Origin of the sequence: Aggregatibacter actinomycetemcomitans DSM 8324 (assembly GCF_000372365.1) — a bacterium.
Taxonomy (GTDB): Bacteria; Pseudomonadota; Gammaproteobacteria; order Enterobacterales; family Pasteurellaceae; genus Aggregatibacter; species Aggregatibacter actinomycetemcomitans.
On sequence record NZ_AQUU01000015.1, the window covers coordinates 1 to 57,671 of the forward strand.

General features: G+C 45.5%; 54 protein-coding genes and 5 pseudogenes (1 of these 59 running past the window's edge). 28 read left to right on the top strand and 31 right to left on the bottom strand.

The features are described from left to right. Both A3CS_RS1000000112335 and sodC read right to left on the bottom strand, forming a co-directional pair. Positions 1-264 (bottom strand): annotated as a pseudogene (locus A3CS_RS1000000112335) (transposase); the annotation flags it as partial. Positions 265-364: 100 nt separating this feature from the next. Beyond that, on the bottom strand, positions 365-940 hold the full coding sequence (sodC, locus tag A3CS_RS0108840) for a superoxide dismutase family protein (protein WP_005547254.1): 576 nt from the start codon (positions 938-940) through the stop codon (positions 365-367). A gap of 187 nt (positions 941-1,127) precedes the next feature. Here sodC and A3CS_RS0108845 point away from each other — a divergent pair, with 187 nt between their 5' ends. Next, complete coding sequence (locus A3CS_RS0108845) at positions 1,128-1,883, top strand: class I SAM-dependent methyltransferase (protein ID WP_005547252.1); 756 nt, start codon at positions 1,128-1,130, stop codon at positions 1,881-1,883. 46 nt (positions 1,884-1,929) lie between these two features. On the opposite strand, the gene recF is transcribed toward A3CS_RS0108845, so the two are convergent. Genes recF through dnaA form a run of 3 tightly spaced genes read right to left on the bottom strand, consistent with a single transcriptional unit; the run spans position 1,930 to position 5,482 of the window. Continuing rightward, positions 1,930-3,006: a DNA replication/repair protein RecF gene (gene recF / locus A3CS_RS0108850; protein ID WP_005547246.1), complete on the bottom strand. Its 1,077-nt coding sequence runs from the start codon at positions 3,004-3,006 to the stop codon at positions 1,930-1,932. Between the two features lie 3 nt (positions 3,007-3,009). After that, entirely contained in the window at positions 3,010-4,110 is a 1,101-nt protein-coding gene (gene dnaN, locus A3CS_RS0108855) for a DNA polymerase III subunit beta (protein ID WP_005589012.1), read from the bottom strand. A gap of 10 nt (positions 4,111-4,120) precedes the next feature. Beyond that, positions 4,121-5,482, bottom strand: coding sequence for a chromosomal replication initiator protein DnaA (dnaA, locus tag A3CS_RS0108860; protein ID WP_005547242.1), 1,362 nt, complete (start codon positions 5,480-5,482; stop codon positions 4,121-4,123). A 417-nt stretch (positions 5,483-5,899) separates the two neighbouring features. Between dnaA and rpmH the strand changes: the two genes are divergently transcribed. From rpmH to mnmE, 5 genes are all read left to right on the top strand, one after another. Continuing rightward, positions 5,900-6,034, top strand: coding sequence for a 50S ribosomal protein L34 (rpmH, locus tag A3CS_RS0108865; RefSeq protein WP_005539760.1), 135 nt, complete (start codon positions 5,900-5,902; stop codon positions 6,032-6,034). Between the two features lie 12 nt (positions 6,035-6,046). Further along, a complete protein-coding gene (gene rnpA, locus A3CS_RS0108870; protein WP_005539673.1) occupies positions 6,047-6,415 on the top strand; it encodes a ribonuclease P protein component in 369 nt (122 codons plus the stop codon). Then, complete coding sequence (gene yidD / locus A3CS_RS1000000111690; protein ID WP_080630374.1) at positions 6,370-6,633, top strand: membrane protein insertion efficiency factor YidD; 264 nt, start codon at positions 6,370-6,372, stop codon at positions 6,631-6,633. The genes rnpA and yidD overlap by 46 nt, the downstream gene beginning before the upstream one ends. Next, the gene (gene yidC / locus A3CS_RS0108875; protein WP_005589573.1) at positions 6,633-8,264 is read left to right on the top strand and encodes a membrane protein insertase YidC; all 1,632 of its coding nucleotides are present in this window, start codon (positions 6,633-6,635) and stop codon (positions 8,262-8,264) included. Before yidD ends, yidC begins: the two co-directional genes overlap by 1 nt. Before the next feature lie 127 nt (positions 8,265-8,391). After that, positions 8,392-9,747 carry a tRNA uridine-5-carboxymethylaminomethyl(34) synthesis GTPase MnmE gene (gene mnmE / locus A3CS_RS0108880; protein WP_005547230.1) on the top strand — a complete coding sequence of 452 codons (1,356 nt, stop codon included), beginning with the start codon at positions 8,392-8,394 and terminating at the stop codon, positions 9,745-9,747. 103 nt (positions 9,748-9,850) lie between these two features. On the opposite strand, the gene era is transcribed toward mnmE, so the two are convergent. From era to grcA, 5 genes are all read right to left on the bottom strand, one after another. After that, a complete protein-coding gene (era, locus tag A3CS_RS0108885; protein WP_005575646.1) occupies positions 9,851-10,759 on the bottom strand; it encodes a GTPase Era in 909 nt (302 codons plus the stop codon). Next, complete coding sequence (gene rnc, locus A3CS_RS0108890) at positions 10,756-11,436, bottom strand: ribonuclease III (RefSeq protein ID WP_005539664.1); 681 nt, start codon at positions 11,434-11,436, stop codon at positions 10,756-10,758. Before rnc ends, era begins: the two co-directional genes overlap by 4 nt. A gap of 6 nt (positions 11,437-11,442) precedes the next feature. Further along, the gene (gene lepB, locus A3CS_RS0108895) at positions 11,443-12,465 is read right to left on the bottom strand and encodes a signal peptidase I (RefSeq protein ID WP_005547226.1); all 1,023 of its coding nucleotides are present in this window, start codon (positions 12,463-12,465) and stop codon (positions 11,443-11,445) included. Between the two features lie 10 nt (positions 12,466-12,475). Then, positions 12,476-14,272, bottom strand: a complete 1,797-nt coding sequence (lepA, locus tag A3CS_RS0108900; protein WP_019518417.1) for a translation elongation factor 4 — start codon at positions 14,270-14,272, stop codon at positions 12,476-12,478. Positions 14,273-14,435: 163 nt separating this feature from the next. Next, complete coding sequence (gene grcA, locus A3CS_RS0108905) at positions 14,436-14,819, bottom strand: autonomous glycyl radical cofactor GrcA (protein WP_005539658.1); 384 nt, start codon at positions 14,817-14,819, stop codon at positions 14,436-14,438. Positions 14,820-15,104: 285 nt separating this feature from the next. On the opposite strand from grcA, the gene ung reads away from it, so the two are divergent. The 5 genes and pseudogenes from ung to pfkA all read left to right on the top strand — a co-directional run bounded on the left by ung (position 15,105) and on the right by pfkA (position 19,078). Next, positions 15,105-15,773 (top strand): uracil-DNA glycosylase, encoded by a 669-nt coding sequence (gene ung / locus A3CS_RS0108910; RefSeq protein WP_005547222.1) that lies wholly within the window; start codon positions 15,105-15,107, stop codon positions 15,771-15,773. A gap of 21 nt (positions 15,774-15,794) precedes the next feature. Beyond that, positions 15,795-16,563 (top strand): annotated as a pseudogene (yaaA, locus tag A3CS_RS01000000111080) (peroxide stress protein YaaA). A gap of 1 nt (position 16,564) precedes the next feature. After that, positions 16,565-17,131 carry a hypothetical protein gene (locus A3CS_RS0108920; protein WP_005547219.1) on the top strand — a complete coding sequence of 189 codons (567 nt, stop codon included), beginning with the start codon at positions 16,565-16,567 and terminating at the stop codon, positions 17,129-17,131. Next, positions 17,131-18,051: a cation diffusion facilitator family transporter gene (locus A3CS_RS0108925; protein ID WP_005547217.1), complete on the top strand. Its 921-nt coding sequence runs from the start codon at positions 17,131-17,133 to the stop codon at positions 18,049-18,051. Before A3CS_RS0108920 ends, A3CS_RS0108925 begins: the two co-directional genes overlap by 1 nt. A gap of 61 nt (positions 18,052-18,112) precedes the next feature. Then, the gene (gene pfkA, locus A3CS_RS0108930; protein WP_005547215.1) at positions 18,113-19,078 is read left to right on the top strand and encodes a 6-phosphofructokinase; all 966 of its coding nucleotides are present in this window, start codon (positions 18,113-18,115) and stop codon (positions 19,076-19,078) included. Positions 19,079-19,177: 99 nt separating this feature from the next. Here pfkA and rlmC read toward each other — a convergent pair. From rlmC to hinT, 4 genes and pseudogenes are all read right to left on the bottom strand, one after another. After that, positions 19,178-20,355: pseudogene (gene rlmC / locus A3CS_RS01000000111085) on the bottom strand (23S rRNA (uracil(747)-C(5))-methyltransferase RlmC). Between the two features lies 1 nt (position 20,356). Continuing rightward, the gene (gene nagZ, locus A3CS_RS0108940; protein ID WP_005547209.1) at positions 20,357-21,403 is read right to left on the bottom strand and encodes a beta-N-acetylhexosaminidase; all 1,047 of its coding nucleotides are present in this window, start codon (positions 21,401-21,403) and stop codon (positions 20,357-20,359) included. A gap of 1 nt (position 21,404) precedes the next feature. Further along, positions 21,405-21,758: a YcfL family protein gene (locus tag A3CS_RS0108945; protein WP_005547208.1), complete on the bottom strand. Its 354-nt coding sequence runs from the start codon at positions 21,756-21,758 to the stop codon at positions 21,405-21,407. Next, positions 21,759-22,109 (bottom strand): purine nucleoside phosphoramidase, encoded by a 351-nt coding sequence (gene hinT, locus A3CS_RS0108950; protein ID WP_005547206.1) that lies wholly within the window; start codon positions 22,107-22,109, stop codon positions 21,759-21,761. Between the two features lie 312 nt (positions 22,110-22,421). On the opposite strand from hinT, the gene focA reads away from it, so the two are divergent. The 4 genes from focA to A3CS_RS0108970 all read left to right on the top strand — a co-directional run bounded on the left by focA (position 22,422) and on the right by A3CS_RS0108970 (position 27,574). Next, the gene (gene focA, locus A3CS_RS0108955) at positions 22,422-23,273 is read left to right on the top strand and encodes a formate transporter FocA (protein ID WP_005547204.1); all 852 of its coding nucleotides are present in this window, start codon (positions 22,422-22,424) and stop codon (positions 23,271-23,273) included. A gap of 98 nt (positions 23,274-23,371) precedes the next feature. After that, a complete protein-coding gene (gene pflB, locus A3CS_RS0108960) occupies positions 23,372-25,684 on the top strand; it encodes a formate C-acetyltransferase (RefSeq protein WP_019518418.1) in 2,313 nt (770 codons plus the stop codon). 144 nt (positions 25,685-25,828) lie between these two features. Further along, positions 25,829-26,569: a pyruvate formate lyase 1-activating protein gene (pflA, locus tag A3CS_RS0108965; RefSeq protein WP_005547197.1), complete on the top strand. Its 741-nt coding sequence runs from the start codon at positions 25,829-25,831 to the stop codon at positions 26,567-26,569. A 141-nt stretch (positions 26,570-26,710) separates the two neighbouring features. After that, a complete protein-coding gene (locus A3CS_RS0108970) occupies positions 26,711-27,574 on the top strand; it encodes a DMT family transporter (RefSeq protein ID WP_005547195.1) in 864 nt (287 codons plus the stop codon). 70 nt (positions 27,575-27,644) lie between these two features. On the opposite strand, the gene A3CS_RS0108975 is transcribed toward A3CS_RS0108970, so the two are convergent. Beyond that, the gene (locus A3CS_RS0108975; protein ID WP_005566458.1) at positions 27,645-29,057 is read right to left on the bottom strand and encodes a multicopper oxidase domain-containing protein; all 1,413 of its coding nucleotides are present in this window, start codon (positions 29,055-29,057) and stop codon (positions 27,645-27,647) included. Between the two features lie 7 nt (positions 29,058-29,064). Beyond that, on the bottom strand, positions 29,065-29,808 hold the full coding sequence (locus tag A3CS_RS0108980) for a 1-acylglycerol-3-phosphate O-acyltransferase (protein ID WP_005547192.1): 744 nt from the start codon (positions 29,806-29,808) through the stop codon (positions 29,065-29,067). Positions 29,809-29,918: 110 nt separating this feature from the next. On the opposite strand from A3CS_RS0108980, the gene lpxH reads away from it, so the two are divergent. From lpxH to A3CS_RS0108995, 3 genes are all read left to right on the top strand, one after another. Further along, on the top strand, positions 29,919-30,650 hold the full coding sequence (gene lpxH / locus A3CS_RS0108985; protein ID WP_005547190.1) for a UDP-2,3-diacylglucosamine diphosphatase: 732 nt from the start codon (positions 29,919-29,921) through the stop codon (positions 30,648-30,650). After that, on the top strand, positions 30,643-31,149 hold the full coding sequence (locus A3CS_RS0108990; protein ID WP_005547189.1) for a DUF2301 domain-containing membrane protein: 507 nt from the start codon (positions 30,643-30,645) through the stop codon (positions 31,147-31,149). Before lpxH ends, A3CS_RS0108990 begins: the two co-directional genes overlap by 8 nt. Before the next feature lie 62 nt (positions 31,150-31,211). Beyond that, the gene (locus tag A3CS_RS0108995) at positions 31,212-31,889 is read left to right on the top strand and encodes a helix-turn-helix transcriptional regulator (RefSeq protein WP_005544072.1); all 678 of its coding nucleotides are present in this window, start codon (positions 31,212-31,214) and stop codon (positions 31,887-31,889) included. Between the two features lie 65 nt (positions 31,890-31,954). On the opposite strand, the gene A3CS_RS0109000 is transcribed toward A3CS_RS0108995, so the two are convergent. The 3 genes from A3CS_RS0109000 to efp form a co-directional block, all read right to left on the bottom strand. Then, entirely contained in the window at positions 31,955-33,169 is a 1,215-nt protein-coding gene (locus tag A3CS_RS0109000) for an aromatic amino acid transporter (protein WP_005548316.1), read from the bottom strand. Positions 33,170-33,330: 161 nt separating this feature from the next. Continuing rightward, positions 33,331-34,707, bottom strand: a complete 1,377-nt coding sequence (locus A3CS_RS0109005) for a tyrosine phenol-lyase (RefSeq protein WP_005548314.1) — start codon at positions 34,705-34,707, stop codon at positions 33,331-33,333. Between the two features lie 329 nt (positions 34,708-35,036). Next, positions 35,037-35,603 (bottom strand): elongation factor P, encoded by a 567-nt coding sequence (gene efp / locus A3CS_RS0109010; protein ID WP_005544066.1) that lies wholly within the window; start codon positions 35,601-35,603, stop codon positions 35,037-35,039. 31 nt (positions 35,604-35,634) lie between these two features. On the opposite strand from efp, the gene epmB reads away from it, so the two are divergent. The 3 genes from epmB to A3CS_RS0109025 all read left to right on the top strand — a co-directional run bounded on the left by epmB (position 35,635) and on the right by A3CS_RS0109025 (position 38,574). Beyond that, complete coding sequence (epmB, locus tag A3CS_RS0109015) at positions 35,635-36,654, top strand: EF-P beta-lysylation protein EpmB (RefSeq protein WP_032996161.1); 1,020 nt, start codon at positions 35,635-35,637, stop codon at positions 36,652-36,654. A 170-nt stretch (positions 36,655-36,824) separates the two neighbouring features. Beyond that, positions 36,825-38,138, top strand: a complete 1,314-nt coding sequence (gene oapA, locus A3CS_RS0109020) for an opacity-associated protein OapA (protein ID WP_019518419.1) — start codon at positions 36,825-36,827, stop codon at positions 38,136-38,138. 61 nt (positions 38,139-38,199) lie between these two features. Further along, on the top strand, positions 38,200-38,574 hold the full coding sequence (locus tag A3CS_RS0109025) for an MliC family protein (RefSeq protein ID WP_019518420.1): 375 nt from the start codon (positions 38,200-38,202) through the stop codon (positions 38,572-38,574). 90 nt (positions 38,575-38,664) lie between these two features. Here the strand turns inward: A3CS_RS0109025 and rdgC are convergent, their stop codons facing one another. Beyond that, entirely contained in the window at positions 38,665-39,570 is a 906-nt protein-coding gene (gene rdgC / locus A3CS_RS0109030) for a recombination-associated protein RdgC (RefSeq protein ID WP_005548301.1), read from the bottom strand. 62 nt (positions 39,571-39,632) lie between these two features. Here rdgC and A3CS_RS0109035 point away from each other — a divergent pair. The 4 genes and pseudogenes from A3CS_RS0109035 (at position 39,633) to tig (ending at position 43,854) form a co-directional block, all read left to right on the top strand. Further along, positions 39,633-40,336, top strand: a pseudogene (locus tag A3CS_RS0109035) (pyrroline-5-carboxylate reductase). Continuing rightward, entirely contained in the window at positions 40,336-41,496 is a 1,161-nt protein-coding gene (locus A3CS_RS0109045; protein ID WP_005548295.1) for a 3-phenylpropionate MFS transporter, read from the top strand. Before A3CS_RS0109035 ends, A3CS_RS0109045 begins: the two are co-directional and overlap by 1 nt. 2 nt (positions 41,497-41,498) lie before the next feature. Further along, entirely contained in the window at positions 41,499-42,392 is an 894-nt protein-coding gene (xerD, locus tag A3CS_RS0109050; protein ID WP_019518421.1) for a site-specific tyrosine recombinase XerD, read from the top strand. 163 nt (positions 42,393-42,555) lie between these two features. Further along, entirely contained in the window at positions 42,556-43,854 is a 1,299-nt protein-coding gene (gene tig, locus A3CS_RS0109055; protein WP_019518422.1) for a trigger factor, read from the top strand. 464 nt (positions 43,855-44,318) lie between these two features. On the opposite strand, the gene ispH is transcribed toward tig, so the two are convergent. The 6 genes and pseudogenes from ispH to murJ all read right to left on the bottom strand — a co-directional run bounded on the left by ispH (position 44,319) and on the right by murJ (position 51,656). Next, the gene (ispH, locus tag A3CS_RS0109060; RefSeq protein WP_005548289.1) at positions 44,319-45,263 is read right to left on the bottom strand and encodes a 4-hydroxy-3-methylbut-2-enyl diphosphate reductase; all 945 of its coding nucleotides are present in this window, start codon (positions 45,261-45,263) and stop codon (positions 44,319-44,321) included. Beyond that, positions 45,263-45,757 carry a signal peptidase II gene (lspA, locus tag A3CS_RS0109065; RefSeq protein WP_005538058.1) on the bottom strand — a complete coding sequence of 165 codons (495 nt, stop codon included), beginning with the start codon at positions 45,755-45,757 and terminating at the stop codon, positions 45,263-45,265. Before lspA ends, ispH begins: the two co-directional genes overlap by 1 nt. Positions 45,758-45,836: 79 nt before the next feature. Next, positions 45,837-48,659 carry an isoleucine--tRNA ligase gene (gene ileS / locus A3CS_RS0109070; protein WP_005548287.1) on the bottom strand — a complete coding sequence of 941 codons (2,823 nt, stop codon included), beginning with the start codon at positions 48,657-48,659 and terminating at the stop codon, positions 45,837-45,839. 37 nt (positions 48,660-48,696) lie between these two features. Beyond that, a pseudogene (locus A3CS_RS1000000111695) lies at positions 48,697-48,885 on the bottom strand (DUF2442 domain-containing protein); the annotation flags it as partial. Positions 48,886-49,074: 189 nt separating this feature from the next. Continuing rightward, positions 49,075-50,001 carry a bifunctional riboflavin kinase/FAD synthetase gene (ribF, locus tag A3CS_RS0109080; RefSeq protein WP_005548283.1) on the bottom strand — a complete coding sequence of 309 codons (927 nt, stop codon included), beginning with the start codon at positions 49,999-50,001 and terminating at the stop codon, positions 49,075-49,077. 77 nt (positions 50,002-50,078) lie between these two features. Beyond that, positions 50,079-51,656: a murein biosynthesis integral membrane protein MurJ gene (murJ, locus tag A3CS_RS0109085; protein WP_019518423.1), complete on the bottom strand. Its 1,578-nt coding sequence runs from the start codon at positions 51,654-51,656 to the stop codon at positions 50,079-50,081. 267 nt (positions 51,657-51,923) lie between these two features. Between murJ and rpsT the strand changes: the two genes are divergently transcribed. Beyond that, positions 51,924-52,187 (top strand): 30S ribosomal protein S20, encoded by a 264-nt coding sequence (gene rpsT / locus A3CS_RS0109090; RefSeq protein ID WP_005548279.1) that lies wholly within the window; start codon positions 51,924-51,926, stop codon positions 52,185-52,187. Positions 52,188-52,296: 109 nt separating this feature from the next. On the opposite strand, the gene A3CS_RS0109095 is transcribed toward rpsT, so the two are convergent. Further along, complete coding sequence (locus A3CS_RS0109095) at positions 52,297-52,974, bottom strand: YtjB family periplasmic protein (RefSeq protein ID WP_005567351.1); 678 nt, start codon at positions 52,972-52,974, stop codon at positions 52,297-52,299. Between the two features lie 75 nt (positions 52,975-53,049). Here A3CS_RS0109095 and serB point away from each other — a divergent pair, with 75 nt between their 5' ends. Both serB and A3CS_RS0109105 read left to right on the top strand, forming a co-directional pair. Further along, a complete protein-coding gene (serB, locus tag A3CS_RS0109100) occupies positions 53,050-53,994 on the top strand; it encodes a phosphoserine phosphatase (protein WP_019518424.1) in 945 nt (314 codons plus the stop codon). Between the two features lie 10 nt (positions 53,995-54,004). Continuing rightward, the gene (locus A3CS_RS0109105) at positions 54,005-54,496 is read left to right on the top strand and encodes a YajQ family cyclic di-GMP-binding protein (protein ID WP_005548266.1); all 492 of its coding nucleotides are present in this window, start codon (positions 54,005-54,007) and stop codon (positions 54,494-54,496) included. 79 nt (positions 54,497-54,575) lie between these two features. On the opposite strand, the gene A3CS_RS0109110 is transcribed toward A3CS_RS0109105, so the two are convergent. The 4 genes from A3CS_RS0109110 to mltA all read right to left on the bottom strand — a co-directional run. After that, a complete protein-coding gene (locus A3CS_RS0109110; protein ID WP_005588717.1) occupies positions 54,576-55,388 on the bottom strand; it encodes a 5'-nucleotidase, lipoprotein e(P4) family in 813 nt (270 codons plus the stop codon). A gap of 127 nt (positions 55,389-55,515) precedes the next feature. After that, complete coding sequence (gene znuA, locus A3CS_RS0109115; RefSeq protein ID WP_005548261.1) at positions 55,516-56,535, bottom strand: zinc ABC transporter substrate-binding protein ZnuA; 1,020 nt, start codon at positions 56,533-56,535, stop codon at positions 55,516-55,518. A gap of 99 nt (positions 56,536-56,634) precedes the next feature. Continuing rightward, the gene (gene tcdA / locus A3CS_RS0109120) at positions 56,635-57,405 is read right to left on the bottom strand and encodes a tRNA cyclic N6-threonylcarbamoyladenosine(37) synthase TcdA (RefSeq protein ID WP_005548259.1); all 771 of its coding nucleotides are present in this window, start codon (positions 57,403-57,405) and stop codon (positions 56,635-56,637) included. Further along, positions 57,405-57,671 carry the 3' portion of a murein transglycosylase A gene (gene mltA / locus A3CS_RS0109125; protein WP_005574516.1) on the bottom strand. Its footprint extends 852 nt past the window's final position, so only the last 267 of its 1,119 coding nucleotides appear in the window; its start codon lies beyond the right edge, outside the window — the gene reads right to left on this strand; it ends in the stop codon at positions 57,405-57,407. The genes tcdA and mltA overlap by 1 nt, the downstream gene beginning before the upstream one ends.

Below are 57,671 nucleotides of genomic sequence, written 5' to 3' on the forward strand. Positions count from 1 at the left end.
ATCTGTGCACGTGCTAATGCCAGCTCTCGTTGCAGCTTTTTAAACGCTTTTGGGGAAAAGTCTGTTTGTTCCGGGATTTCAATCGCTTTCTTTTTCATCTTTGGCTTCACTATTTTAGGGCGTTGAGGGTTTATATAAGGGGATTTTACGCCATTAAGCCCTCTTTCACGAAAGGCTTTTCCAATAAATGACTTGAGAACGAGAAATCTGATGAAATTTAGCCACCTCACGGATACCCAAATCCTGCTCGGTGACCTGTTTGATAGTTTTTTAACGAAATTGGTAAGAGTAAGACATAATCTGCACCTCAAATTAGGTGTCCGGGTTTTGGGGTGCAGATCACTTTTTTGTTTCGGAAAGCGGATTATTTAATTACACCACACGCCATACGCGGACCGCCGCCGCCAAGTGGGGCCGGGTGATCGGAGTGGTTATCGCCACCAGCGTGGATCATGAGGGAGTGACCGCGCACGTCGTCTAAGTGTTTAATGCGTGGGGCTAAAACCGGGTTAGCGGCTGTGCCGTCGTGTAATACGGTTAATGCCGGTAAATCACCTAAATGGGCGTCATCTTGCCATGGGTAGCCGTGTTGTTTGGTGTCTTTCGGATCCCAGTGACCGCCTGCGCCAAGACCTGCGGTAAGTTTGCCGTCTTTTTCTTTTGGTTCACAGCTTGGGTTTTGGTGAATGTGGAAACCGTGCAAACCTTCCGCCAAGCCTTTTAAATTTGGGGTGAATACCAAGCCGTAGCTGGATTCGGTGATAGTGACCGTACCCACATCTTTGTTGCCGTTGACCGGATCTAATTGCTGTATTTTAACTTCAATAGATGGTCCTTTAAGAGGCATCATCATGTTGTCATGCTTATGTTCATGAGCATTAGCAATGCCTGCAGAACAGATTGTGCCGATTACTATGGCTAAAATAGTTTTGATTTTCATTTTTAGCTCCTATTTATGTAAGAAAACCTTTGTCATTATAACCAAACTTAGTAATAAAACCGATAAGTTTTAATAAAATATTAACTATTAAATCATTTACTATTTTAATGTGTTGGCTTTTTATATTTAATAAAAATCATATTTATTTATAATGTAAGCTGTTTGGTGTTATTGAGGAGAAAGCAAAATGGGTAAAGAAGAAGTCGGCCATAATTTTTTAGCGCGTTTAGGTAAAACCCGTTTACGTCCGGGCGGTCGTAAAGCGACGGATTGGTTGATTGCCAGTGGTGATTTTAGTCAAGATAAAAAGGTGCTGGAAGTGGCATGTAATATGTGTACCACGGCAATTGGGCTGGCGAAGCAATACGGTTGCCACATTGAAGGCGTGGATTTGGATGAAAACGCGTTGGAAAAAGCTAAAGCCCATATTGTGGCGAATAACTTGCAGGATAAAATTCATGTACAACATGCCAACGCCATGAAATTGCCTTTTGAAGATGACACGTTTGATATTGTGATTAACGAGGCGATGCTCACCATGTTACCGGTGGAAGCCAAAATGAAAGCGGTTGCCGAATATTTTCGTGTGTTAAAACCGGGTGGTTTTTTGCTTACCCATGATGTTATGTTGGTAGGGGATGATCACCAGACGATTTTAAACAATATGCGCGATGCCATTAATGTCACGGTCACACCGCTTACCAAAGACGGCTGGAAAAAGATCTTTACCGACAGTGGATTCCGTAATGTTGAAACCTTCTCTGGCGAGATGACGTTGCTGTCACCGAAGGGTATGATTTATGACGAAGGCGTGTTTGGTGCGTTGAAAATCATTAGAAATGCCATGAAAGCGGAAAATCGCGAGCAGTTTAAGAAAATGTTTAAGACCTTTAATGATCCTGAACATAAATTGCATTTTATTGCGGTTTGCAGTCAGAAATAAACCGACGGTCTTACAAATTAGCCCTCATGATTGAGGGCTGATTTTTTTATAACAATGCTATTTTTCCCGTATCTATCTTAAAAGTGCGGTGCTTTTTCGGTTGCATTTCTTTGAGTTGGTTTGATGTGATGGCGGTGACAAATACTTGCGAGCCGCTGTTTTGCAGACGTTCTGCCAAAAGACGCCGTTTGGTTTGATCCAATTCGGAAGCGAAGTCGTCAATTAAGAAAATACAATGGCGTTGCTTTTGCCGCATTAAGTGTTCCCCTTGGGCGAGGCGGAGGGCGCTCATTAATAATTTCAGCTGCCCGCGCGATAACACATCTTCCACCGGTAACCCGTTCGCTTTAAAACGAAAATCCGCTTTTTGCGGGCCGGAAACCGTGTAGCCTAAGGCGCGATCCCGTTCAAAATTGCGTTCCAGTAATTCCGCATAATGTTGTTCTTTTTCCCAGCCTTGATGGAAACTCACGCTAATGTCTAATTCGGGTAAGAATAAACGGCAGGTTTGTTCTATTTCCGGTTGTAGCGCCAGGGCATAGTCGGCGCGCAGTTGGCTGACTTGTTCGGCAAGTTTGACCAATTCCATATCCCAGATCTTCATTTGCGAATAAGCGGAGGTTTGTTGTAAAGCGGCGTTTCGTTGCTTAAGTAAACGGTTTAAACTTGCCCATAAATTATAGAAAGCCACATGATGATGAAATAAGCCCCAATCCAGAAAGGCGCGGCGATAGCTTGGCCCGCCGTTGAGCAGATTTAAGCCTTCCGGCGTAATGATTTGCATGGGAAGCAGGTGTGCCAAATCGGAAATTTTATTGCCGTCTTCGCCGTTAATTTTAACGAGGGTATTGCCCTGACGCAGTTTTTGCAACCCTACCGACCATTGATGCTGTTGTTCCTGAATTTGCCCGAACAGGGTAAAGTGCGGTTGATCGTAAGAAATGATTCGATTACTGACCGCACTTTTAAAGGAGCGCCCGTGCCCCAGATAAAAAATCGCTTCCAGTAAACTGGTTTTGCCGCTGCCGTTGTTGCCGACTAAAAAGTTAAAGCCGTGATCCAATTCCAGATCCACGGCTTGTAAATTACGAAAATTTTCGACGGTTAAACGTGAAATCGCCATAAATTATAAACGCATCGGCATAATCACATATTCCGCGCTGGCATCTTCACAGTCTTCAATTAAGCAGCTGGAGGAGGCGTCCGTTAAGCGCATACGCACCTGATTACACTTAAGTGCGTTGAGCACATCCAAAATGTAGCTCACGTTAAAGCCTACTTCCATTTCCTCGCCGCTGTAAGACACGTCGATAATTTCTTCCGCCACTTCCTGTTCGGGGTTGGTGGCGGTGATTTTGAGTTGATTTTCACTGAGTTGTAATCGCACACTGCGGAAACGTTCGTTAGATAAAATCGCGGCACGTACGAAAGCCTGTTTTAAGGTCTCCCAACCGGCTTCCACAATGCGGGTGGCATTGCGTGGTAATACGCGGCGATAATCCGGGAAGCGGCCGTCAATGAGTTTGGATGTGAAGGTGATATTGTTTAGCTGAATGCGTAAGTTATTGGTGCCGATTTGTAAACGCGCCGGTTGATCACTCGGTTCCAGCAAACGGGCAAGTTCCAGCACGCCCTTACGCGGTAAAATTACCGAATGGGTCTGTAAATCCTGCTCCAGCGGAATGGTGCATACCGCCAAACGGTGACCGTCGGTCGCTACGGTACGCAATAAATTGCCTTCCGTCTCAAACTTCATACCGTTTAAGAAATAACGGGCATCTTGGTTCGCCATGGAAAATTGGGTGGCTTCAATTAAGCGGCGCAAGGTGGCTTGCTCAAGCGTAAAATCCACTTCCGATTGCCAGTCCGTTAAATTCGGATAATCTTCCGCCGGCAAAGTGGATAAATTGAATTTACTGCGATCGGAACGCACAATAGCGCGATCTTCTTCAAATGTCACAGCAATTTCTGCATTATCCGGCAGGCTGCGACAAATATCCAGGAATTTTTTCGCCGGAATAGTGAATTTGCCGTCTTGTTCCGCATGAAGTAATGGGGTTTGGGTGGACAGTTCCACTTCTAAATCCGTACCGGTAATATTTAATTGATTATTTTCAATTTGCAGCAATACATTATTTAATACCGGAATATTCGGGCGGCTATTCAGCACGCCGCACACTTGTTGTAAGGGTTTTAGTAAATTTTCTCTGGAAATAATAAATTGCATCATATGACTCCTATACGGATAAAATTCGGATTAAGTTAGCCCAATCTTCTTGAATATTCGGATCGGTGTCGCGGAATCCTGCAATGGTGCGGCAGGCGTGTAAAACCGTGGTGTGATCACGATCGCCGAAGGACTTACCGATTTCCGGCAGGCTACGGTTGGTTAATTCTTTTGCCAATGCCATGGCGACCTGACGCGGACGTGCCACCGAACGGGAACGGTTTTTGGATTTCAGATCGGAAACCTTAATGCGATAGTATTCGGCGACGACTTTTTGAATATTGTCCACGGTGACCAGTTTGTCCTGTAGCGCCAGCATATCTTTTAAGGTTTCCCGCACAAAATCAATGGTGATCGGTTCGCCTTTGAACTCTTGCATGGCTTTCACACGATTTAACGCGCCTTCCAATTCACGCACGTTGGTACGTAGTTTTTGCCCGATAAAAAACGCCACATCGTGCGGTAAATCAACATTATTTTCTTCCGCTTTTTTCATTAAAATCGCCACGCGGGTTTCTAAATCGGGCGGCTCAATAGCGGTGGTTAAGCCCCAGCCGAAACGGGATTTCAGTCGTTCCTCAATTTTTTCGATTTCGCGCGGATAACGGTCGGAGGTGAGAATGATTTGGCGCCCACGTTCAAATAATGTATTGAAAATATGGAAAAATTCTTCCTGGGTTTTTTCTTTGTCACTGAAAAATTGAATATCATCCACTAATAAGGCATCCAACGAACGGTAGAATTTTTTGAATTCTTCCATTTTGTTATCGCGAATATAAGCCACGACTTGCTGCACAAAGCGTTCGGAGTGAATATACACCACGCGCGCGTTCGGATTATTGGCGATAATACCGTTGCCGATAGCGTGCAATAAGTGGGTTTTACCCAAACCAGTGCCGCCGTATAAGAAAAGCGGGTTGGCAGTTTGTTCGCCGGGATTGTCCGCAACCTTTTGCGCCACAGCACGTGCCAGTTGGTTGGATTTCCCCTCAACGAAATTTTCAAACACCAATTTGGTATTTAAATTGGAATGATAAGGTGTTTTAGCGGAGCTTTTTTCTTCGGAAAAACCGACCGCACTTTGTTTCTTTGCCGGTTTCTCGGCTTTCGGTGCGGCAGGCTTAATACCTTCGATGACGGATACGTTGAGGTTCGGATTGGTACTGGTTTGACGGGCGATGTCGGTGATCAAGGGAAGATAGTTATCGACCACCCATTTTTGCACAAACGCGTTTGAGGCGTAAAGTAGGACACCGTTTGCATTTATATCGGCTTGCAACGGATAAAGCCAGATTTTGAAATCGTCCGCAGGAATTTTATCTTGTAGTTGCAGCAGACAATTTTGCCACAGAGAATTCGGCCGGTTTTCCACGTTAATATATCCCTTGTTTATTGGTTTACGTTTTTTCCTAGACTACTTTGCCAACCTTTATCTCATTGTTTTTCATTGAATTTATATGGTTTTTACTGACTTTTTCGCCATAAAGTGGGGTTGGAAGGGCGATCATTTTACAATAAAGGAAAAAAAAGATCTTCCACCCGCTTCTAAAAAAAGCAAAAAAGGTTGCTTGCCATTTTTAACCAAAACCGTATAATTCCTTCGCTTTTAAATGCTGTGAGTGGTGGAAAATTAAACGGATTGCCGGGTTTTTCCTGAATCTCATTTGACGAGCATCGAATTTATGATTACAATTCGGCTCCCTATTTTTCAACAATCTTTGTTTATTAAATGTTTTTGAAACGTTTAAAATAGAAACAGTTAAACTAATTTTGACTTAGGTACATTACAATGAAACGCACATTTCAACCTTCTGTATTAAAACGCAGCCGTACTCACGGTTTCCGTGCCCGTATGGCGACTAAAAATGGCCGTCAAGTTTTAGCCCGTCGTCGTGCTAAAGGTCGCAAAAGTTTGTCTGCATAATCGCATATCAATGTGATTAAGCTAAACTTTTCCAGGGAGTTACGTTTGTTAACTCCCGAACATTTTAAATATGTCTTCCAACAGCCGTCCCGCGCCGGTTCACCTGAAATCACCATTCTTGCCCGCCAAAATCACCTTGAGCATCCCCGCTTAGGCTTAACCGTAGCAAAAAAACACCTGAAACGTGCCCACGATCGTAATCGGATTAAACGATTATGCCGGGAATCTTTTCGTTTAGCGCAACATGATTTGCCGAACTATGATTTTGTGATTGTGGCAAAACAGGGAATCGGTGTTTTAAACAACCGCACTTTATGGCAAACGCTGGATAAATTATGGCAACGACACATTCGTTTAGCGCAAAAATCCTCATCGGATTAATTCGTTTTTATCAAATCGTTATCAGCCCGTTAATCGGTCCGCGTTGCCGTTTTACGCCCACGTGTTCCTGTTATGGCATTGAGGCGGTAAAAACGCACGGCACGCTAAAAGGTGGTTGGCTTACGCTTAAACGTATATTAAAATGTTATCCTTTAAATACGGGTGGGTACGATCCCGTTCCACCGAAGATCAATAATAACAAAACAGAGAATAAATAATGGATTCAAGACGAGGCCTGCTGGTCATTGCACTACTCTTTATGTCTTTTATTGTTTATCAGCAATGGCAACTGGATTATCACACGCCAAAACCTGTAACAACCGAACAAACCGCCGCATCGGCATCCGATGTACCTGCCTCTTCCAATGCGGGTAATGCGGTTATTGCAACGGACACCCAAGCAAAAGGCAAAATCATCACCTTGGAAAATGATGTATTTTGTTTGAAAATTAATACATTGGGCGGTGATGTCGTCAGTTCCGAGTTATTGAAATATGACGCCGAGTTAGATTCAAATACCCCGTTCATGTTGCTACAAAATACACCACAACATGTGTATATCGCACAAAGCGGTTTAATCGGTAAAGACGGGATTGACACCAAATCAGGTCGCGCGGACTATCAAGCAGACGGTGATAATTTTAAATTGGCCGATGGGCAGAATGAATTGAGCGTACCTCTTGTTTATGTGAAAGACGGCGTAACCTATCGTAAAGTCTTCACATTAAAACGTGGTGAATATAACATTGCCGTCAATTACGAAATCAATAACCAAAGCGATAAAACCATTGAAGTGGAACCTTATGGTCAATTAAGACACACTTTAGTTGAAAGCTCCGGTAATGTGGCAATGCCGACTTATACCGGCGGCGCCTATTCTTCTTCCGAAACCAATTATAAAAAATACAGTTTCAGCGACATGGAAAATGCCAACTTGTCCATCAATACCAAAGCCGGTTGGGTGGCTGTGTTGCAACACTATTTCGTTTCTGCCTGGATTCCGAATCAGGATGCCGATAATCAGCTTTACACCTTAATCGACAAAGCCAATAACATCGGTTCAATCGGTTATCGCGGTCCGGTAACCAGCATTCAACCAAATACGACGGAAACCTTAACCAGCAAATTATGGACTGGTCCGAAGTTACAAAATGAAATGGCACAAGTGGCCAACCATTTGGATTTAACTGTTGACTACGGTTGGGCATGGTTTATTGCAAAACCGCTATTCTGGTTGTTGACCTTTATTCAAAAACTGGTGCATAACTGGGGTGTGGCGATTATCTGTGTCACCTTAGTGGTGAAAGCGATTTTGTATCCGCTCACCAAAGCACAATATACTTCTATGGCAAAAATGCGTATGTTGCAACCGAAATTGCAGGAAATGCGCGAACGTTTCGGTGAAGATCGTCAACGTATGAGCCAGGAAATGATGAAGCTGTATAAAGACGAGAAAGTCAATCCATTGGGCGGTTGCCTGCCGTTGTTATTACAAATGCCGATTTTCATCGCTTTATATTGGACTTTTTTGGAAGCCGTTGAATTGCGTCATGCACCGTTCTTCGGTTGGATTCAAGACTTATCTGCACAAGATCCGTATTATATCCTGCCGATCTTAATGGGCGCTTCCATGTTCCTGTTACAAAAAATGTCACCGACGCCGGTTGCCGATCCGATGCAGCAAAAAGTGATGACCTTCATGCCGTTAATCTTCATGGTGTTCTTCCTTTGGTTCCCGGCGGGTCTGGTGCTTTACTGGTTGGTGTCCAACTTAATCACGATTATCCAACAACAACTGATTTACCGTGGTTTAGAGAAAAAAGGGTTACATACCCGTCATAAAAAATAGTTGAATCACTCCTATCGAAAAGGCACGTATCGGTGCCTTTTATTTTAGTTAAAAAACGCATCAAAAAATGACCACACTTTAAAGGAAAAAGTGCGGTCACAAAATCTAATGTTTTGAGAATAGGCTTATGAAAGAAACAATCGTAGCACAAGCCACAGCCCCGGGGCGCGGCGGAATCGGCATTTTGCGTGTATCCGGTCCTAAAGCCATTGAGGTGGCGCAAGCGGTGTTGGGGAAATGCCCGAAACCGCGTATGGCGGATTATTTGTCTTTTAAAGAGGCGGACGGAACCGTTTTGGATCAGGGCATTGCACTGTATTTTAAAGGACCGAATTCCTTTACCGGCGAAGATGTGCTGGAACTTCAAGGACACGGCGGGCAGGTTGTGCTGGATTTGCTGTTAAAGCGGATTTTGCGCATTGAAGGCATTCGTTTGGCACGTCCGGGCGAGTTTTCCGAACAGGCATTTTTGAACGATAAACTGGATTTGGCGCAAGCGGAAGCTATCGCCGATTTAATTGATGCCAGTTCCGAGCAGGCAGCGCGTTCGGCGTTAAAATCCTTGCAGGGCGAATTTTCCAATAAGGTAAATCAGTTGGTGGATTCGGTGATTTACCTGCGCACGTATGTGGAGGCTGCGATTGACTTCCCCGATGAAGAAATCGATTTCCTCGCCGACGGCAAAATCGAAGGGCACTTGAATGATATTATCGCGCAGCTGGACAAGGTTCGCGCCGAAGCAAAACAAGGTTCGATTTTACGCGAAGGCATGAAAGTGGTGATCGCAGGTCGTCCGAATGCAGGCAAGTCCAGCTTGTTGAACACTCTTGCCGGGCGGGAAGCGGCGATTGTAACCGACATTGCGGGAACGACGCGCGACGTATTACGTGAGCACATTCATTTGGACGGAATGCCGTTGCATATTATTGATACTGCAGGGCTACGCGATGCCACCGATGAAGTGGAGCGCATCGGTATTTCCCGTGCATGGCATGAAATCGAGCAGGCGGATCGCATTTTGTTGATGTTGGATAGCAGCGATACGGAACAGGATTTGGCAAAAGTGCGGTCGGAATTTTTGGCAAAATTACCGAACAACATTCCGCTGACCATTATTCGTAATAAAGCGGATTTAAGCGGCGAAGCGGAACGTTTATATGAAGAAGATGGCTATACTGTGGTGAATTTGTCGGCGAAAACCCAGCAGGGCGTAGATTTATTACGTGATCATTTAAAACAGGCGATGGGCTATCAAACAGGTATGGAAGGCGGTTTCCTGGCGCGTCGTCGTCATTTGGAAGCGTTGGAATTGGCGGCGCGACATTTGCAAATGGGGCATGTTCAATTAACCCAATTCCATGCGGGTGAATTATTGGCGGAAGAACTACGTATGGTGCAAAGCGCGTTAAGTGAAATTACCGGTCAATTTACCTCTGACGATTTGCTGACGAATATTTTCAGTTCGTTTTGTATCGGCAAATAAGGCAAAAGTGCGGTCGAAATTTCAGGTGTTTTTTCTACCGCACTTTGGGTGTGTCGGCGTATCCATTCGGCATATAAAAAGGTGAGCGTTATGCCCACCTTTTTTAATCTTCCATATAGCCCAAACTGCGTAGGGCACGTTCATCATCCGCCCAGCCGGATTTCACTTTCACCCAAAGCTCCAGATGGACTTTGTTGTCAAATAAGCGTTCCATATCAAGGCGGGCTTCGGTGCCGATTTTTTTCAGCTTTTTACCTTTATGCCCGATGACGATTTTTTTCTGACCGTCCCGTTCCACTAAAATTAAACCGTTAATTTCGTAAGTGCCGCGTTCATTGACTTTAAATTGTTCAATTTCCACCGTGACGGAATAAGGCAATTCCTCGCCCATAAAACGCATGAGTTTTTCGCGGATAATTTCCGATGCCATGAAACGTTGAGAACGATCGGTGACGTAATCTTCCGGGAAATGGTGTATGCCGGGGCGGAGTGATTTGCGCACGATTTGTTCAAGCACATTAATGTTATTGCCTTTTTCGGCCGAAATCGGCACGACGTCGGCGAAATTAAATTTGCTGCTGATTTCGGTGATAAACGGCAGCAAATCGTCCTTGTTTTTAATGTTGTCGATTTTATTAATGGCGAGCACCACCGGCGCTTTGGTTTTGCGCAGTTTGTTTAGCACCATTTCATCATCGTCGTTCCAGTGTGTGCCGTCCACCACGAAAATCACCAACTCCACATCGCTGATAGCACTGCTGGCGGCGCGGTTCATCAGGCGATTGATGGCGCGTTTTTCTTCAATATGCAACCCCGGGGTGTCCACGTAAATTTCTTGATACGCACCTTCGGTTTTAATGCCCACAATGCGGTGGCGGGTGGTTTGGGCTTTGCGTGAGGTGATGGAGATTTTTTGTCCGAGGATTTTATTCAGCAGGGTGGATTTGCCTACATTCGGACGACCGACGATAGCAATAAAGCCGCAGTAAGTTTGGTTTTGTTGTTCGCTCATTTGATATTCAACTCTTGTAAAATTTGTTCTGCCGCCGCCTGTTCCGCTTTACGACGACTGGAGCCTTTACCGATAAAAGTGCGGTCACTATTTTGGATGGAACATTCCACGATGAACAATTGATTATGGGCTTCTCCTTGAATATTCACGATATTGTATGTCGGCAAAGGCAGGCGATTGCCTTGTAAATATTCCTGCAAGCGGGTTTTCGCATCTTTTTGATTGTCGCCCGGTTTAATTTCTTTCAATAAATTCTGATACCACTGACACACAATTTGTGTGGCATTTGTCAGATTGCTGTCCAGTGAAATCGCGCCGATAATGGCTTCCACGCAATCCGCCAGAATAGATTCACGGCGGAAACCGCCACTTTTTAATTCCCCTTGACCGAGCAAAATATAATCACCCAGCTTAAAATCCCGCGCCAGAAGGGCAAGGGTCGGTTCGCGCACCAAGGTGGCACGCATACGGCTCAATTCCCCTTCGTTACATTTCGGGAATTGATGGAACAAGGCTTCGCCGATGGTTAAATTCAAAATGGCATCGCCTAAAAATTCCAACCGCTCATTGTGTTGATGTCCGGCGCTACGATGGGTTAAAGCCTGTTTAAGCAACTCGATATTTTGGAACCTGTAGTTAATTTGACGTTGTAAACGTTCTAATTGATTTTCTTTCATATTGAATTATTGGATTTTTTGGAACAACCGTTCGGTGCGTACGTCGGTCGGCCATTCATCCTGTTCTTTCTTCAAACTCAGCCAAATGTAGGTGGCTTTGCCGACGATATTTTGTTCCGGTACAAAGCCCCAAAAACGGCTGTCTTCGCTGTTGTTGCGATTGTCGCCCATCACGAAATAGTGATTTTCTGGCACAACCCATTCGGTTACGTAATTGTCCTGTTTATCAAAGGCTTTATAGCGGAAACTTTCATTTCTCACTTCAGGTGCCCAATGAATCGCATGGGAAACATCGCCGCTTTCGATAGTTTCCAACGGGGAAGGGCCATAAACAATCTTGCCTGCGTAATCACGTCCTAAGATGAAACGGAAATTTTCATTCGGTTGCGGCTGGGTGTAACTAAACTCTTTGGTGATGCAGTCGGTGAGGCATTCTTTGCCGTCTTTACCGTAAATGATGGTGAGGTGACGGTTGACATCATTATAAATGACCCGATCGCCCGGCGTGCCGACAACACGTTTAATGTAGTCTACGCTTGGGGATTCCGGCGCTTTGAACACGATCACGTCACCGCGTTGCGGTTTGCCCATTTTGATTAAAGTGTTTTGGAAGACGGGATCTTTAATGCCATAGTCAAATTTATTCACCACAATAAAATCGCCTATGCGTAAGGTCGGTTCCATTGACGAAGAAGGGATTTGGAACGGTTCGAACACAAAGGAGCGAATAATTAACACAAACGCCAACACCGGAAAGAGTGACGCCGTAAATTCGGCACTTTCGGAAATCGGTTCGATTTGCGCTTTTTCTTCATCCGTTAAGGTTTTTCCACTGCGTTGTTCTAACCGACTTATTTGTCTGGCGCGTTTCGGCAATACGCCAAAACGCAGATAACACCAAACCACGCCGGAAAGTGCGGTGAAAATAATCAGTAAAATTGAAAAGGTGTTAGGCAGTTGGAAATGATCCAATAGCTTCCATAAACCATATCCGACAGCGATTAAAATAATTGTAAATAAATTCGACATTGACACTTCCTTACTTGTCTTTTCCAACGTGCAAGATGGCTAAGAAGGCTTCTTGCGGCACTTCCACGTTACCCAGTTGTTTCATGCGTTTCTTACCTTCTTTTTGTTTTTGCAACAATTTCTTCTTACGGCTCACGTCGCCGCCATAACACTTCGCCAAAACGTTTTTACGCAATTGTTTCACCGTAGAACGGGCGATAATGTGATTGCCGATGGCAGCCTGAATGGCAATATCAAATTGCTGGCGCGGGATTAACTCACGCATTTTTTCTACCAATTCACGACCGCGATACGGCGCGTTGTCTTTGTGTACGATTAACGCCAAGGCATCCACGCGTTCGCCATTGATCATAATATCCACGCGAACCATGTCCGCCGCCTGGAAGCGTTTGAAACCGTAATCCAAAGACGCATAACCGCGTGAGGTGGATTTTAAGCGGTCGAAGAAATCCAGCACTACTTCGCCCATCGGGATTTCATAGGTAAGCGCCACTTGATTGCCGTGATACACCATGTGGGTCTGTACCCCGCGTTTTTCCACGCACAGGATAATCACATTGCCTAAATAGGTTTGCGGTAACAGCATATTACATTCCGCAATCGGCTCGCGAATCTCCGCGATATTGTTTAACGGCGGCAGTTTTGACGGGCTATCTACATAGACTACCTCGCCATTGGTAAGTTCGACTTCATAGACTACGGTCGGCGCGGTGGTGATTAAATCCAAATCATATTCTCGCTCCAGGCGCTCCTGAATGATTTCCATGTGCAACAGCCCAAGGAAACCACAACGGAAACCGAAACCAAGTGCGGTGGAATTTTCCGGCTCATAGAACAGAGAAGCATCGTTAAGGCTTAACTTACCTAACGCGTCACGAAAGGCTTCGTAATCATCGGAACTGATTGGGAAAAGCCCCGCGTAAACCTGTGGCTTCACTTTTTTAAAGCCCGGTAGTACGGAACTTGCAGGATGATTATGTAGGGTCAACGTATCGCCTACCGGCGCACCTAAGATGTCTTTAATGGCACATACCACCCAGCCCACTTCGCCGCAATTTAACACGTTGGTATCCATTTGTTTCGGGGTGAAAATCCCCAAGCGATCCACGTTATACGATTGCCCGGTGGACATCACTTTGATTTTATCACCTTTGCGTAATGTGCCGTTTTTAATTCGTACCAAGGACACCACGCCCAAATAATTGTCAAACCAGGAATCGATAATCAAGGCTTGTAACGGTGCGTTCGGATCTCCTTCGGGTGCCGGGATTTTCGCCACGATTTCTTCCAATACGTCTTCAATGCCCACGCCGGTTTTGGCGGAGCAGCGCACCGCATCAATGGCATCAATACCTACAATGTCTTCAATTTCTTCCGCCACGCGTTCAGGTTCGGCGGCAGGCAGGTCGATTTTGTTTAAAATTGGTACCACTTCCAAATTCATTTCAATGGCGGTGTAACAGTTCGCTAAAGTTTGCGCTTCCACACCTTGCCCGGCATCCACCACTAACAATGCACCTTCACAAGCGGCGAGGGAACGGGACACTTCATAAGAAAAGTCAACGTGCCCCGGGGTGTCGATAAAGTTAAGTTGATAAGTTTCGCCGTCTTTGGCGTTGTAATTTAAGGTCACGCTTTGCGCTTTAATGGTGATCCCGCGCTCACGTTCAAGATCCATGGAATCCAGCACCTGCTCCGCCATTTCGCGATCGGATAACCCGCCGCAGGTCTGGATTAAACGATCCGATAAGGTGGATTTACCGTGGTCAATATGGGCAATAATGGAAAAGTTGCGAATATTCTTCATAACTAGGTAAGTTTTCTCATAAAAAGTCATTAAATTTAACTGGCGGATTGTACCTGAAAAGCATGGGAATCGCTAGAAAAGAAAAGTGCGGTCGTTTTTTTCGGCGTTTTGAAAAAATAAAACCCCGAATCGCTTCGGGGTTTCTTTTCAATTCAACCTGAAATTATAGGCTTTCAGTGAAAGTACGGGTGATAACGTCGCGTTGTTGTTCCGGTGTTAAAGAGTTGAAACGTACGGCATAACCGGAAACACGGATGGTTAATTGCGGATATTTTTCAGGGTGTTTCACCGCATCTTCTAATGTTTCACGACGTAATACGTTAACGTTTAAGTGTTGACCGCCTTCCACTTTAACGGTTGGTGCAACATCTACCGGCAATTCGCGATATTCGATTTTACCAAGTTCACTTACTGCAACCACTTGGTCTTCAGCGTAATCGCCTTTTGCACATAAACAACGAGCTTCACCTTTTTCGCTATCTAACAACCAGAAAGAGTTTAACAGATTGTCGTTAGCCGCTTGGGTAATTTGAATACCTTTAATCATAAATGCCTCCTAAATTTGGCGCGTTTGTATATTAATTGAACGGTGCGGATTTTATCAAAAATTTTGAAGTTTTCAAATTAATTTGACCTGGAACCAAAGTCTTTTTTTAATTAATTTTTAATATTTGATGCACGTCAAAAATATTTGGCATTTTTGAGGTGTTTTTAACAGAATAAGGCTGTTTTTATCACAATTTTATAACAAATAAACTGCGTCGCTTACTATGAATTTTACCCGAGGTTCTTTATAATTCCATTTCATTAAGAAATGTGTTGGAATTTTGGTATGAGAACCTGGAAAGATGTGATTGGACAAGAAAAACAACAGCCTTATTTTCAGCAGGTGTTGGGACGGGTGCATGCGGAGCGCGAACAGGGCAAGATTATTTACCCGCCGGCGCCGGATGTGTTTAATGCCTTTAAATTAACCGAATTTGAACAAGTGAAAGTGGTGATTTTAGGGCAGGATCCGTATCATGGTCCGAATCAAGCGCACGGTTTGTCTTTTTCCGTAAAACATGGTGTGCGTCCGCCGCCCTCTTTAGTGAATATTTATCAGGAATTGTCTAAAGACATTGAGGGTTTTCAAATTCCCAATCATGGTTGTTTGCTGGAATGGGCGCAGCAAGGCGTGTTATTGCTGAATTCGGTGTTAACCGTGGAACAAGGTCTGGCGCATTCTCATGCCAATTGGGGCTGGGAAATTTTCACCGATAAAGTGATTGAAACCTTGAATTCACAACGGGAAAATCTGGTCTTTTTATTGTGGGGCAGTCCGGCGCAGAAAAAAGGGCGGTTTATTGACAGACAAAAACATTGCGTGCTGACATCCGTGCATCCTTCGCCGTTATCCGCCCATCGCGGTTTTTTCGGTTGCCGTCATTTCTCCCAAGCCAATGCTTATTTACAACAACACCATATTACGCCGATTAACTGGCAATTAACTTCAATTTAGCTTTTATTAATAGGAATTTTTATGCTCGCGATTATTTCTCCGGCAAAAACCTTAGATTTTCAGTCCGCAGTGCCGGAAAAACTCCCGAAATTTCAACCGCACCTTTTGGCGCAAAGTCAACAATTAATCGACATTTGCCGCCGCCTGACACCGGCGGATATTGCTTCGCTCATGTCTATCAGCGACAAACTTGCCGGGTTGAATGCCGCACGTTTCGCCGAATGGCAGTTGGAACATAACGAACACAATGCCAAAGCGGCGGTGTATGCCTTTAGAGGCGATGTTTACACCGGCTTGGACGTGGATTCCTTAAGCAATGACGATATGTTGTTTGCACAACAGCATTTGCGCATTTTGTCCGGGTTATATGGGCTGTTAACGCCGCTGGATTTGATTCAGCCTTATCGTTTGGAAATGGGCACCAAATTAGCCAACGGCAAAGGCGCCGATTTGGCATGGTTTGGTGACGCAGGCGTTACAACAGGCGATTGATGAACAACAGGACGATGTTTTGGTGAATCTGGCGTCCGATGAATATTATAAATCGGTGCAACCGTCGAATTTAACGGCGCAAATCATTAAACCGGTGTTCCTGGATAATAAAAACGGCAAATATAAAATTATCAGTTTCTACGCGAAAAAAGCCCGCGGTTTAATGTGTCGTTATATTATTCAAAATCGCGTAACGGAAGTAGAGCAGTTGAAAGATTTTGACTTCGGCGGTTATTGGTTTGACAGCGCGTCCTCAAGCAAAACGGAATTTGTCTTTAAACGGGATTTGGCGGAGTAACATGAAGATAAAAAAAACACTTGGATTTTTGACCGCACTTTTTCTGGCAGCCTGTGCCTCAAAACCGCAGCTACAGGTGCCGCAAAGCCTGCAACATAATCAGAAAACCTATGATTTGGCAAGCCGGCAGGATTTGGATTCCGTTACCCGTTATTTTTATGTGCTGCCGGGCGAACAAGCGTCGAAATGGCAAAGTGCGGTGGAAATTCTGCTCGATCGTGGTGAGCAACATCGCACGCTGGAAGAGCGTGCAGAGTGGCGCAAAAAGATTTACACCAACACCGGAGTGAAGTATTTCAAGCTGGATGTAAAAGATGACGCGCTGTATTCTTATGTGATTTATGAGCCGTCGGCACAAAGTAAAGACTGGCAGGTGAATGTGGCGAAAGGCAAGAATGTAGCGCCTTGCGGGTTCGTGCAATATCAATATTCCATGAAAATTCCGCGCACCCATAAATTACGCAATATGAGCAATAAAAAAATCATCAGCCACTTGAAGAAATTCTTCGTAGATAAAGAAATGAAAAAGCTAACGCAGGCGGATTGGGCGTTGGGATGTAGAAGATAATGCCCGCTGTCGCTTATTCCGCGCAGGTGAAAAAAGCCGCGCATTTTGCCATTATTACTGCGCTGATTTTAATCTTAGCAAAAGGCATTGCCTGGTGGCAAACGGGCTCGGTCAGTATGCTTGCCTCCATAACGGATTCCATGCTGGACTTGCTGGCGTCCTTTATGAGCATGTTGATTTTGCGCTTTGCGTTAATGCCGGCGGATCATAATCATTCTTTCGGTCACGGCAAGGCGGAATCGTTGGCGTCGCTGGTGCAAAGCGCGTTTATTTCCGGTTCGGCGATTTTCCTGTTATTGCAGGGCATTCATCGTTTTAATTCACCGCAGGCGCTGACTAACACGTCGCTCGGCATTGTGGTGACGCTGTTTTCTATTTTGGCAACGGCACTTTTGGTGTTATACCAAACCCGCGTGATTAAACAAACGGACAGCCCGGCGATTAAAGCGGATCGGTTGCATTATCAAACCGACCTGCTGATGAATGTGGCGATTTTGATTTCCCTTGGCTTAAGCGCTTACGGGGTGTTATTGGCGGACGCGGTTTTTGCTATTTTAACCGCCCTGTATATTTTGTTGAATGCCGCCAAAATGCTGTTTGATTCGGTGCAGTTATTGTTGGATCAAATGCTGCCGTCACAGGAAATTGAGCAAATCAACGCATTGCTTACCACCGAAATCGCGGAGGATCGGCGCATTCTTGGCTTTCACGCGTTACGCACCCGACGTTCCGGCGCCATTCGTTTTATTCAGTTTCATTTGGAGTTGGCGGATGAGCTGTCATTTATTGACGCCCATGACATCACCGAACACTTGGAACGTCAATTACAGAGATTATTTCCGCGCAGCGACATTGTGATTCACCCTGAACCCACAATTGTGGTGCAACGGGAAATGCAAGTAGATAAAAAAGTGATATAATTTGCGCATTTTGATCAAAGACGATTTTCTTAAAAATTAAAACTTATGTAGGGTATGACTTATGATTAAAAAAATTGCAGTATTAACAAGTGGTGGCGATGCCCCGGGTATGAACGCCGCAATTCGCGGTGTGGTCCGTTCAGCATTAGCCGAAGGGTTGGAAGTGTATGGTATTTACGACGGGTATCATGGTTTATATAACAATAAAATCAAACAATTAACCCGTTATAGTGTGTCCGATATTATTAATCGCGGCGGTACATTCTTAGGGTCTGCCCGTTTCCCTGAATTTAAAAATCCTGACGTGCGGGCAAAATGTGCGGAGATTTTACGCTCTCACGGCATTAGTGCTTTGGTAGTTATCGGCGGTGACGGTTCCTACATGGGCGCAAAATTATTAACGGAAGAACATGGTTTCCCTTGCGTCGGTATCCCGGGCACTATCGATAACGACGTTGCCGGCACCGACTATACCATCGGCTACCAAACCGCCCTTGAAACTGCCGTTGAGGCCATCGATCGCTTACGCGACACCTCAAGTTCCCATCAACGCATCTCTATCGTCGAAATCATGGGGCGCCATTGTAGCGATCTCACTATCTCCGCAGGGATTGCCGGCGGTTGCGAATACATCGTGGCGTCAGAAATCGAATTTAATCGTGAAGAGTTAATTCGCCAAATCGAAAGAAGCATTATCAAAGGCAAACGCCACGCGATTATCGCTATTACCGAGCTTATTTGCGACGTAAACGAGTTAGCGCGCGAAATTGAAGCCCGCGTGAAACACGAAACCCGCGCCACTATTTTGGGTCATATTCAACGTGGCGGCACACCTTGTGCTTTCGACCGTATTTTAGGTTCGCGCATGGGGGTTTATGCCGTTGATTTGCTGTTACAAGGCAAAGGCGGCTACTGCGTGGGTATCCAAAACGAACAATTGGTTCACCATGACATCATCGATGCGATCAACAATATGCGCCGTGAATTCAAAGCCGATTGGTTGAATATGTCCAAACGTTTGGATTAATTCTCCTCCCTTCTCACGCTAAAGTGCGGTCGGAAATTCATTTGTTTTTTTGACCGCACTTTTTCTGATTTTCCACCTTCTTTAATATGAATTAAGCCCTTATTTATGCAATTTTAACAACACCAACACCTCATAATGGGCAGTATGCGGGAACATATCGAACAGTTGGATTTTTTCCGACTGGTAATGAGTGAGGGATTGCAAGTCCTTGCCCATGGTTTCGGCGTTGCAGCTGGAATAGAGGATAAAGTGCGGTTGCATTGCATTGAGGAATTCGGCGAGTGTCTTGCCAACGCCACGGCGGGGCGGGTTGACGATAATCAAATCAGGTTTTTCCGCCTGGGTTAAGGCAAAATTTGCCGCATCCAGAGATTGAAAACTCAACTGTTCGGCAAGCCCAAGCTGTTGTGCCGATAATGTGGCGGCGGCAATGGCGGAGGCGGAGATTTCAATGCCGGTGAGACGAAGGGTTTTCTGCGTATGTCGCTGTTGTAGCGCTTGTAAACAATGTAATCCGAAGCCGCCCACACCGCAAAATAAATCCCAAAGGGTGTTAATCGGCAGATCTTGAACCCATTGTTGCGCCGTGCCATACAATCCTTCTGCAACCAGCGGATTGGTTTGGAAGAAACCTTGCGGGCGGATGAACAGCGGAATGCCGTTAAACGATTCCGGTAAAGTGTGTTGTTCCGTGAGGAAAATCTCTTTTTCCCCTTCTAAAATAGCGGCATTTTGTGGCTGAATGTTGACGCTGATGTGACGGCAAGTTGCGGCAGCTTTTGACGCAACGCCGGCAATTCCCGCCGGATCAGCGGCAGTTTGCTTTCCGAGCGCAACACAAAACGCAACATCAGTTGATGACTGTGTTGGCTTTCCGTCAGCAGAATATGTTTCAGTTCCCCTTTTTGTTTTGCTACGTTGTAGGGCACGAGTCCCGCGCGGGCGATGAAGTCTTTGAGAATGGGGAAAATCGCCTGAAAGCGTTGCGGGTAAAGCGGGCAATCGCACAAATCTACCGCACTTTGTGGCGCTTGCGGATTCGGCAGAATACCGAGAATCGGGCGTTCCACCGCGCCGCTGATCACCATTTTGGCTTTGTTGCGAAAAGCGGTCGGCTGTGATTGAAACGGCTTAAACCACGTTAAACGGGAGGTATTCAAACCTTGCAACTGCTGTTGCAAGTGCGCAGTTTTCTGTTCCAGTTGTGCGGCATAAGGCGTTTCCAACCATTGGCAGGAACGACAATCGCCCCGTCGATAATGTTCGCAAGGGATCATATTAACCTTTGGTTGCCAGCCATTGCTGTTGAAGTGCGGTCAGTTTTTCGCGATTTTCCAACCAACGTGGCGCGGATTCCAGCTCTGACCAAGTGAAACTTTTACGTTTGAAGAGGCGTCGTAAGCGCTGTTGGCGTAGCAAAAAGTGCGGTTGTTTTTCCGTGAGTTTTAACTGGTCCAACACTTGAATCACGCCGTCCCGTTCGTTGCAAAGCAATAATAAATCGCAGCCCGCATTCAGTGCCTGTTCACTGCGAGCTACAAAATCGCCCATAAATCCGGCGCCTTTCATGCCGAGATCGTCGGAGAAAATGGCACCGTTAAAATGCAGCTGATGGCGTAAAACATCTTGCAGCCAATAGGCGGAACCGCTCGCCGGTTGGTTATCGCATTGCGAGTAAATCACATGAGCGGGCATGATGGCTTGCAGAAGGTGTTGTTCAATGAGTTGTTGAAACGGTTGAATGTCTTGCCGGAAAATCTCGTCTTTGCTTCGTTCGTCATAAGGCGTTTCCAAATGGGAATCGGCGATAACGTGCCCATGCCCGGGAAAGTGTTTGCCCGTTGCCGCCATGCCTGCCTGGTGCATGCCGCGAATAAAATTGGCTGCCAAATCCACCGCACTTTTGACGTCGTCACCGAAACTGCGATCGCCGATGGCTTTGCATTGGTGACCGAGATCCAGCACCGGCGCGAAGCTCAGATCAATATCAAGTGCGGTCATTTCTGCCGCCATTTGCCAGCCGGCTTCCTGCGCCATTTTCTGTTGTTGCGCCGGATCTTTAATCAGCGCGGAAAACGCCTGCATGGCGGGAATTTGAGTGAAGCCTTCACGAAAACGCTGTACCCGACCGCCTTCCTGATCCACGGTAATCAGCAACGGTTTTTTCACTTTTTGTCGTACGGATCGGATAAGCGCTTGAAGTTGCGCGCGATCGTGAAAGTTGCGGGTGAAGAGAATTAAACCCGCCACCAGCGGGTGTTCCAGCAGTTCGATTTCTTCCTGTTGAAGTTCGTAACCGGCTAAGTCAATGAGTAATGTGGACATCTTATTTCAGGCGAAGATATAAGCGATAATTGACGCTGTCGGCGCTCGGGCGGGCGAAAGTCAGCGTTTGTTTTTGCATCGGTTGTAACGTCAATGCGTGCCATGTAGGCTGTTCTTCCGCAAGGATGGTAACGCCGTTTTTGTCGTACCAATACAGGCTGTAAGCCAAATCTACGATGCGTCCGGTTTTGTTTTTCACCCAGGCGTTATCGCTGTTTACACCGGCTTCCACTCTTGCCGCCGCAGGGGCTTCAATGTTTAGAATCGGGTTTTGGGTGTTCAATAAATTCGGCGCTTTGGCGCTACAGGCCGCTAAAAGTGCGGTCAAAAAAAACAGTGAAATTGGTTTTTTCATTTATTTATCCAACATTTTGCCCAACGGTTCGCCGCCGACGAGGTGCATATGTAAGTGGAACACTTCCTGTCCGCCGTGTTTGTTGCAATTGACGATTAAACGATAGCCGTCTTGTGCGATGCCTTCTTGGGCAGCAAGTTTGGCGGCAACGGTGAACAGGCGACCAAGAGTTACTTCATCTTGTTCGGTCACATCATTAACGGTCGGGATCAATTTATTCGGAATGATTAAAATGTGGGTTTTTGCTTGTGGCGCAATATCGCGAAAGGCGGTGACAAGCTCATCTTGATATACAATATTGGCGGGGATTTCTTTGCGGATAATTTTGCTGAAAATGGTTTCGGCTGTCATGGTTTTCTCCTTAAAAAACATTGCGTTTTATGACCGCACTTTTTAGCAGAAAACAGGCTAAATAGCAATTTCTCCTTGATTTTTCGCCTATTTGAACTCACTTGAACGGGTTACGCCTATCTAATTATTGACAAAGAACAAGTTCCCTCGTGAAAACCGAGAAATATTTTTACTTTGCCCCGGAAAGAAAATATAATTAACAAAAATTATAAAAAATAAAATTTTTTTTAAGCTTTTGCTGCTTAAGCAGTGTAGTACGGTTGTAAGTTAGCGTATTTACGAGTTAAAAAATTATAAAAGGGGGATGTTGAAATGGATACCGAAACTTCCAAAACGACTTGTATGGTGTCTCCGGCAGAAATGAGCCAAATCGGCGAGGACGTCGGTGTATACAAAGCTTCAAAAAGACAGATTTTATCGTTTTTTTCAGCTATTCCTGCCGGTGCGTTTATTGCATTGGCGTTTGTTTTTTATACCACTACGCAAACGGGAAGTGTGGGCGGTTCCTGGGGGTTGACGAAATTAGTCGGCGGGATCGTGTTCTCGTTAGGGGTCATTATGGTAGTGGTGTGCGGCTCCGAGTTATTTACTTCTTCTACAATGACGACAGTTGCCCGTGCCGGTGGTCGTATCAGTACGTTTCAAATGCTGCGAAATTGGGTTGTAGTTTATTGTGGTAATTTCGTCGGCGCAATTTTTATTGTTTTAGTCATTTGGTTTTCCGGTCAGACAATGGCTGCTCACGGGCAGTGGGGGCTCACCATTTTAAGTACGGCGCAACATAAGATTCACCATACATGGATTGAAGCGTTCTGCTTAGGTATTTTATGTAATATCATGGTGTGTATTGCCATTTGGATGACATACGCGGGAAAAACGTTAACAGATAAAGCCTTCATTATGATTTTACCGATTGCTTTGTTTGTGGCCTCAGGGTTTGAGCACAGTGTGGCGAATATGTTTATGATTCCGATGGGGATCATTACCGCACACTTTAGCTCACCTGAATTTTGGCAGGCAATTAATATGGATCCTCAGCAGTTTGCGGACTTGGATCTTTATCATTTTGTGGTGAAGAATTTAATTCCGGTCACGCTGGGTAATATTGTTGGTGGTGGTTGTTGTATTGCATTGACTTTATGGTCAATTAATAGACTGCACTAATCGGTTTATGGTGGGATGGAAAGAAAAGAAGAGGGTATGTTTTTCTTTCTTTCCCGGTCGTAGATAATTTGTTATCAATAATCTAAAAGAGGAATGTTATGACTCAATTAACAGAAGCTCAACAAAAAGCCTGGGAAGGTTTTGTCGGTGGAGATTGGCAAAAAGAAGTCAACGTGCGTGACTTTATCCAAAAAAACTATACTCCGTATGAAGGCGACGAATCTTTCTTAGCCGATGCAACACCTGCGACCACGGAGTTGTGGGAAAAAGTGATGGAAGGGATTAAAATCGAAAATAAAACGCATGAGCCGTTAGATTTTGATACGGATAATCCATCTACAATCACTTCTCACAAACCGGGTTATATCAATAAAGAATTGGAAAAAATCGTCGGTTTACAAACCGATGCACCGTTAAAACGTGCAATTATGCCGTTCGGTGGTATCAAAATGGTGAAAGGATCTTGCGAAGTTTATGGTCGTCAATTAGATCCTGAAGTAGAACATATCTTTACCGAATATCGTAAAACCCACAACCAAGGTGTTTTCGACGTTTATACACCGGACATTCTTCGTTGCCGTAAATCCGGCGTGTTAACCGGTTTGCCGGATGCTTACGGTCGTGGTCGTATTATCGGTGACTATCGTCGTTTAGCGGTTTATGGTGTCGATTTCTTGATGGCGGATAAGAAAAAACAATTCGCTTCCTTACAACCTAAATTAGAACGTGGTGAAGACATTCAAGCCACCATTCAATTACGTGAAGAAATTGCCGAACAACATCGCGCATTGGGTAAATTAAAAGAAATGGCAGCCTCTTACGGTTACGACATTTCTAACCCGGCAACAAACGCACAGGAAGCCGTTCAATGGAATTACTTTGCTTATCTTGCCGCCGTGAAATCCCAAAACGGTGCGGCAATGTCATTTGGTCGCGTATCGACTTTCTTAGATATTTATATCGAACGTGATTTGAAAAACGGTAAAATCACCGAACAAGAAGCACAAGAATTAATCGACCACTTGGTGATGAAGCTTCGTATGGTTCGTTTCTTGCGTACGCCTGAATATGATCAATTGTTCTCCGGCGACCCAATGTGGGCAACTGAAACTTTAGCCGGTATGGGCTTAGATGGTCGTACTCTCGTGACCAAAAACAGCTTCCGTATCTTACACACCCTATACACCATGGGGCCTTCTCCGGAACCGAACTTAACCATTCTTTGGTCTGAACAATTACCTGATGCGTTCAAACGTTTCTGTGCCAAAGTGTCTATTGATACTTCTTCCGTACAATATGAAAACGATGACTTAATGCGTCCGGACTTCAACAGCGATGACTATGCTATTGCCTGCTGTGTATCCCCGATGGTGGTGGGTAAACAAATGCAGTTCTTCGGTGCCCGTGCGAACTTGGCGAAAACCTTGTTATACGCAATCAACGGCGGTATCGATGAGAAAAACGGTATGCAGGTTGGTCCGAAAACCGAAGCGATTAAAGACGAAGTGCTTGATTTCGACACTGTGATGACCCGCATGGACAGCTTCATGGATTGGTTGGCAACACAATATGTGACCGCTTTGAACATCATCCACTTCATGCACGATAAATATGCTTATGAAGCGGCGTTAATGGCGTTCCATGATCGTGACGTATTCCGTACCATGGCATGCGGTATCGCAGGACTTTCCGTTGCTGCTGACTCTTTATCTGCCATTAAATACGCGAAAGTTAAACCGATTCGTGGCGATATTAAAGACAAAGACGGCAATGTTGTGGCATCTAATGTGGCAACCGACTTCGAAATTGAAGGCGAATATCCGCAATTCGGTAACAACGATCCGCGTGTGGATGACATTGCGTGCGACTTGGTTGAACGTTTCATGAAGAAAATTCAAACTCACCATACTTACCGTAATGCAACACCAACGCAATCCGTGCTTACTATCACGTCTAACGTGGTATATGGTAAGAAAACCGGTAATACCCCGGACGGTCGTCGCGCAGGCGCACCATTCGGACCGGGTGCTAACCCAATGCACGGACGTGACCAAAAAGGTGCGGTGGCATCTTTAACTTCCGTGGCTAAATTGCCATTCGCTTACGCGAAAGACGGTATTTCTTATACCTTTTCCATCGTACCGAATGCGTTAGGTAAAGATTACGAAGCGCAAAAACGTAACTTAGCCGGCTTAATGGACGGTTACTTCCACCACGAAGCCACTGTTGAAGGCGGTCAACACTTGAACGTTAACGTGATGAACCGTGAAATGTTGTTAGACGCAATGGAAAATCCGGAAAAATATCCGCAATTAACCATCCGCGTTTCCGGTTATGCCGTACGTTTCAACTCGTTGACTAAAGAGCAACAACAAGACGTTATCACCCGTACATTTACCCAAACAATGTGATTGGGTAGTAAAAATACCTTAATATCTCAGCCGCTTACCCCGTGGTAAGCGGTCTGATTTTTTCTGTCATTTAAACATGTTGGGGAAAGTAAAATGATTACCGTCGTACTTTTTCGCTATTTATGACGATCTATTGGGGAATACATGTCAGTCGTTGCAAGAATCCATTCTTATGAATCCTGCGGCACCGTTGACGGGCCGGGAATTCGTTTTATTCTGTTTTTACAAGGCTGTTTAATGCGCTGTAAGTATTGCCATAACCGTGATACTTGGGATTTGCACGGCGGCAAAGAAATCACCGTGGAAGAGTTGATGAAAGAAGTGGTCACTTATCGCCACTTTATGAACGCCAGCGGTGGTGGAGTGACGGCATCGGGCGGCGAGGCCATTTTACAGGCGGAATTCGTTCGCGATTGGTTCCGCGCCTGCAAAGCGGAAGGCATTCATACCTGCCTGGATACCAACGGATTCGTACGTCACTATGATCATGTTATTGATGAACTGATTGATGTCACCGATTTGGTGCTGTTGGATTTGAAAGAACTCAACGACAAAGTGCACCAAAACCTCATCGGCGTGCCGAATAAACGCACTCTTGAATTTGCCAAATACCTGCAAAAGCGGAATCAGCCCGTATGGATTCGTTATGTGGTGGTGCCGGGTTATACGGATTCCGACCACGACGTGCATTTGCTCGGGCAATTTATCGAAGGCATGACCAATATAGAAAAAGTAGAGCTACTGCCATATCACCGTTTAGGTGCGCACAAATGGGCGGCAATGGGCGAGAAATACGAATTGGAAGACGTAAAACCACCGACAAAAGAATCCTTAGAACACATTAAAACCATCTTGGAAGGCTATGGTCACATCGTTAAATATTAATCCGGATCGAACATTGCCTGATCTGAAAAATGTTTTGTAAAACGACCGCACTTTTAGCACAAATAAACCCATTTCCTCGTTTACGCTGTTATCAAAGCGCACTACAATAGTCGCTCACCTCCCTTCTTTTTAAGGAATCTCATGCAGTACATTCTCATCGCATTGTGTTTGTGGAGCAGTTCTTTTGTCGCCGGTAAATACACTTACACCATGCTCGATCCCGTGTTGATGGTGCAAATGCGCTTGTTTATTGCGACAGCGATTGTGCTGCCGATGTTTGTACGGGTTTGGAAACGCGTGCCGAAGGAGATTCGCCCGCAGGTGTGGTGGCTGGGTTTTTTAAATTATCCCGCGATTTTTTTATTGCAGTTTATCGGCTTAAGTCATACTTCCGCGTCCAGCGCTTCCACCATGTTAGGACTGGAACCGTTTCTGGTGGTGCTGATCGGGCATTTTTTCTTTGGCGATAAAGCCAAAACCCATCATTGGATTTTCGGCTTAATTGCTTTTTTAGGTGTGGCATTATTGATTTCCGGCGGCGAAGAAACCGGCAATATCAGTATTTTCGGCTGTAGCCTGGTGTTGTTTGCCGGCGTGGTTTTTGCCTCTTGCTTGCGTTGGACGCAAAAAATCATCGTGCAGCTCACCGCACAGGTTTATACCACCAGCAGTATCGTCCTCGGTACCATCACTTGTCTTCCTTTTACGTTATGGCTAACGCAAAGCTGGCAAATTCACTGGAATTGGCAAGGCATCGCAGGATTGTTGTATATCGGCATTGGTTGTAGCTGGCTGGCGTATTATCTCTGGAACAAAGGCATCAATAGCGTGGATTCCAATCTTGCCGGCATTTTGGTTTCATTGGAGCCGGTGTTTGCCATCATCTTGGCGGTGTTGTTACTGGGCGAAAATATCAGCCCGCTTTCTTGGCTGGGGATTTTGGCGGTGGTCAGCACCACATTGATTTCCAGCGTCTATCCGCGCTTGGTTCGGCGTGCGAACTAATCTGAAAAACGCCGTAAAATTCACCGCACTTTATAGTGAAGCATAAAGTGCGGTGCGTTTTTTTGTGTTTTTATTGCACGATCATTAACCCCATGCAGCCTTTATCCGCCAGCATAAGATCGGACGCGCCGAAGGTGAAGGGATAATTGTTGGACGAGGTGTTTTCAAATTTCACCAAAATAGTCACTTTGCCATCGATCCAAACGCTGTCTTTCCAACTGATTTCAGCCGCTTCTAACGGTTTATCATTAATAGATTCGACGATAAATTTTGCCCCGCGCACGGAAAAGCCTACGGCGGAAGAGGCGGTGAGCGTCCAGCGTTCAACACTGTCTAATTTGGCGTATATGTCCAAACGGCGCGGGTCGAATCGGTTCTGATTGATGCTGGCGTTGGTGGTGTCAATGTGGAAACGACGTTCTTGTTGCACTTGTGCGGAGAGCGTGGCAGGCGCATCGGTGTCAAATTGCCAGCTTTTTTCTTTTTGTTCAAAGGCACCGGCTAAACCGTCCGGGCGTAGTTCTAAAATGGTGTTGTCAATCAGTTCGCCGTCCGAACTGAAAAAATTGCCGATTTTATCGAAAAAGCCGCGTTTATGACCGGCAATTAAACTGACTGCTTCGCTGTTGTTTAAATCCACCAGGATTTCTGCGCGTTCGCTTGGCGCAAGATGGATAACATTGACTTTTTTGCCTTGTGGTAGGAAGCCGAGATCTTGAGCGATAAGGGTAAATTCGCGTTCGTCGTCAAAGCGAATGTCGTAGGCACGGGAAAGGGAAGCGTTCAGTAAACGTAAGCGCACCAAACCACGCGGTGCGGTTAAATAAGGGGCTTCTCGCCCGTTGACAAATAAACGATCGCCGATGAGCGAGGTTTGATTTTGCTGAAACAATTGCGCGCCTTCGCCGTTGAGTTGCATATCCTGCAAAATTAACGGAATGTCATCCACGCCGTATTTTTGCGGCAAGCCCGGTTTGGCACTGTTTTTATCTTCAATCAGCCACAGCCCCACAAGCCCGCGATAAGTTTGATACGCCGCACTGGCAAGGGTGCAGGCGTGATACCAGCAAGTGGCGGGTGCTTGGGTAATCGGCACGATTGGCGCCCAGGTTTCGCCTTTTTGCAGATTTTTGGCGATACCGCCCATTAATTCGCCGGAAGCCTGTAAACCCTGAATATTCATGGCGACAAATTGCGGCAGATTGTTTTTCCAGTTCAATTTGGCAAAATCGCCTTTTTTGATTTTAATTGTCGGCCCGAGATAAGCGCCGTTGAAACCCCAAACTTCGGTACGTTTCCCCGGCAACAAGGACGTTTGGGTGTTTTGCATATTCAGGAAAATCGGTTTGCCGCGACGGGTTTCAAGCAGCGGCGGAACGTACAACGGCGGATTGGTCGCCGCCAACAAAGGCTTAGGCACCGCAAAAAGTGCAGTGGAAAATAATGTTGTTTTTAAGAGCTGACGACGGGAACACGGTTTCATTTGCGTTTTAGCCTGCGGGTGATGTTGTTTGTGCGGATTGGGCAATTTCCTGATCTAATTCATTGATGCGTTTTTGCATTATATCGTGGCAATATTCCGCCAGTTCGCGCACGTTTTCACGGGTATAGCCGGAAACGTCAATGGGTTCCAGCATTTCACAAATCACCTTGCCGTTGTTCCAGCGGTTTAAATCGATTTTATTGTGTGTAGTGGAGCAGACCACCGGCACGACAGGCACGTCGGCAGCAATGGCAGCATGAAAGGCGCCGGTTTTAAACGGCAATAATCCGCGTCCGCGACTGCGAGTGCCTTCCGGGAACATCCAAATAGACAGATTGTCCTGATTTATGCGGCGTGCCAGTTCCGTCATGGTGTTGTGGGCTTTGGAGCGATTGTCGCGATCCAGAAAAATATTGCCCGTCGCCCAATATAAAATGCCGAAAAACGGCACCCAAATCAGGCTTTTCTTACCGACGCTGACGGTGCGCGGCATCACCATATAAGAAATGGTCACCATGTCGTAGTTATTTTGGTGGTTGCCGATATAAATGCAGCGCCCGATTTTGTCGGTATTCGGCGGGTAGCGATGTTCGACGTTCAGCCCGAAAAGCGGATATAGCCGACCGAACCAACGGGCGAAAATGCCCACGTTACTTGGGTTACGAAAACGAATGAAAGAATAGAGCGTGCCGAGGACGCAAATGAGAATGCAGCAAAGAAGAATAATGAAAATTCTGGCGATTTTTAACATGGTAAAACCTCTTAAAATTTTGCCTCAGTATAGCGAAATTAACCAATTAAGTGTATTAATAAGTACTAAATGTGCTAATCTAACGGAAAAATTTCTTGAATTAAATTCCTATGCAAAAAACCTATTTTATTGCAGACTTACATCTGGCAGAAAGTCGACCGCACTTATTAGCGCTTTTTCGCCAATTTATGCAGGAACAGGCGCCACAAGCGGAAAAACTGTATATTCTGGGCGATTTATTTGATTTTTGGATTGGCGATGATGAACAATCCGGCTTAATTTTCGATGTACAACAGTTAATTAAAAACTTAACCCATCAAGGCGTGCAGTGTTACTTTCAACATGGCAATCGTGATTTTTTAATAGGCGAAACCTTTGCCGATGCTTGTGGTCTAACCCTCCTACCCACTTATAAATTGATTGATTTATACGGCGTACCGACACTGTTATGCCACGGCGACACCCTGTGTATTGATGACGTGAAATATCAGCAGTATCGTAAGAAAGTCCATCAAAAATGGCGTCAGTGGCTGTTCCTGCACTTGCCGTTAAAAGTGCGGTTAAAAATCGCAGAGAAAATTCGGGCGAAGAGCCGGCGGGATAAACAATTTAAACCGACAGAGATTATGGATGTGAATGCGGATTTTGTGTTGCAAACGTTCGCTAAATTTCAGGTGACACAAATTATTCACGGACATACGCACCGTCAAAAACACCATGAAATTCCACCGCACTTTCACCGTATCGTGCTCGGTGATTGGGGTGAAACTTCCTCTATTTTGGAAGTTACGCCCGATTCCATGCAGTTTATTAATGATAATCTAAGGAGTAAAAATGGCTGATCCACATATTAAATCCCATATGGATGTTTGGGACTATGTTACCGTTATCATCTATCGTTCGGGTTTCACCCTTGCGGTGCCCATGTTATTGATGTTGCCATGGTATCCCGCAACGGCGCAAATCGGCTTATTAATTGCCGCCGCTTCTTGTGCCGCCTGCGTGCATTTATATATGAAAAATTTCCGTTATCTTTTTCAGTTCGCCATGTGGTTGGGGTTGTTATGCCAAATTCTGGGTTTTCCTCAGCTTGCTTTGGGCGCGGCGTTTTTAGTGCTGGGCGGGTTAAGTTATAAAGAATATTTTTGTTTTCGTGTTTTTGCGTTAAACCTGCAACCAATATTTTTTGCAATATTATGGTTTGCCTTATTATTTGATCTGACCTGGCTTAGCACCTTATTATCGCTTGTAACAGGCATTTTAATTTTATTATTAAGCATTCAAAAGTGGCGTATGCCGTTACATTTCGATATTGGAGATAAAAGAAAATATCAGGTTTAATATTTATGTTACTTACAATAAGCATAGAATAAAATCATAATAACTGATTATTGGAGTCATAAATGAACAGGTTACAAAAGAAATATTTTATTGGTTTAACCCATTTTTTAGGCAATGTATTAGGGCCGAAATATGAGGTGGTGTTTCATTCCTTTGAAAAAAATAAGGCCTCAATGGAAGCCATCGTCAACAGCCATGTGAGCGGCAGAAATCTCTCTTCGCCACTGAGTTCTTTTGCATCGAATATGTTGCAGGAAAAGGTTTATTTAGATAAGGATTTTATCTTTAATTACAAAGCAGTTGCCGATTCCGATAAGACAATTCGCGGTTCAACATTTTTCATTAAAAACGGTAAGCGATTGGAAGGGATTTTGTGTATTAATCACGATACCTCCGAACTTATGGATGCCATGACGAAATTAATTTCCCTGGAAAATTTGGGTAATTTTATCAATGTGCTGGGGTTCGATCCGGCATTAGACCGTAGTGATGATGCCGGTATTCCTAATAAAGAAAGGTTGGAACATTCTATTGAAGATATTCTTTCGGAATATATCGACATTAATTTATTAAATTCGGAGAAAAACCTGACTTTAAGACAGAAAGAAAACTCCATTCGGATTTTGTTCGATAAGGGCGTTTTTAATATAAAAGGTGCGATTCCCATGGTGGCAAAATATTTAAAAATATCGGTGCCAAGTGTTTATCGGTATTTAAAATTAATCAGAGGAAAAGCATAAAAACAATTGACATTCTAAAGTGCGGTTAGAATGTCAATTGTTTTTTATGTGCAGGTTTTACGTGATCACCCCACCACCATCGGCAGGTAGCCGAGTTTGATCAGAAATGGAATACTGACGATAATGATCCCCAGAATGGAAACGAGCAGTAGCACGCCGGCGCCGCCGGGCACGCAATATGCTAAATTCGGGTGTTGTTGGCGGGCTTTCCACACCAATGCCGCCGGCAAAACTACCGCGTAGAACGCGAACATTTGCCCGGCGTAGCCTAGCGCTAAAATGAAGCCTTCCGGATAGAAGAAGGCAAACAGCAACGGTGGGAAAAAGGTTAATATGCCGAGGCAAGGTCTATTGGCATCAATATTGAAGGCGCGTTTGAGCAGATCTTCAATACATTCAAACAATCCTAACGCAACACCGAGGAATGAGGTAATCAATGCCAAGGCGGAGAACAGTTTGACGACGCCTGCAATCATATCGCTGCCTGTAATGATTTTCACTGCGTTCACCAATCCGTTTAATGTCGGATCCTTACTTAGAATCTCTAAGAAGCGGGTTTGGCTTAACACGCCGTGGGTGGAAAATTGCCAAAGAATATAGCCGATAAGCGTAATCGCCGAACCGATAGTAATGGAAATTCTCAGGGCTTTTACATCACCTTCGAGATATTTATTTAGGCAAGGAATGGAGCCGTGAAAACCGAAGGCAGTAAAAAATACCGGACTGGCAGAAATCAATAAAGCATTATCTATTGGCATAGCCATTAAATTATCAACATGAATTTCCGGAATCATTAAGCTAAGTACCACGAACAGGGCAATGAGCATGGTGAAAAATAAGATTCGGTTTAAGCCATCAACAATTTTTGTTCCGACAACGATAAAAATGCCGAAAAAGACGGTGAAGATCAGAATGGAGCCTTTCATTTTAAGCTCCGGTGTGGCAAAGTCCGGCAAGGTTGATGCAAGAATTGAACCGCCGCCGGTAACATAAGCGGAGAGCAGCGCATACAGGAAAATCATGAGAACGGTGGTTGCCACAACCCGTCCCGGTCTGCCGAAGTATTGTGCCGCGAGAGTTCCTACGCCGGCATCATATTCTGCCGTTTGATAGACTTCTACAAAAAGAAGCGCGCTGTAGGTGAGCAATACCCATAAAATACAAAGTAGCCCCACCGTAAATGTGAAACCGATACCTGCCGAAGTGAGCGGCATGGCAAGCATCCCCGCACCGATCATCGTTCCCGATGTAATCAGCGTACTGCCTAATGTTTTGTTCATAAGTTTTCTCCTTTCCTGTTGCTGTAGAAAGGCTAGTCATTTCCTTATTTGACAATACATCAAACTACAATGTCACTAGAATGTTTTCGCATTTTCCTCATTAAAATTCTGACGGGATATAAGAAACCCTTACTCTGTTTCCAAAGTAAGGGCAGATATGACTATTTTTGTTCAAAACGTGCAGTGAAGAAACGGAGTTGTTTCGGTTCATACACGAAACGAAGGCCTTTAATGTCTTGTTTATGTTTAAACAGACGGATAATACCGTCAGCCACTAAATCCATGTGGGCATAGGTATAAACACGGCGAGGAATGGTGATACGCACGGTTTCAAGTTTCGGATGGTGGTTTTCACCGGTTTTTACGTCACGACCGGCGGATACAATACCCCGTTCCATGGTACGCACGCCACATTCGATATAAATTGCTGCCGCCAAGGCTTGTGCCGGGAAATCTTCCTCTTGTTTCAAGTGCGGGCAGAAACGACGGGCATCCAAGAATACGGCATGACCACCAATCGGTTCAACAATCGGTACGCCGGCGGCTTTTAATTTTTCGCCGAGGTAACGCACTTGTTTTACACGGTGTTCAATGTATTCTTCTTGGGTGGCTTCTTTCAAACCGATTGCCATGGCTTCCATATCACGACCAGCCATACCGCCGTAAGACGGCATACCTTCAAACACCACCACCAATTCTTTGGCTTTCATGAACAATTCTTCATCGTTCATACATAAGAAGCCGCCGATATTGGTTAAGCAGTCTTTTTTACCACTCATGGTACAGCCGTCGGCATAACTGAACATTTCGTGAATGATGGATTTAATGGAGCGATTTTGGTAACCTTCTTCCTGTTCTTTAATGAAGTACGCATTCTCAACGCAACGGGTGGCATCGTAGAACACTTTAATGCCGTATTTGGCGGTAAGTTCACGCACGGCTTTCATGTTGGCAATGGAAACCGGTTGACCGCCCGCGAGGTTTACGGTGACCGCCAAGCACACATAAGCGATATTTTCCGCCCCTTTTTCATTGATCAGGTTTTCCAGTTTTTTCAGGTCAATATCGCCTTTGAACAGTATGTCTAATGTCGCATCATGGGCTTCATCACGGATAATATCGTAGAAAATACCGCCGTTGGCTTCTTGGTGATAACGGGTTGTGGTGAAATACATATTACCCGGCACATATTGTCCCGGTTTGATGGCAATGCGGGAAAGGATGTTTTCCGCACCACGTCCTTGGTGGGTTGGAACGATATGTTTGAAACCGAAGAGTTCTTGTACGGTTTCTTGCAGATGATAGAAGTTTCTACTACCGGCGTAAGCTTCATCTCCCAGCATGATACCCGCCCATTGACGATCACTCATGGCATTGGTACCGCTATCGGTTAAGAGATCGATATATACATCTTTAGAATCAAGTAAGAAGGTATTATATCCCGCTTCTTTCATGGCTTTTTCGCGTTCTTCTTTCGGTAAAATGGAAACCGGTTCAACACTTTTGATTCGGAACGGCTCTGCTGGATAGTATGTCATAATTTGTCTCCTGTTTATGATGAGTTTAAAGTCCATGCTGGTAACTCGCTTCTCAAATATCTATCATCGAGTTGTGGCTATACTAATAAAAAATTTTTAGCATTACTGTGAGGAATGTCACATATAATAAAAAATTATTAAAATTTAGTTTATTTTTATAAAATAAATAATTTTTTATATAAAATAGCGTGATTTTTAGATAAATTATTGAGTTTTGAAAGGTGTTATTGTAAAGAATATTAATTTCCATCTAACAGAACGGAGGGAAAATTGCAGATAAAAAAATAGACCCGAAAACGGGTCTATTTCATAAGATTCTTTAAATTTGATTACTTCACGCGGGAAACATATTCGCCGGAGCGGGTATCTACGCGGATCACTTCACCGATTTGTACGAATAACGGCACTTTCACCACGGCGCCGGTGCTTAAGGTTGCCGGTTTGCCGCCGGTACCTGCGGTATCACCTTTTAAGCCAGGATCGGTATCGACGATTTCCAACTCAACGAAGTTCGGTGGGGTCACGGTAATCGGTGCGCCGTTCCATAAGGTCACGATACAATCGGCTTGGTCTAATAACCATTTTTCGGCATCGCCTACGGCTTTGGCGTCGGCGGAATATTGTTCGAACGTTTCCGGGTGCATGAAATACCAGAACGCATCGTCTTTGTAAGAATAGGTTAAGTTTAAATCCATAACATCAGCGGCTTCAACAGAGGTACCGGATTTGAAGTTCACATCCAATACTTTGCCGGAAATTAATTTACGAATACGGGTGCGGGTGAACGCCTGACCTTTGCCGGGTTTGACGAATTCATTTTCAACGATCACGCAAGGTTCGCCGTCTTGCATAAATTTTAGACCTGGTTTGAAATCACTGGTAGTATATGTAGCCATATTATCCTCAAGAAAAAGATTGTTTTTTAAAGTGGTCATTCTACATCAAAACATCCCGATTAGAGAAGAACAAAGTTGGTTGGAACATCTGGCAAACGGGATTTCGGACCCGAAAATCTTATTACAACACCTGGAACTGCCCCTCGAACCGTTTAAACAAGACATTGAAGCCCGCAAATTGTTTGCCATGCGCGTGCCTTTGCCTTTTGTGGCGAAAATGGAAAAAGGCAATGCGCGCGATCCCTTATTTTTACAAGTGATGTCTTTTGCTGACGAATTTCTGCAGGCAGAAGGGTTCAGCAAAGATCCGCTGGAAGAACAAGAAGATAAGAATGTGGTGCCGAATATTCTGCACAAATACCATAATCGCTTGTTATTTATGGTCAAAGGCGGCTGTGCGGTCAATTGCCGCTATTGTTTTCGCCGTCATTTTCCCTATGACCAAAACAAAGGCAATAAACAAAATTGGCAGAAGGCGCTGGACTATATCGCCACCCATCCGGAAATCGAAGAGGTGATTTTATCCGGCGGCGATCCGCTTATGGCGAAGGATCATGAAATCGCTTGGCTGATAAAACACCTGGAAAATCTACCGCACTTAACACGTCTGCGCATTCATTCACGTTTGCCGGTGGTGATTCCGCAACGCATTACCGACAAATTTTGCCATATTCTGACGCAAACCCGTTTACAGAAAATTCTGGTCACACACGTTAATCATGCCAATGAAATTGATGAAGATTTTTCCCATGCCATGGATAAATTAAAGAATTGCGGTGTCGTATTATTAAACCAATCGGTTTTACTGAAAAACGTGAATGACGATGCCCATATTCTGAAAGTATTGAGCGACCGTTTATTTTCAGTGGGGATTCTGCCTTATTATCTGCATTTGCTGGATAAGGTGGAAGGCGCGGCGCATTTTTATCTTGATGATGCGCAGGCGTTAAGAATTTACAAACAATTACAACGCATTACCTCCGGTTATTTAGTGCCGAAACTCGCCCGCGAAATTGGTGGCGAACCGAATAAAACCTTGTTTGCAACATGATATTCCGGTATCAAAAAAGCAAAAGATGTTTTAGAATAGGCGCGATTTTTTTACTTATTAATTTATGCTGTGAGCGATTCGGTTTCTGTGTTGATTCCTCTCATGAAAAACGCAGAAAAAAACGACCGCACTTTTACGGCATATCGGCATAATTTCACCAGAGGTATATTGTGGATTCTGAAAAAAGAACCCCGGAAAATGAAAATAATCCGGCACAAAATGAATTGGATTTGGGCTTTAGTCAAATGGAACCGATCACCCCGAAAAAAGTGATTAAACCGGAGCCGTCTTTGTTTGAGAAGTTGCTTGGAAAAGGCAAAGATCTCCTTGCGAAGAAAGAACAAAAGAATATGGAAAATCAATTTGCCGTTCGCAGAGAACCCGTATTCGGTGGTGCCGGTGCGACTGGAGAGAAAAGCATGACAAGCGAAAACCCGACCGAGAGATTTTCAACCGAAAACACAGAAAGCAAAGAACCGCAGATTGCCGCCGACACGGCGACGGAAACCCTGCCAGAAGCGCCTGCCGAGCCTCTCGTTACCGAAGCGGAAGAAGCCGTTGAAGCAACACAACCGGAGCCTGCCGAATTGAAAGAAAAACCGAAAGCCGGTTTTAAAAATCCTGAAAATTGGGCGATTTTAAGTATTCTCCCGCAAAAACATCGTCGCATTTTCGTCGCGCTATTCGGTGTGGTGTTGGTGCTGATTTTTATCTTGTGGATGAAACCAAGCTCCGATACGGTGCAGTCTTACGAGCAGCAAAGCAATAACGGCGTGCCGATTCAATTCCAGCAGTTAGACCAATCACAAACCGTTGAACCGACCGTGTTGGATAATCTGACCCCGCAAACCGATAACACTGTCGCGCAACAACCTGCTGCGGAAACCAATACGCAAAATGTCAATGCCGGCGCCATAGAACCGCAAGCGGTGGAACAAGGGGCAACCACCTCCGTTGCTGAGCAAACGACAACTGCGGCGGTAGAAAATAAACCGGCAGAAGTCAAACCGGAAGAGGTCGAAACCGTTAAACCGAGTGAGCCTGCAAAAGCGCAAGAAGCCGTCAAACCGCGTCAACATCAGGAAAGCGTGAAAAAAGAGCCGGTGAAAACCGATAAAGTGAAACAGGCTGAAAAAGCGACTGCTAAAAATCAACCGACTAAATCGGCAAAAACCGAAAAAGAAGTACGGGATATTTTAGAAGGCAAAACAACGACTATCACCAAAGCAGCAGCCGGTAGCAAAACCTTAACCATTCCGCAAGGCGTGACCTTAATGCAGGTGTTCCGTGACAACCATCTACCTGTCGGTGATGTGAATGCCATGACCAAAGCCAAAGGCGTAGGCAAGGTGTTAAGCAGCTTCAAGCCGGGTGATAAGGTACAGGTTTCCCTGAATGCACAAGGTCGCGTGAGCGAATTGCGTTTGCCCAACGGCGCACGCTTTACCCGCCAATCCGACGGCAGTTATCAATTTAAGGAGTAATCCTGAAATTCAATAAGCGTAGTTATTAGCTACGCTTATTCCATTTAAAAGAGACATGATTATGTTAAGAGCGAGCTTCATCTTATTGACGCTAATGGGATTAACCGCTTGTATGGTAAAACCGGTAGAGCAAAAGGCCCCAGCCAAACCACGCACGCAGGTTCTGCAAAAAGCCACTCAAAAGGGTTCGGCGCAAGACTATCTTTGCAAAGATAATAAAACGGTTAGGGTTGTTCGCCACACCACTAAAAACAAGAAAAAATTGAATTCTATCAGCGTGACGTTTAACAACGTGACACACCGTCTGACCCCGACGATCGCCGAAAGCGGACGTAATTATTCCAACATTCATTGGCTTTGGTTGGAACGCAAGGAATTCTCCATTCTGAAAAGCAGCGTAGGTGAAATTCTTGCGGAGCAATGTGCCGCACAGTAATTTTCATCTTTAAAAACACGAAAAAAATGACCGCACTTTTTCCCCGAAAAGTGCGGTCTGTTCTTAAGGTGTTTTTAATCATCAAACGGTTTATAGCCGTTCTTTCTCTCCACCGAAATCGTGCAACAGATTTTCCGTCAGTTTGCTTAGAATACCCGTCATTAACACAAAATCCGCATCAAAACGCTGGGCAAAATCTTCTTTTAAAATATCGTCATTTTGCTCCCGAATTTGATCGGCGAATTTTAAGCGTTTTAAACTGCAATCTTCGTTCAACACGAAGGATAAACGCTCCTCCCATTCCAAGGCTAATTTTGTGACGAATTTAGAATGCACCAACGATAAAATTTCTTCGCTGTCCAAGGCTTGTTGTTTGCAACGAATCACACCGTCGGTTTGCACATCGCGCAATTCCGCTTCTTCCAGCGGCACCAGCCATTCCGGTGTGTTTTCCTGCGCGATCCAGGTTTGCATGATTAATGCCGGTTCGTTGGTAAATGCCAGCGGCACTACAGGCAACGAACCTAAAGATTTCCGCAATAACGCCAGCACCTCTTCCGCGCGTTTGGCGGAGGCGGCGTTTACATAAATCAAGTGGTTTTCCGCATCAATCCAAATTGTCGTTTGTTGATATTTACTGAAAGCCCGTGGCAATAGGGTGGCGACCACGTCGTCTTTTAAGGTTTGTTTTTCCACTTTTTTCAGCTTGCGGTTTTCCGCCTGCTCCAATTTTTCTATGCGGGCGTCTAGTTCCCGTTTCACCACATGGGAAGGCAGGATTTTTTCTTCTTTTTGCGCGAGCAGTAAAATCTGCTTGCCGACGGTGAAATACAATAATTCACTGCCTTTCAGCGGTTGTGACCAACCGAATTTGCTTTGTTCCGATTGATGGCAAGGGTGATATTGATGGTTTGCGAGGGCGGCTGAAAGGGTTTGTTCCGACCAATCGAGGGATTTGGTCAGGCGGTAAATCATGGCGTTTTTGAACCAAAACATAGTAGATCCTTATTCTTATTCAGGTAAAATGTGCGCTATTGTAACGTACTTCAAGGTGAAATATGCAACATAAATTGGTGATTTTTATCGGTGGCGGCAATATGGCACAAGCCATCGTGTTCGGTTTGTTAAAACGTGGTTATCCTGCCGATAAAATCATTGTCTGTGATCCTAACGAAGAAAAACGGGATTTGTTTGCGCAAAAAGGTGTGCGCACGGCAACGGATAATGTTGCGGCAGCCATGCAGGCGGATGTGGTGTTGTTGGCGGTAAAGCCGCAGATGTTGGTGGCAGTTTGTGCGCCGTTAAGTGCGGTAGATTTTCAGGCTAAATTGGTGATTTCCATCGCCGCCGGGAGTTCGTTGGCAAGATTGACCGCACTTTTGCGCAGGATTTGTTGGCCGCCGTGGGCAAAACCCTGTGGCTTGATTCGGAAGAAAAAATGCACGCCGTTACCGCCGCCTCAGGCAGCAGCCCGGTGTATTTTTTTCAGCTGTTGGAAGCCATGCAACAAGGTTTGATTCACATGGGATTAAACGATCAGCAGGTACGCGAATTGGTGCAGCAGGCAATGTTGGGTTCGGCAAAAATGGTGGTGGAAAATCCACAACTGGATTTAGCAACCTTGCGCCAAAATGTCACATCCAAAGGCGGCACCACGGCAGCAGCGCTGAATGTGTTCAATCAACGTCAATTTAACGACATCGTGCAGCAGGCAATGCAGGCTTGCATGGCACGTTCAAAAGAAATGGAAACCTTATTTTAATGCCCGTTCGTCCTTTTACTTGGCTCGCCTTGAGCTTTTTCGGCTACTACTGCGCTTATGGCGTATTCGTGCCGTTTTTTCCCGTTTGGATGAAATCCCAACAATACGGCGAGGAAATGATCGGCATGGTGCTGGCGAGTGCTTATGTGTTCCGTTTTGTGGGCGGTTTGTTCTTCTCCGGTTTAATTAAACGGGCGTCGCAGCTGATTAATTCCTTGCGCTTATTGGCGCTGGCAAGTGCCTTGATTATGGCGGGGCTCAGTTTTGTTGCCGAGAATTTTTGGCTGTTATTCTCCGCTATCGGTTTGTTTGCCATGGTAAACGCCGCCGGTATGCCGATTACGGATTCGCTGGCGAGCACCTGGCAGCGCCAGATTCAACTGGATTACGGCAAAGCGCGGTTAATCGGTTCTCTGGCGTTTGTGGTGGGCGTGACTTTGTTCGGCAATGTGATCGGCTTTTTCGGCGAGCAAAATATCGTTTGGATTTTGGCCGCACTTTTAGCCGCTTATACGCTCATGCAGTGCGTGAGCCCGACCATTCCGCCGCAGGATGAACAGTCGGCACATGCCGCCGTTGGGGTGTGTTATTGGGATTTATTGAAAAACAAAACCACGTTGCGCGTCTTGCTGGCATCGTCGCTGATTCAAGGATCGCACGCCGCTTATTATGTTTACAGCGTGTTGTATTGGACGGGACTTGGCATTTCCGTTTCGCAAACCAGTTTGCTTTGGGGCTTGGCGGTGGTCTCCGAAATTCTGTTATTTTTCTTCTCCCGTCGTTTACTGCAAAACTGGAAAGTCAGCACCATTTTTCATTTGGCAACCGTTGCCTGCATTGTTCGCTGGTTGGGGCTTGCCGCCACCGATGCGATTTGGCTTATCGCCATCTTGCAATTGTTGCACAGCCTGACTTATGCCTCTGCACATTATGCCATGGTGCGTTATATTACGACGCAACCGCAAACCCATATCTCCAAGTTACAAGCCTTGTATAACGGCGTTTCCAACAGCGCAATGGTGGCGATTTTGACCGCACTTTCCGGTGTCATTTATCCGTATTCGGCGTCGATGACGTTTATTCTCATGGCATTGGTTGCTGCCGTTGCTTTCGTCGTCACTCCGCGTAAAGTGGATGCCTTTTTGTTGAAACAGGGATAACCATGAATAACTCGGCATTATTGGATTTATTCCTGAACGAATTATGGATTGGCAAAGGCTTGTCACCCAATACGGTGGAGTCTTATCGCTTGGATCTGACCGCACTTTGCGATTGGTTGGAGGCGCGGCATTTGTCGTTGCTCGGTTTGGATGCCGTGGACTTGCAAGCCTTTTTGGGCGAACGGGTAGAGCAGGGCTACAAAGCCACCAGCACGGCGAGATTGCTCAGTGCTATGCGGAAGCTGTTTCAATATTTGTATCAGGAAAAATATCGCACCGATGACCCCAGCGCGGTGCTCAGTTCGCCTAAATTGCCGAGCCGTTTGCCGAAATATTTAACGGAGCAGCAAGTGACGGATCTGCTGAATGTACAGAGTTTGGAACAACCCATTGAGTTACGCGATAAAGCCATGCTGGAGCTGTTGTATGCCACGGGCTTGCGGGTGACGGAATTGGTTTCCCTGAACACCGACAACATTAATCTGAATCAAGGCGTAGTGCGGGTTATCGGCAAAGGCAAGAAGGAACGTATTGTCCCCATGGGCGAGGAGGCGACCCATTGGGTGAAACAATTTATGTTGTTTGCCCGCCCGATGTTGCTGGACGGGCAAAGCTCCGATGTGCTATTTCCCAGCCGACGCGGTACGCAAATGACGCGGCAAACTTTTTGGCATCGGATTAAACATTATGCGGTGTTGGCGGAGATTGACAGCGAGATGTTGTCGCCGCACGTTTTACGCCATGCGTTCGCTACTCATTTGGTGAATCACGGGGCGGATTTGCGCGTGATGCAAATGTTGTTGGGACACAGTGATTTATCCACGACGCAAATTTACACCCACGTGGCAAAAGAACGGCTAAAACGTTTACATGAACGCTATCATCCGCGCGGCTAATTTTATGGAATAAATCGAGTGTTTTTTAATCAATTATGCGCTTTTATCGTGCATTTCCTCGACGGAAAGCCTTTGTCCCGTTATAATTCGTCGTCTTATTTTCTATTAATAACGTGTTCGGTGTGAGCATTCGCCGAGTGCATCAATTTGAGGTAACATCATAATGTCATTAAATATTGAAACGACTCAAGGTTTAGAGCGTCGTGTAACCGTCACCGTTCCGGCTGAAACCGTTGATCAAGCAGTACGCGAAGAATTAAAACGCGTTGCCAAAAACGCACGTGTTGACGGTTTCCGTAAAGGTAAAGTCCCTCCGCAAATTATTGAAAAACGCTTCGGCGCTTCCGTTCGTCAAGATATTTTAGGCGATTTATTACAAAAACATTTCTTCCAAGCGGTTATCGAAAATAAAGTTAACTTAGCCGGTCGCCCAAGCTTCACCGTGGAACAATTTGAAGACGGCAAAGAATTAAAATTCAGCGCAACTTTTGAAGTTTACCCTGAAGTTGAATTGAAAGGTTTAGAAAATATCAAAGTTGAAAAACCGGTTGTTGAAATCTCCGAAGCGGATGTTGACAAAATGGTTGACGTGTTACGCAAACAACAAGCCACTTGGTCTGAAACGCAAGAGGTAGTAAAAGCGGAAGATCGCGTTACTATCGATTTCGTCGGTTCCGTTGACGGTGAAGAATTTGAAGGCGGCAACGCGGAAGATTTCGTGTTATTCACGGGGCAAGGTCGTATGATTCCGGGCTTTGAAGATGGCATCGTAGGTCACAAAGCCGGTGATAAATTCACGATTGATGTGACCTTTCCGGAAGAATACCACTCCGAAAAATTAAAAGGCAAAGCGGCGAAATTCGACATTACCTTGAAGAAAGTCGAGGTTATGGTATTGCCTGAATTAACCGATGAATTCATCGCAAAATTTGGTCCGAACACCAAATCCGTAGCGGATTTACGCAGCGAAATTCGCAAAAATATGCAACGTGAATTGAAAAATGCATTGACTACCCGCGTGAAAAATCAAGTGATCGACGGTTTAGTTGAACAAAACCAAATTGATGTCCCAAGCGCCGCAGTTGAGCAAGAAATTGACGTGTTACGCCAACAAGCGGCACAACGTTTCGGCGGCAATGCACAGCAAGTGGCACAATTACCACGTGAGTTATTTGAAGAACAAGCAAAACGCCGTGTACTAGTCGGTTTATTATTAGCGCAAGTTATCGCGTCAAACGAACTAAAAGCAGACGAAGAACGTGCCAAAGCCATGATTGAAGACATCGCTTCCGCTTACGAACAACCAGCGGATGTGGTTGAATACTACAGCAAAAATAATGAATTAATGAACAATATTCGTAACGTTGTATTGGAAGAACAAGCAGTTGATGCGGTACTGGCTAAAGCGCAAGTTACCGAAAAAGCGGCAACCTTCGATGAAATCATGAATCCGCAAGCTTAATGATTTCCCGCGCTTAATCATTTTTCGTAAAGTGCGGTAAAAAATTTAAGTGTTTTTAAGAGAATACCCCGGCACAAGTCGGGGTACTTTGTCTACTATGCCATTTTTTAGAGTACTTGATAGATAGCGTACACGTCGCAGTACTAATAGGAACAAAAAGCACGTGTTGAAACCACAAGTGTTCGAAAAATTGTAATGCATTGATATTTTATAAAGTATCTTACCTTCTTCCGTTTACGGGGGAAGGTGCCCGAAGGGCGGGGAATATACTCTATTTTTTAACAAACTCATGCTTAAAAATCGAGATTTTGCCCTCTCAGGGTTTCGTCCGGCTCCCCCGTAAACGAGAGGATTCAAATTTTTCTTTTTTATTAAATAACTACAATGTTTCGACAGCGATAATTGGGAAATGCGCGCCATCAGATGAGCACCATCAAATTCTCGGAAATACATTCGGTGAAAAATCAATTTGCTTCTTTCAGCCGCAACTCTTTCGGAACTTCAAAGAACATATTTTCTTCCAAGCCTTGCAGTTCTTCTACGGTGGTGACGCCGAATTCTTTCAGGCGGGAGATAACCGATTGTACCAATTCTTCCGGGGCGGAAGCACCGGCGGTGACGCCGATAGTTTGCACGCCGTCGAACCAGTTTGCGTGAATGTCGTTCGGGTCATCGATTAATTTAGAAGCGACGCCCATGCGGGAGGCAAGCTCCGCCAAACGATTGGAATTGGAGGAGTTTTTGGATCCGACCACGACCACTAAATCCGACTGTTTCGCCAGTTCACGTACGGCTTCTTGTCGATTGGTGGTGGCATAACAAATGTCGTTTTTATGCGGGCCTTGAATGGCGGGATATTTTTCTTTCAAGGCGCTGATGGTTTCCGCCGTGTCGTCCAAAGATAAGGTGGTTTGCGTCATAAATGTGAGGTCGTCATTTTGTTTCACCGGTAAGTTGGCGATGTCTTCCACACTTTCGATTAAATAAATGCCGCCCTCTTGATTGCCGTATTGCCCCATGGTGCCTTCCACTTCGGGATGCCCTTTGTGCCCGATTAAAATGGCTTTGGTGCCTTTACGGCTGGCACGCGCCACCTGCATATGCACTTTGGTCACCAACGGGCACGTGGCGTCGAACACTTTCAAATTGCGCTCTTTTGCTTCCTGACGCACCGCTTGGGACACACCATGAGCGGAGAAAATCACAATGGCGCCGTCCGGCACTTCGCTTAATTCTTCCACAAAAATGGCACCGCGCTCACGCAAGCCGTTCACCACGAAACGGTTATGCACCACTTCATGCCGCACATAAATGGGCGCACCGTGAATTTCCAACGCCAGTTCTACGATGCTGATAGCACGATCCACGCCGGCACAGAACCCGCGCGGGTTGGCTAAAATAATTTTCATTATTTACGTTCCTGTTTATTGCCGTTTTTGAACGCATCCAAGGCAATCAAACCGGCACCCACACAAATGGCAATATCCGCCACGTTAAACACGGGATAATGCCAATCCCGCCAATAGAAATCTAAAAAATCCACCACATAGCCGTGATACAGACGATCCGCCGCATTGCCCAAAGCGCCGCCGATAATCAAAGCGTAGGCGGCATTCAGCAGTTTTTGTTCATGGCGATTTTTCATTAAAAAATAAACCAACATGGCGGAAATCCCCACTGCCAACGCAAGGAAAAAGAATTTTTGCCAACCGTCATGATCCGCCAGGAAACTAAAAGCGGCGCCAAAGTTACCCACATAGGTCAAATTAAAAATCGGCAGGATATTTACGCTTTCGCCGTATTCAAAATGGCTTACGATTAAGTATTTGGTAAAAATATCGGCGATAAATGCCAGCGTACTTAACCACAAAAATGAGAGCCCGGATTTTGGTTTGTTCGTCATAAGTTCGTTAAATCATCTTGATTATAAAAATAATAAAAGTACGGTCGATTTTAACCGCACTTTTTTTATTGGCAGCAAATTAAGCGAAATGTCGGATTTCGCCGTTACCTGCCACGTTTTCCACGCAACGCGGACAAAGGCTCGGATGTTGCGGGTTGACGCCGATTTTGTCGGAATAATGCCAGCAACGCGGGCATTTCTCGCCGTTGGAACGGGCAATGCTCACGGCGATGCCTTCCAACTCGCCCTCCGCCACATCGGCAGGTTTGTCTGTCAATGGTTTGACTTCCGCTTTAGAGGTAATCAACACGAAACGGAGTTCGTCGCCGAGTTTTTCCAATAACGCACGATATTCGTCGTTGGTGTAAACGGTCACTTCCGCTTCCAAACCGGCGCCGATCACTTTATCGTTACGGGCGATTTCCAACACGCGGTTTACTTCGGAACGCACTTTAATCAAGGTTTGCCAATAAGCGTCGTCTAATTTTTCGTTTTCACCTAAGCTGAATAAGCCTTCGTAAAATTCTTCGGTAAACACGAATTCGGCGCGCGGTGCGGTGGTTTTCGGCAAGTGGCCCCAGATTTCATCCGCCGTGAAGGATAAAATCGGCGCCATCCAACGAACCAAGGCTTCCGCAATGTGCCACAAGGCGGTTTGGCAGCTGCGACGGGCGAGGCTGTCCGCTTTGGTGGTGTATTGGCGGTCTTTGATAATATCAAGGTAGAAAGAACCCATTTCCACGGAACAGAAACGCATTAAGCGTTGCACGACGGCGTGGAATTGATAGTTATCGTAGGCGTCTTTGATTTCGTTTTGCGCCTCTAACGCACAAGCCACCGCCCAACGATCCAGGCTAATCATTTCCTCCGGTTTCACCGCATCACGTTGCGGGTCGAAGCCGTTTAAGTTCGCCAACAGGAAACGCGCCGTGTTACGAATACGACGATAACTGTCCGCCGCACGTTTTAAGATTTCATCGGAAACCGTCATTTCGCCGGTGTAATCGGTGGATGCCACCCACAAACGCAAAATATCACCGCCGAATTTATCCATCACTTCTTGCGGGGTCACCACATTGCCGATGGATTTCGACATCTTGCGCCCTTGACCGTCCACAGTGAAACCATGGGTAAGCACTTGTTTATAAGGCGCTTTGTTGTCCGTGGCGGTGGAAAGCATTAATGAGGACATAAACCAGCCGCGATGTTGGTCGGAACCTTCCAAATACATATCCGCCGCTTTGCCTTCAAATTCAGGGCGATTCGCCACTACGGAAGAATAGGTGGATCCGGAATCAAACCACACATCAAGGGTGTCCGGCACTTTACGATAGGTTTCCGCGTCGGCACCGAGCAGTTCTTTTTCGTCCAAATCCCACCATGCCTGAATCCCGGCTTTTTCTACGCGTTTTGCCACTTCTTCCAGCAATTCAAGGGTGCGCGGGTGTAACTCTTCGGTTTCTTTGTGCACGAATAAGGTCATCGGCACGCCCCAGGTACGCTGACGGGAAATACACCAGTCAGGGCGATTTTCCACCATTTTTTCAATACGCGCCTGCCCCCAATCGGGGATCCAACGCACTTGTTTGATTTCGCCAAGCGCTTGCGGACGCAAACCTTGCACTTCCATGCCGATAAACCATTGCGGTGTGGCGCGGAAAATAATCGGGGTTTTATGACGCCAGCAGTGTGGGTAGCTGTGTTTAATCTTGTCTAATTTCAACAAGTTACCCGTTTCTTGCAATTTTTCGATCACTAACGGATTGGCTTCAAACACGCCTTTGCCGGCAAAAAATTCGGTGGAAGAAATAAATTTACCGTCATTCGTTACCAAGCCTGCCATCGGCAAGTCATATTGTTTACCCACGATAAAGTCGTCCAAACCGTGATTCGGCGCGGTATGTACCAAACCGGTACCACCGTCGGTAGTCACATGATCGCCTAAAATAATCGGCACGGTGAAATTGTAAAACGGATGATGGAAGCGGAATAACTCAAGATCTTTACCTTTTGCGGAACCTAAGATTTCCACCTTTTCCACGCCAACCGCCTTCACCATGTCTTCCACCAAATCGGCAGCTAAAATCACGCGCTCGTCGCCTAATTGCACAAGCTGATATTCCAGCTCGGCATTCACGGAAATAGCACGGTTGGACGGCATGGTCCAAGGGGTTGTGGTCCAAATCACGGCGGACAACTTGCCGCTGCCTTTGCCGACGGCGTTAAATTTACCTTCAATTTCCACCGCACTTTCTGCCGGGAAACGTACATAAATGGACGGCGACACACGGTCTTCATATTCCACTTCCGCTTCCGCCAAAGAGGAGCCACAATCCAAACACCAATGCACCGGTTTGGAGCCTTTATATAAATGCCCGTTGGCGATCACTTTGCCCAAAGTGCGAATAATGTTGGCTTCGGTGTTGAAATTCATGGTGAGGTACGGATTATCCCAATCGCCCAACACACCGAGGCGCACGAAGTCTTTTTTCTGACCTTCCACCTGTTCCGCCGCATATTCACGGCATTTTTGGCGGAATTCCGCCGCTGAAATTTTCTCGTTCGGTTTGCCCACCAAGCCTTCCACTTTCAGTTCAATCGGCAAGCCATGGCAGTCCCAACCCGGAATATAAGGGGAATCAAACCCAAGTGCGGTTTTGGATTTCACGATAATATCTTTAAGAATTTTATTCACCGCATGACCGATATGAATGGTGCCGTTGGCATAAGGAGGACCGTCGTGCAAAATAAAGGATTTCTTGCCTTTGGTCGCCTGACGGATTTTTTGGTAAAGATCTTTCTCATACCAATTTTTCAACATCACAGGCTCACGTTTGGCTAAATCGCCACGCATCGGAAAGCCCGTTTCGGGAAGGTTAAGGGTATTTTTATAATCAGTCATTTTCTATTCCAGTTTTGTGTAAAAATTTAAATTTATTTTAAGCCACTTGTTGTGGGCTATGTGTTACATCACCCCGACCGGCAAGTAATCCATCAATTGAAATATCTTCATCCAATGCATCCCAGTGAATGCCACGACGACTTAATTCATAATTTTCCAATTCCGTTTTTGTCGCCCGCAGCAATTTTGGAAACCAAACCAAAGGAATGCCTAAAATACGCGCATCATCAAGCTCAACCTACATTGTGTTTTCATTAAAACGTACATGTTTAGCCGAAGTAGTCATACCAAGCCTCCTTCCTATTTTTTTGCTCCCTCCGTTTACGGGGGGAGCTGCCGANGGNNGAGGGGGGATTTTGCCCCCTTCCGTCCTTCGGACACCTTCCCCCGCAAGCAGGGGAAGGCAAAAATTTTTCTACGCTTCAAAAACCTTTTTCGCCGTCTCCACATCCTGCGCGATTTGCGCTTTTAGTGTGTCAAAAGACGGAAATTTCATTTCATTACGGATTTTATGGCACAGTTCCACTTCCAGCCATTGCCCGTAAAGATCACCTTGAAAATCAAATAAATGGGCTTCTAATAATTGATTTACGCCGTTGATGGTCGGGCGGGTGCCGATGTTTGCCACACCGTTAAAAAACGCGCCGGATTTTAACCGCACTTTAACGGCATAAACCCCTTTCACCGGGTTCACCTGACGATGCAGGCGAATATTCGCCGTCGGGAAGCCGATGGTGCGACCCAATTCATTACCGTGAATTACGCGTCCTAAAATGCGGTATGGATGCCCGAGTAATTTTTCCGCCAGCGGTAAATCATCGTTCGCCAACGCAAGGCGAATTGCAGTGCTGCTGATACGCAGTTCATCCAGGCAAAAGCTGCGGTTATCTTCCACCGTAAAACCGAATTGTTCGCCGGCTTGTTGTAACATCGCGAAATTCCCTTGGCGTTTGGCGCCAAATTTAAAATCATCGCCGATACTTAAAAATTTCACCTTTAATTTGCGCACCAGCCAATCTTCGATAAATTGCTGCGCCGGCAATGCGGCAAAAGTGCGGTCGAATTTCGCTACGATAACGATGTCCACGCCCGCCTGTTCAAGATAATGCAATTTATCGCGCAAGTGCATTAAACGCGCCGGCGCATCTTCACCGCAAAAATATTCACGCGGCTGCGGTTCAAACAGCATCACCACCATGGGCAAATGCAATTCGTCGGCTTTTTCCCGTAAATGACGCAAAATAGCTTGATGCCCCAGATGCACGCCATCAAAATTACCGATGGTTAACGCGCAAGCGTGCAAATTTTGCGGTAAATTTCCCAGGCCTCGAATCAGCTGCATTCAATGTGTTCCATAAATTTCGGTGAAAAAATACTTCGGTATTATACGCATAAATCCATGCGCCACAAAAACTAATTTCACGCGGAGTGCGCGCCCGTCAAATCACGTTTGCGAATCCCCAACAGCACCAACATGCCACCGTAAACCATCGCTGCCAACACGATGAGCCACGTCAGCCAATGTACACGGGTGAGAAAGCGCATATCGTTCCATTCCGTCAGGCTTGGGTTGTTGTACCAAACCAACAATCCCATGATGACGGCGGCAAACAAAACTTTCAGAAAAAAGACCGTACTTTGTCGGCTGAAATGATACACATCGGCTTTCGCCAAGCCGCGATAAAGCAGAAACGCGTTGAGTGTCGCCGACATGGCGGAGGCAATCGCCAAGCCCACATAACTGAAAGGAATCGCAAGCAGGTTGAACGCCATGTTGCTCACCATGGCAATGATACCGATCTTCACCGGCGTTTTGGTGTCTTGGCGGGCGTAGTAACCGTTCGCCAAAATCTTGATTAACATGAAGCTCAGTAACCCCGCATTAAAGCCCCAGAGAGAATAGGATGCCGCCTGTACATCGCTGAAATTAAAGCTGCCGCGCATGAACAGCACGAGCAACATGGGCTGTGCTAACACGGCGATGCCAATCATTGCCGGCACGCCGAGCAGCAAAATCATGCGCACGCCCCAGTCCATTGTGTTGCAAAAATCTACCGCACTTTTGACGTTATCGTCGCGGTTCACATAGTGGCGGGCGAGGGTTGGTAAAATGACCGTGGAAATGGCGATACCGAACAAGCCGAGCGGAAACTCCAGCAAGCGATCGGAATAATAAAGCCAGCTGATGGAACCGGTCATTAAGAAACTGGCGATGAAAGTATCCAGTAACAAGTTGAGTTGGCTGACCGACACGCCGAACAACGCAGGGATCATCAATGTGCGAATTTTCTTCACGCCTTCGTCATGCCACGCCCACTTTGGCTTCACCAATAATTTGGCTTTATATAAGAACGGCAGTTGGAACAGAAATTGCAACAAGCCGCCGAGAAAGATCCCGATTGCCAAGCCTAAATCAGGATTTTTCAGCTGCGGCGCCAACCAAAGTGCGGTAGCAATCATCGCCACATTGAGCAGCACAGGCGAAAAGGACATGACGCCGAACTTACCGAGGGTGTTTAAAATCGCGCCGGACAGCGCCACAAAGGTCACGAACCATAAATAAGGGAAGGTGATTTTGAGCAACAACGAGGCTTGGGTGAATTTTTCCGCGTTAGGACCGTCATTAAGCCAATCCACAAACCAGCCCGTCCCGAAAATCGCCGCCACGACGGGCGATCCGATCATCGCCAGCAAAGTGACGATGGTAACCAACCCACCCAAAGTACCGGAAACCTTGCCGATAAATTCGCGGGTTTTGGATAAATCGCCGGATTTATGATATTCCGCCAACACAGGCACGAAGGCTTGTGAAAACGCCCCTTCGGCAAACAAGCGGCGGAGGAAATTCGGAATGCGATTGGCAAATAAAAATACGTCGGCGGCAGCGCCTGCGCCGATTAAATTGGCAATCACCACATCACGCACCAAGCCTAATACACGCGAAATTAAGGTCATGGCGCTGACGACGATGCCGGATTTTAATAATCTTTTACTCAAAACGGATCACTCTGAACGATAAAATTTGCCTAATTGTATAGAAATTTCGTTTTTACGCTATATTCTAAGGGAAAAAACTGTTAAAATCTCGCGCACATCGTTTCGTGAGCCGGTTTGAAAGTGCTTGTTAAATATAACGATGCTTTCTTTCGGTTGTGTCTCACCGAAATCAACACAAAATTCCCGTTGACAAAAGTATAAGAAATCGGCATATTTACGCCCCTATTTTGTCACTATTAACTAACAGAAATTTTTAGGAGTTTGACCTTGGCTAATATCAAGTCAGCAAAAAAACGTGCGGTTCAATCTGAAAAACGCCGTCAACACAACGCAAGCCAACGCTCTATGATGCGTACTTACATCAAAAAAGTTTATGCACAAGTTGCCGCAGGCGAGAAAGCAGCTGCTGAAGCCGCATTCGTTGAAATGCAAAAAGTTGTGGACAGAATGGCATCTAAAGGTTTAATCCACGCGAACAAAGCAGCCAACCACAAATCTAAATTAGCTGCACAAATCAAAAAATTAGCATAATTTTTGCTTAGCAAATAAGGAGAAACCGCTCAATTGAGCGGTTTTTTGTTTTTATCAATTGTGTTTATTTCCGATGAAAAAACGCCGGGAAAAACCACCGCACTTTTCCCTATTTCACCCTTCTGCGTCGCTGATGAAACAACTTACTCATAGATTGCGTAGTTTTGTTGCGCAATACCGGTGTTTTTTCCACCACATGAATACGGCTACGTCGATAATGGCTGAGGAAATAATGCAGGCTGCTGGCAAGCAGGATCCCGGCGAGGAAGACGATAATAATCTCGCCGTATAAACGATGAAAAATATGATTGATTTTGCTTTGCGTGGTTTGTCCGTATTTGGCATCAAAGGTCACGCGCAGAAAACCTTCCACGCCGTTCGGCGAATAAATGGGTTCCACAATTTGCTGGGAATCCTTTTCATTTTCTTCTTTTTTATCCAGCCCCAATAAACTGCGCATATCGGACGAATTGGTGCTTTGCGCCAATAACTCGCCGTTGCGCGCATACACGGCGGCATCAAGCACAAATTCTTCTTTGGCGAAATTATCCAGATTCTCCACCAAACGTTCAGTTTTCGCGTTATTCATCAATAACATAGAAAATAGATTGGCTTGCTGGCGCACCAGCAAATGAGACAAATTTGCCACCTGATTGACGCTGGCAAGTTGTGAACCGATTTTAAATTGTTTAACCCCGAACAAAATGATCGCCATGATCCCCACACATAACAACACGATGCCGAAGAACATCATAAACTTCATCATTTTTTCTTTTGTGAAATGCAAGTTATTTTCCCCAAAGTTTAATAAGTAGGCTAGAATACAGTGCCTTTAAAAACCGCTACAATTTACAGGATTTTTATGCAAACACAAAATCTGACCGCCATTATCGAACACTTTTCATCACTGCCCGCGCCGTTCATTGCCGATCAGCCTTATGAAACCACACAGGCGTTTATTCTCTATTCCGACAACGTAAACCTCACAAAGTTACAGGCTTTTCAGCAAAAGTGCGGTGAAAATTTTCTGTGTTTTGCGGTGTGGAATGTGTTGCATAACACCGTGGTGCTGCTCAAAGGCACATGGCGGGCAGAATGGGTGAATATCGCCCATGAATTGAAACTGGATATTGCGCCCTTAAACTTTCACGCGAGCCTGAGCCAAGCGGGACTATTGGTAATGGACATGGATTCCACCGCCATTCAAATTGAATGTATCGATGAAATCGCCAAACTTGCCGGCACCGGTGAGATGGTTTCCGCCATCACGGAGCGGGCCATGCGCGGTGAATTGGATTTCAGCCAAAGCCTGCGCCAACGGGTCGCCACCTTGAAAGATGCGCCGGAAGGCATTTTGCAGGAAGTGAAAAAACATCTGCCGCTCATGCCCGGCTTGACGGAAACAGTCAAAACATTAAAAGATCACGGCTGGAAAGTGGCGATTGCGTCAGGCGGCTTCACTTATTTCGCCGAAGTGTTACAGCAACAGCTCGGCTTGGATTTCATCGCTGCCAACCAATTTGAAATCATCGACGGCAAACTTACCGGCAACTTACAAGGTGCCATTGTAGACGCACAATACAAAGCGCAAATCTTACAACAACTTGCGCAACAATTTCACATTGCCGCCGAAAACACCGTTGCCATCGGCGACGGCGCCAACGATCTTGCCATGATGCAGGTCGCCGATTTGGGCGTTGCCTATCATGCCAAACCGAAAGTGCAACAATTAGCGCAAGTTATCATCAATTTCACCGATTTAACCGCACTTTTATGTATTTTAAGTGCTAACGACAAAATCAAATAAGGAGTAAACCATGCCATCATTCGACATTGTTTCCGAAATCAGCGGACACGAAATCCGCAACGCCGTGGAAAACGCCAATCGCGAGCTGACCAACCGCTGGGACTTCCGCAACGTACAAGCCGCCATTGAATTTAATGAAAAAAACGAAACCATCAAAGTCAGCAGCGAATCGGATTTCCAGGTGGAACAACTTATCGATATTCTGCGTAACGCCTGCATTAAGCGCAACATTGAATCCAACTCCCTGGACATTCCCGCCGAGTATGAACACAGCGGCAAAACCTACAGCAAAGAAATCAAGCTGAAACAGGGGATTGAAAGCGATATGGCGAAGAAAATAACCAAGTTAATCAAAGAGTCCAAAATCAAAGTCCAAAGCCAAATTCAAGGCGAACAAGTGCGCGTTACCGGCAAATCCCGTGACGATTTACAAGCGGTAATTCAACTGGTCAAAACCGCCGAACTGGGACAACCGTTCCAATTTAACAATTTCCGCGATTAAAAAACGCGTCGAAAAACGACCGCACTTTTTGGGGTGCAGATCAAAGTGCGGTTTATTTTATGAATGTTTTTACTTGGAATTATTTTCCACTCCATGCCTTAATTGCATTTAAGCGGGCATCAACTTTGCTTTGGGAATCACCTTTAAAGTAGTCTTTGGCTAAACCGCCTTCCCAACCACCGTAATTCGGATTAGGTAAAACGATATAAGTTTTACCGAATTTCGCCTGGTTTTTAGCAACAAAGTCTCGACGATCCGCATTTAATTTACCGTGTGTTGCATCACCGAAATCATCCAGGTTGTCGCCTACATAAAGCACGATGTCATAGCCTTGACTTTCAATTTCTGCAAAACGGGCAGATTTGGCGGATTTATCTTTTTTCAGATAAAGGGATGATTCATCAACACCGGTAAAGCCTAAACGTTTCATGTCATCAATGGTACCTGCTTTTTCATTACTGTCTTTGCGATTTGACACATAGAACATTTTGCCTTTATGAGAATTGACATAATTGTTAAATTCTACTGCACCGGCAATGGCTCCGGATTCTCTCGCATCGACCCAACGGGTCCAGTCTTTACCGTCAAAAGGTTTGTTATTTTTTATCTGCCAGCCGGCGTATGCGCTGTTATCGATCATGGTTTCATCTAAGTCCACAACTACGGCTTTTTTCTTGCCTTTTTGTACTTTAGCATGATCAAATGCGACTTTCGCCGTGTTAAATGCCTGATAAGCCAGCGCATCATATTCACCGGATTCCTGCATCCAGTTAATTCCCATCACCGCCTGTTGTTGTAATTGGGCGTCTCCTTTTGCCGTATCTTGTGCACAACCTGCTAATACAAAAGCCGAGATAACAGCGAGCGCGGTCATTTTTAATGTTTTTTTCATTGTGTCTTCCTTTTGCTTTGTGATAGATCGCTAAAAATTATAGCAAGCCTTATTTTTAATCGCACCGTATTTTTATCGGATATAAATAAGGCATGACTGAAAATCATGCCTTATTTAACGGATTAATTTATTTTGCTAAACATTGCATATAGCTATCCGCCGTAAATTGCAAGAACGCGGCGTAAGGATTTCCTTCCATTTTCACACTATCGCCCATTGGGTCAAGACGTCCTACATTCACCTGTGCGCCTTTACTTAAGCTTTCAATCATTTTAGGTGTAAACTGAGGTTCGGCAAATAAACAGCTGACTTTGTGTTCGGCAATTTCTTCTTTGATTTTTGCCAAGGTTTTTGCGCCCGGTGCAACAAGCGGATTGATGGTGAAATAGCCGATTTGTTTTAAACCGTAAGCGTGGTTGAAATAGCCGTAGGCGTCGTGGAAAACATAGAACCCTTTATCTTTTACACTTTCCAATTGCACGTTAATTTTTGCACTTGTGTCATCTAAAGTGCGGTTAAATTCGGAGATGTTTTTTTCAATCAACGCTTTTTTCTCCGGATATTGTTTGATGAGTTTTACAGCAATGCGTTGCGCGACCGCTTTACTAATATCCGGTGAATACCATACATGCCAGTTAATGCTTGAATCGTCGTCGTGATGATGTGCATGTCCTTCGTGATCGTGTCCATGTTCATGCTTGTGATCATGACCTTCATGTGTGTGATTATGCCCCTCGTGTGAATGATCATGCTCTTCATGCGCGTTGCCTTCGCCATGGTGATGATGGTGATGGGATCCTTTCATTAAAAACGGTTCAATGGCGGCGATGTCTTTGATTGTCAGCACTTTCTTATAATCAAGATCGTCAATGGATTTATCTAAGAAAGCATCCACATCTTCCCCAATCCAAACTACCATTTCAGCAGATTTTAGTTTTTGCGCGTCGGAGGGTTTTAGATTGTAATCATGAGGGGAAGCCCCGGTCGGCACTAATACATCCACATTGGTAACGCCATTTGCAACGGCTGTCGCAATAAAGCCTAAGGGTTTAATGGAGGTGACAATTGTTGCGGAAGCCGCAGCGGAAAAAGAAAGAATGGCAGCGGCAATTGCCGTTTTCTTTAAGCTTTGCACTAACATGGTCATTGTATTTCCTTCTATTATTGAAATATGAATTGAATAAAACCAAGCTAGATTACTCTTTTTTAAGCGGAATTGCTATCTTTTTTTATTTTAAAAAATAAGTTAATTATTTTTCTGTAATAATTTATCAATAACACGGGAAACGGCAAAAAAGCCGAATGTGGCGGTAATCATGGTCGCCGCACCAAAACCATTGGCGCAATTCATGGTTGCGGAAGTGGCACAGCTATCGCCGACCTGAGGGAAAATCAGCGGTTGGCTAGAGAATACCGCATCAATGGAAAATTTGCGTTTCGGATTTTGCGTGAAATGATAATCCTTGCGTAAAACCGACCGCACTTTTGCCAGCAACGGATCTTGAATGGTTCGGCTTAAATCGGCAATCTGAATTTGGCTCGGATCCGTTTGTCCGCCTGCCCCTCCAATGGTAATAATATTGATTTTGTGCCGTTTACAATAAGCGATTAACGCCGCTTTGGTTTTCACTTGATCAATAGCGTCAATGATATAATCGTGATTATTGTGAAGGTATTGGGCTAGATTTTCGCTAGAAAGAAAGTCATCAATGATATTGACTGCACATTCGGGATTAATCAATCTGATCCGCTGCCGCATAATGTCGGTTTTGAGTTGCCCGATATTACCGCTCAAGGCATGAATCTGGCGATTAATATTGGTAACACAAATATCATCCATATCAATCATCGTAATCTTGCCGATGCCGGAACGGGCGAGAGCTTCCACCGCCCAGGAACCGACGCCGCCGATACCGATTACGCAAATGTGCGTTTTACGCAAGCGCGCTAAAGCATCGGCGCCATATAAACGGCCGATACCGCCAAAGCGTTGTTCATAGTTGTCAATGTGCGCCATTAACGTAACACCCAAACGCGACCGTAATGTTTCGACAAGCCGGCAATATGTCCCGCCTGATCGCCGATACCGCGATATAAATCGAAATGGTGTCCGTTCACGGCACCGCCCACATCCAGCGCAACCATGAGGTGTAACTGATGTTGCCCTGTCCAGTTGCCGTCATTATCTATTTGCGGCACCTCCACCAGCAACACGCTACCCAATGGAATCACACCGCGGTCGGACGCCACGGACGCCATCGGCACCAAAGGCACGCCTACCGC

Excerpts from the sequence above, each read along its gene's own strand:
- A3CS_RS0109105 (WP_005548266.1), top strand. The coding sequence starts at position 54,005 with ATGCCATCATTCGACATTGTTTCCGAAATCAGCGGACACGAAATCCGC.
- serB (WP_019518424.1), top strand. The coding sequence starts at position 53,050 with ATGCAAACACAAAATCTGACCGCCATTATCGAACACTTTTCATCACTG.
- A3CS_RS0108970 (WP_005547195.1), top strand. The coding sequence starts at position 26,711 with ATGCAGTACATTCTCATCGCATTGTGTTTGTGGAGCAGTTCTTTTGTC.
- grcA (WP_005539658.1), bottom strand. The coding sequence starts at position 14,819 with ATGATTAAAGGTATTCAAATTACCCAAGCGGCTAACGACAATCTGTTA.
- ileS (WP_005548287.1), bottom strand. The coding sequence starts at position 48,659 with ATGACTGATTATAAAAATACCCTTAACCTTCCCGAAACGGGCTTTCCG.
- mnmE (WP_005547230.1), top strand. The coding sequence starts at position 8,392 with ATGAAAGAAACAATCGTAGCACAAGCCACAGCCCCGGGGCGCGGCGGA.
- recF (WP_005547246.1), bottom strand. The coding sequence starts at position 3,006 with ATGGCGATTTCACGTTTAACCGTCGAAAATTTTCGTAATTTACAAGCC.
- A3CS_RS0109045 (WP_005548295.1), top strand. The coding sequence starts at position 40,336 with ATGCCCGTTCGTCCTTTTACTTGGCTCGCCTTGAGCTTTTTCGGCTAC.
- A3CS_RS0108980 (WP_005547192.1), bottom strand. The coding sequence starts at position 29,808 with ATGTTAAAAATCGCCAGAATTTTCATTATTCTTCTTTGCTGCATTCTC.
- znuA (WP_005548261.1), bottom strand. The coding sequence starts at position 56,535 with ATGACCATGTTAGTGCAAAGCTTAAAGAAAACGGCAATTGCCGCTGCC.
- A3CS_RS0108990 (WP_005547189.1), top strand. The coding sequence starts at position 30,643 with ATGGCTGATCCACATATTAAATCCCATATGGATGTTTGGGACTATGTT.
- rpmH (WP_005539760.1), top strand. The coding sequence starts at position 5,900 with ATGAAACGCACATTTCAACCTTCTGTATTAAAACGCAGCCGTACTCAC.
- yidD (WP_080630374.1), top strand. The coding sequence starts at position 6,370 with ATGGCAACGACACATTCGTTTAGCGCAAAAATCCTCATCGGATTAATT.
- lepA (WP_019518417.1), bottom strand. The coding sequence starts at position 14,272 with ATGAAGAATATTCGCAACTTTTCCATTATTGCCCATATTGACCACGGT.
- rnc (WP_005539664.1), bottom strand. The coding sequence starts at position 11,436 with ATGAAAGAAAATCAATTAGAACGTTTACAACGTCAAATTAACTACAGG.
- dnaN (WP_005589012.1), bottom strand. The coding sequence starts at position 4,110 with ATGCAATTTATTATTTCCAGAGAAAATTTACTAAAACCCTTACAACAA.
- xerD (WP_019518421.1), top strand. The coding sequence starts at position 41,499 with ATGAATAACTCGGCATTATTGGATTTATTCCTGAACGAATTATGGATT.
- A3CS_RS0109025 (WP_019518420.1), top strand. The coding sequence starts at position 38,200 with ATGTTAAGAGCGAGCTTCATCTTATTGACGCTAATGGGATTAACCGCT.
- nagZ (WP_005547209.1), bottom strand. The coding sequence starts at position 21,403 with ATGTCCACATTACTCATTGACTTAGCCGGTTACGAACTTCAACAGGAA.
- tcdA (WP_005548259.1), bottom strand. The coding sequence starts at position 57,405 with ATGGCGCACATTGACAACTATGAACAACGCTTTGGCGGTATCGGCCGT.
- lspA (WP_005538058.1), bottom strand. The coding sequence starts at position 45,757 with ATGACGAACAAACCAAAATCCGGGCTCTCATTTTTGTGGTTAAGTACG.
- efp (WP_005544066.1), bottom strand. The coding sequence starts at position 35,603 with ATGGCTACATATACTACCAGTGATTTCAAACCAGGTCTAAAATTTATG.
- pflB (WP_019518418.1), top strand. The coding sequence starts at position 23,372 with ATGACTCAATTAACAGAAGCTCAACAAAAAGCCTGGGAAGGTTTTGTC.
- A3CS_RS0109000 (WP_005548316.1), bottom strand. The coding sequence starts at position 33,169 with ATGAACAAAACATTAGGCAGTACGCTGATTACATCGGGAACGATGATC.
- ispH (WP_005548289.1), bottom strand. The coding sequence starts at position 45,263 with ATGAAAATTATTTTAGCCAACCCGCGCGGGTTCTGTGCCGGCGTGGAT.
- lpxH (WP_005547190.1), top strand. The coding sequence starts at position 29,919 with ATGCAAAAAACCTATTTTATTGCAGACTTACATCTGGCAGAAAGTCGA.
- A3CS_RS0109005 (WP_005548314.1), bottom strand. The coding sequence starts at position 34,707 with ATGACATACTATCCAGCAGAGCCGTTCCGAATCAAAAGTGTTGAACCG.
- A3CS_RS0108920 (WP_005547219.1), top strand. The coding sequence starts at position 16,565 with ATGAAGATAAAAAAAACACTTGGATTTTTGACCGCACTTTTTCTGGCA.
- ribF (WP_005548283.1), bottom strand. The coding sequence starts at position 50,001 with ATGCAGCTGATTCGAGGCCTGGGAAATTTACCGCAAAATTTGCACGCT.
- A3CS_RS0108845 (WP_005547252.1), top strand. The coding sequence starts at position 1,128 with ATGGGTAAAGAAGAAGTCGGCCATAATTTTTTAGCGCGTTTAGGTAAA.
- yidC (WP_005589573.1), top strand. The coding sequence starts at position 6,633 with ATGGATTCAAGACGAGGCCTGCTGGTCATTGCACTACTCTTTATGTCT.
- era (WP_005575646.1), bottom strand. The coding sequence starts at position 10,759 with ATGAGCGAACAACAAAACCAAACTTACTGCGGCTTTATTGCTATCGTC.
- A3CS_RS0108945 (WP_005547208.1), bottom strand. The coding sequence starts at position 21,758 with ATGAAAAAACCAATTTCACTGTTTTTTTTGACCGCACTTTTAGCGGCC.
- tig (WP_019518422.1), top strand. The coding sequence starts at position 42,556 with ATGTCATTAAATATTGAAACGACTCAAGGTTTAGAGCGTCGTGTAACC.
- lepB (WP_005547226.1), bottom strand. The coding sequence starts at position 12,465 with ATGTCGAATTTATTTACAATTATTTTAATCGCTGTCGGATATGGTTTA.
- A3CS_RS0109110 (WP_005588717.1), bottom strand. The coding sequence starts at position 55,388 with ATGAAAAAAACATTAAAAATGACCGCGCTCGCTGTTATCTCGGCTTTT.
- pfkA (WP_005547215.1), top strand. The coding sequence starts at position 18,113 with ATGATTAAAAAAATTGCAGTATTAACAAGTGGTGGCGATGCCCCGGGT.
- A3CS_RS0108975 (WP_005566458.1), bottom strand. The coding sequence starts at position 29,057 with ATGAAACCGTGTTCCCGTCGTCAGCTCTTAAAAACAACATTATTTTCC.
- A3CS_RS0108925 (WP_005547217.1), top strand. The coding sequence starts at position 17,131 with ATGCCCGCTGTCGCTTATTCCGCGCAGGTGAAAAAAGCCGCGCATTTT.
- sodC (WP_005547254.1), bottom strand. The coding sequence starts at position 940 with ATGAAAATCAAAACTATTTTAGCCATAGTAATCGGCACAATCTGTTCT.
- ung (WP_005547222.1), top strand. The coding sequence starts at position 15,105 with ATGAGAACCTGGAAAGATGTGATTGGACAAGAAAAACAACAGCCTTAT.
- pflA (WP_005547197.1), top strand. The coding sequence starts at position 25,829 with ATGTCAGTCGTTGCAAGAATCCATTCTTATGAATCCTGCGGCACCGTT.
- focA (WP_005547204.1), top strand. The coding sequence starts at position 22,422 with ATGGATACCGAAACTTCCAAAACGACTTGTATGGTGTCTCCGGCAGAA.
- rdgC (WP_005548301.1), bottom strand. The coding sequence starts at position 39,570 with ATGTTTTGGTTCAAAAACGCCATGATTTACCGCCTGACCAAATCCCTC.
- hinT (WP_005547206.1), bottom strand. The coding sequence starts at position 22,109 with ATGACAGCCGAAACCATTTTCAGCAAAATTATCCGCAAAGAAATCCCC.
- A3CS_RS0108995 (WP_005544072.1), top strand. The coding sequence starts at position 31,212 with ATGAACAGGTTACAAAAGAAATATTTTATTGGTTTAACCCATTTTTTA.